This is a genomic window from Pseudarthrobacter sp. NPDC055928 (assembly GCF_042270935.1).
GTDB lineage: Bacteria > Actinomycetota > Actinomycetes > Actinomycetales > Micrococcaceae > Arthrobacter.
This window is the reverse complement of sequence record NZ_JBHJZH010000003.1, coordinates 55,598-111,397: the sequence shown is the minus strand read 5'-3', so window position 1 is coordinate 111,397 and position 55,800 is coordinate 55,598. Positions and strand designations below refer to the sequence as shown.

The following is a 55,800-nucleotide window of genomic DNA, read 5'->3' as shown; positions in this document are numbered from 1 at the left end:
GATGCCCAGCTACGCATGCAGGCAACGAGAGGGAATGAGCTTGCCTCGCTCCCGGAGCTCCGCATACCGTTGCTCGTCGTTTCGGGCACGGCCGACGCCATCTGCCCACCGCGCTTCCACCAGGACATTGCGGCGACGGTACCTGGGGCGCGCCTGGCCTCGGTCAACGCCGGCCATCTTTCACCCATGGAACGCCCGGGGGAAGTGGGCCAGCTCCTCAGGTCCTGGCTGAACGCCTAGCAACGCGTTGCGGCACGAAACCAAAGGAACCGGCCATCCCCTCCCTGCGCGAAGCATCGGATGAGGATGGCCGGTTCTGTTATGGGCCCGTTCAGGATCAGGGGAGGGGGCGCGGCTTCAGAAGCGCCGCAAACTGCGCCATGAGCGCCTGGGTAAGGTTGTACGCCACCATCTGGGCGCCATCGGCATAAGAAGCGGCAGCAGCCTCGGCATCGCCCACCAGGTCCAGCCTTAGCGATCCGGCCGAGGCCAGTGCCGCGTTGACGCGCGCCCGCGATTCCGGCACTGACAGGTCCCCGGGGCCGCTGGACGCTGCCAGGTCGGCGGCTCCGAGCAGCAGCCCGTCCAATCCATCAACAGCCACGATCTTGTCCACCGCCGTTACGGCGAGCGGGGACTCAATCATGCCGATCACCAGTGTTTCCTCGGCCAGACGCGCCTTATGGTCCGGGCCGCTGACGGCACCATAGGACCCTGCCCGCCCATAGGTCGCGAAGCCGCGCCGCCCGCGCGGGGGATAGTGGGCAGCGGCGACGACATTCCGAGCCTGCTCCGCACTGTCCAGGTGCGGCATAACCACCCCGGCAGCTCCACTGTCCAGTGCCCGCAGAATCAGGGCGTCCTCACCCTCCCCGACGCGCACCAGTACATCGGCGCCGTGCATGGCTGCGGCAGCAATGTGCTGGCGCAGGGCCCCCACATCTGCCGGCCCGTGCTCACAGTCGATCAGAATGAAGTCGAACCCCGCCACGGCGAGCATTTCCACGAGTTCCTCCGAGGGCATGCGGAGGAGGACCCCGCAGACGCGCTCACCCGCGAGGACGCGTGTGCGCAGGGCACGCCGTTCCGGCTTCATGCCACCATCCCTGCAGACAGGTCCACGTCGGCACCGCAGAGGCCGGGCATCCCGAGCATCGCGACCACCGCCGCGCCGACCTCTTCCTCAGTTACCATCCGGCCCAGGGCGGCGCGCGAGACAAAGACGTCCTGAGCCTGCTCATACGTCTTTCCGGTCCTTTCGGCCTCCAGGCGGAAATTGCGGTCCATCCTGGGACCGTCCACCGGCCCCGGCGAGAGGGTGTTGACGTTGACTCCCGCCGGTCCTACTTCGAAGGCCAGGGTTGAGCTGAGCCCGATCACAGCCATCTTTGAAGCACAGTAGGGTGTCCGGCGTATGAGGGGCCGCTTTCCTGATACCGAGGCGAGATTGATGATGTCTCCGCTGCCCCGGCTGACCATGGCAGGCAGGAAGGCCCGGCACATCAGGAAGGTACCTCGGACGTTGACGTTGAAGACCTCGTCCCATTCATCCGGCGAGATATCGGTCAGCGGTGCGACTGGTCCGGCGATTCCGGCGTTGTTGACGAGGATCGACACTTCGGTCCCGAACAGGCTCTTTTCAAGCTGCCCGACAGACTCGGGATCGGCCACATCCACGGTGCGCCAGGTTGCGCCATTCCCGAGCGCGGCCGCAACTTCCTGCAGTGGCTCTGGACGCCGGCCTGCGATCACAACCTCTGCGCCGGCGTCGTGAAGGGCCCGCGCAATGGCAGCGCCCAGCCCCGTACCGCCCCCGGTGACGAGCGCCGTGCGACCGGTTAGGGATGTCATAGGGTCGCTCCGGCGGAGGTGGTGCCCGCCAGGGCGCGGTCGATCCACTCGAACTGTTCGCCGCTGTGGCGCCAAGCCCGCACGTCGCCCGAACGGGCATGTCCCTCGAAAAGCTCAACGCGTGCTGCCCGGCCCAGGACCCGGCCCAGCTCGGCGGATGATTCGGCATTCTCAATGGTCTGGTAGGTCACGGTCTTGAGGTACTTCCCCACCCAGAGGCCGCCGGTGTACCTTGCCGCACCGAGAGTGGGGAGGACGTGGTTGGTGCCGATGACCTTGTCGCCGTAGGAGACGCACGTGTTCTCGCCGAGGAAGAGGGCCCCGTAGTTGTGCATCTTTGTCAGTGCAAGGGCGGGGTCAGCGGTGAAGATCTGGACGTGCTCGGCCGCGAACTGGTCCGCGACACTGTACGCCTCCTCAAGGTCGTCGACCACGATGACCTGGCCCCAGTTCCGCCATGCCGGTTCGGCGAAGTCCTTGGTGGGCATGTCCGGCAGGATGCGTTCAATGTGCTCAAGCGCCTCGCGGGCCACCTTTTCAGAGGTGGTCACGAGGATCGCGGGCGAGTCCGGTCCGTGCTCGGCCTGGGAGAGGAGGTCGACGGCGACAATGAACGGGTCAGCGTCGGCGTCCGCGACGATGAGGACCTCCGTGGGCCCGGCGAAGAGATCGATGCCGATCTCGCCGAAGAGCTGCCGCTTGGCCTCGGCGACGTAGGCGTTGCCGGGACCGGCAATCATGTCCACGCGGTTGATCGTGTCGGTGCCGAGCGCCATTGCTGCGACTGCCTGGACGCCGCCCAGCAGGTAGATCTCATCTGCCCCGGCCAGCTTCATGGCGGCGATCGTCGCGGCCGGAATCTCTCCCCGGATCGGCGGCGTGCAGGCCACGACCCGCGGGACTCCGGCCACTTTGGCGGTGATGATGGTCATGTGGGCCGAAGCTGTGAGGGGGTACTTGCCGCCCGGAATGTACGCACCGGCGGCTTGCACCGGGACATGCCGATGACCGAGGAAGACACCAGGGAGGGTTTCGATCTCGACGTCCTGCATCGAGTCCCGCTGCGCCTGGGCGAAGGTGCGGACCTGGTCCTGGACGAAAACGATGTCCTCGATGACCTGCTGGTCCAGTGTTCCCATGATCTCTTCGATCTGGTGGTCCGAGAGCCGGAATGAGTCCCGGGTCTGCTTGTCGAAGAGTTCGGCGTATTTGCGGACGGCAGCGTCGCCGTCGGACCGGATTTCCGCGATGATCTGGCCCACACGTTCTGCCACGTCTGCCTGGCTTGTGTCTGCGAAGGACTTGGACGGTGCTTGCTTCAGGTACTTGACCACAATTACTCCTCGTTGTTGCATACGTATGTCTATAATAGGAACGGGCCAACACCGAGGTCAATAGTCTGATTCGATAGAACCTTGCAGCGCCTGGAGCGCCGAAGACCGTAGGGAGAACTAGATGACTGTCACAAGCCGTGATGTCGCTCAGCTCGCAGGCGTTTCGCAGCCAACTGTGTCCCGGGCGTTGAGGGATGATCCCCGCGTCTCCGAGGCAACCAAGGAGCGGGTCCGCAGGGCCGCCGAACGCCTGGGCTACGTTCCCAGCGACGCCGGACGGGCCCTGTCCAGCGGGCGGACGCGGCGTGTCGGCCTCCTGCTCACGGACCTCGAAAACCAGTTCTATCCGCATATCATTGCGCCCGCGTTCCACCAGCTGGAGTCGCGCGGCTACCAGCTCATGCTGCATACCGAGGCGGCGGATAACGACGTCGTCGCGGAGCGGCTGATCTCCAACGGGCTCGATGGCGTGATCCTGGCGACCTCCACGATCGACTCCGTGGTGCCGCTCAGGCTACGGGACCGCGGGCTTCCGTTCGTCTACTTCAACCGGACATCCGCGGCCGTACGGGCCGATGCGGCCGTTGTGGATCCCGCGCAGGGCATGGGCGAGGCCGCCGAGGTCCTCTTCGAGCACGGCCACCGCCGGATTGCTGCAATCCTCGGTCCGGCCAACACAAGTACTGCCATCAACCGGGAGATTGCACTGCGCGAGGCGCTCGCCCAGCATGGCATTTCCATTCCCGCACCCTACGTTCATCGGGGTCCGTTCGACACGGCCACCGGCCAGGCCGGCACGGAGCGTTTCCTGAAGATGCCGGAGCCGCCCACCGCCATCGTCTGCGGCAACGATGTGGTGGCGTTCGGCGCCCTCAATGCCGCGCGAAGCGCGGGTGCAGAGGTTCCCACTGACGTGTCGATCATAGGGTTTGACGACCTGCCGTCCGCTTCCTGGCCCATTATCCGGCTGACCACCATTTCCTACGATCTCGATGCCATGGTTCGCCGGGCGGCGGACCTGCTCATCGAGCGGATCGAGAAGCCGGACCGGCCTGTTGAGGAGTCCGCCTTCCAGTCCCGGCTGGTCATGCGCGACACGCTGGCACGCATCCACTGACCCGTCGCTGATTGAAAAGTTCAGCCAAAAGGGGTTGCCAGCATGTTGTGCATACGCATACACTCGCTGTTGTCCCCACCTAACTTCCGTTCCTGAAAGCGAGTGAAAAGCGTGTCTCTCGACCCCGCTGCCTACAAGCCCTACAACGATCCTGACGACTTCATCCGCGAGGTCACCGACTACATCTGGGTTGAGCGCCAGATCGGCTTCATCCGCGACAACTACGAGCCCGACTCCATCGTCCACGGCTCCTACGGCACGTCCACTACGCGGCAGGAAGTCATCGAAGGATGCCTGATGCGGATCTCGCAGGCACCGGACCACATTGGCCAGGCGGGGGATGTCATCTGGGAGGCCCGCGGCAACGACGCCTTCCTCAGCTCGCACCTCGTTCTTTCCGGGGAGGCCGGCTTCAAGGTGGTAGGCCGAACAATCGCGAACTGCCTGTACCGCCGGGGCCGGATGGTCGAGGAGTGGGTGGTCCGTGACGAACTCGCCCATGCACTGTCCAAGGGCCTGGACCCCGATGAGGTTGCTCGGACCAAAGCCTTCCGTGGCTACACCGGATCGTTCACCGAATCCGCACCGGCAGACGTCATCGCCGTGGGTGATTCAGGTCCCAGGCCCGACGACTACCGTGACGAGGTCGAGAATGTCCTTGCCATGATCGGGCAAGTGTGGAACGACCGTGACCTCAAGAAAGTCGACGAATTCTTCGTTCGCGACCTGACTCTGCACACGGTCGGCAACGACCTCATCATCCGCCCCGAAGGCTATCGGCGTCAGCTGCTGCGGTTCCTTGATGCCTTCCCTGGCGGCCAGTTCGAAGTCCGTGACATCCAGACGCACAACGACCCGCGTTATGGCGGCCTTCGAGTTGCTGTGACGTGGAAGTTCACAGGCGACTACATCGGCCAGGCCCGTTACGGCGCAGTCACCGGCAAGCCGGTGGATGTCCTGGGCATCTCGCAGTTCCTCGTCCAGAACGGTCGGATCGTCAACGAGGTCAAGCTGTGGGATGACATCGCCATCCGGGCGCAGATCAACGCCACCCGCGGCGACGGCCCTGAGCCGGCCGCCAACATCTACTGACCCCGCTCGACATCCCCGAAGGAGGGATCATCATGACCAGCACCATCGATTCAGAGCAAAACATCGACAGCAGTGAGATCCAGCGGCGGACCATCCGCCGCACGGACTGGGTTCCATGCAACTCGGCATTTATTGACTGCCGCACTCCGGGCTCGGACAAGAAGGAGAACTACGCCTTCGTCGGCCCCGGCGTGTCCCAGAACCCCAACCAGTACGTCAACCTCACCGAACCGCATGGCTTCAACACCGGCGCCGCCGGCATGCCCAATGGCATCAGCAACAACCTGCACCTGCACTTCACCGCCGAAGTGTTCATCAACCTCGGAGGCGAGTTCCGGCTCCGCTGGGGCGCAGATGGCAAACAGGGGGAGTACATCGCCAAGGACGGCGACATCATCTCCGTTCCCACCTGGATTTTCCGCGGCTTCACCAATGAAGGGCCGGACGAAGGGATTCTTTACACGGTCCTTGGCAGGGACGACACCGGCGGAATCATCTGGGGCCCGTCCGTGCTCCGGGAAGCCGAGTCCTATGGGCTGTACCTCACTGCAGACAACCGCCTGATCGATACTGTGGCCGGCGACGAGCTCCCGGAAGGTGTGGCCCTGATCAAGCCTATGCAGCAGCATTTCATCGATGAGCTGACCACGTACACGCCGGAGCAGATGCGCTCCCGCGTGGTCCAGCCCGGCGACCGCATCTACAGCCAGCACGCGCTCCTATGCAACGCCCTGCCCGGCGGCCGCGCTGAACTAAGCCTGGTGATCGGCTACGGAATGTCCGAGGACAGGCGCCAGGTCCCGCCGATCCATGAGCCGCACAGCTTCAACCTTGCGTGGCTGCGGGCGGTGCCGGGCGAGGGCGTGCTTCGGCACCGCCATGACAGGCCGCAGGTAGTGCTCGTTAAGTCCGGTCGCTGGGCGCTGACGCTGAACGGGGATGCGAGCACGACGCTGGAACTGGGCCCATCCGATTCCTTCTCCGTTCCGGCCAACAGTTGGCGGGAGTTCCGTTGCCTGGAGGGCGGCGAAGCAGCAGCGACGCCGGGTACCGGTGAGCTCCTGGTGATCAACCCGGGCGACGACCGCGTGCGCCTTGAATGGGCACCAGAGGTGGCAGCCGCGGCCCACGACGCCGGTTGGGTCATCGACCCCAACGGCTACGTTGCCCCTACGGCCGTCATGGAAGGCGCAGCCGAGGACGACTGATGAGGGACGGGGCAGGAGGCCGCCGCAGAATGCGGCGGCCTCCCGCTTTTAACCGTTGCCCACTTCGGCCCTTACGCCAGATCAACGCGAGGAAAGCCATGCAACGTCCAGTCACTCTCCGCCGCGTAAACAGCCGGGAGGAGGCGTGCGCCGCTAGCCGCCGGGATCAGTCAATGGCACCGGTTCCGGCCGTTCGCACCGGCTGGCACTTTGACGACTGCCCAGGGCCGAAGATTCGAGCACGGATTCCATCACCTCCAGCACGTGGAAGGCCAGCTGCCCGCCCGCCCGCGGTTCGGAGCCGGAAGTGGTGACGGCGATGCCACAGCCGATCACGCGGCCCGCCAAGGGCGAAACCCTCGAGTCCAGCCATATGGAACTCGCCACCCGGCTTGTGGTCAGGGATTCAACGGCGCCTCCCGCCGGGTGAGTTTGGCATCTAGCCGTCTCTCGGCGGTGCCCCTCACTGGTCTCCTGCCATGTCCGTGCCGGGTGGTTGTCAGTACACTGGGACGCATGACCGAGCAGGAACCGGCCAGGCAACTGGCCGATCCGGACGCCATCGACACGTCATTGCGCACCCCGGCACAGCGGTCCCGCACGTTCGCAGGGATCCTGGTGAACACTGCCCTCGCCAACATCACCACCAGCTACCTGTGGTTCGCCCTGACTTTTTGGGTGTACCTGGAGACGCGCAACGTGATCGCCACTGGGGTCATCGGAGGCGCCTACATGCTGCTGATCGCTGTTTCCAGCATCAGCTTCGGCACGTTCGTGGACCGCTACCGCAAACTGGCCGTGATGCGCTTCGCCGCCGGCTACACCCTGGTGATGTTCGTGCTCTCCGGGGTGATGTTCCTGCTGACACCAGCCCGCTCGATGCTGGACCTGACGCAGCCGTGGTTCTGGATCTTCGCCGTGATCATCCTGACCGGTGCGGTGGTGGAAAACATGCGCAACATCGCCCTGTCCACCACGGTCACCATTCTCATCGAGCCGGATCGGCGGGCCAATGCCAACGGGCTGGTGGGCATGGTGCAGGGACTTATGCTCATTGTCACCTCCGTGCTCTCCGGGCTTTCGGTCGGGCTGCTGGGGATGGGCTGGACGGTCGTGGTGGCCCTCGTGCTCACGGCGCTGGCATTCGCGCACTTGCTCATGCTGCGCATGCCCGAGGAAGTGCGGCCGGCAGCCACGGATGCGCACGGCGGTTTTGACCTGCGCGGCTCCCTCGCCGCCGTATTGGCGGTCTCCGGTCTGTTCGCGCTGATCCTGTTCTCCACGTTCAACAACTTCATCGGCGGCGTCTACATGGCGTTGATGGATCCCTACGGCCTGGAGATGTTCTCCGTGGAGCTGTGGGGCACGTTCTTTGCTGTGGCCTCCACTGGGTTCCTCATCGGCGGAGCGCTGATCGGCAAGTTTGGACTCGGGGCCAACCCCTTGCGCACCATGCTCATCGCCGTGATCGTCATGGGTGTCCTCGGCGCCGTCTTCACGCTGCGGGAGTGGGCGTGGCTCTACATTGCGGGCATTTGGCTATACCTGGTCCTGATACCTTTCGTGGAGGCCGCGGAGCAGACCGTCATCCAGCAGGTGGTGCCTCTGCAGCGGCAAGGCCGGGTGTTCGGATTCGCCATGGCCTTTGAGTCCGCCGCGGCGCCAATCACCGCGTTCCTCATCGCCCCGATCGCCCAGGTCTGGATTATCCCGTACGCCCGGTCCGCTGAGGGCGCCGCCGAGTTGGCCCCGCTGCTGGGCGAGGGCACCTCCCGTGGCATCGCCCTAGTGTTCCTGGTAGCTGGGATCATCATGATCGCGGCCGCGCTGCTGGCCTTCCTGACCCCCGTTTACCGCCGGGTCTCGGCGTCCTATGTGCAGGCTGCTGCTGAGGAACCGGGGATAGCGGAGAGCAGGACGCCGGAAATCTGACGGAAACCTAACCGGCCTACGCTAATCAGGAAATCCGCCACGGAGGCGATGCGTCGGAGAAGCTGGCTTGCATGATCCTCCGGGTCTATAAACGTAGGACCGTGCCCGGCACCAGAAGGGAACCTGATGCATCTGATGCCCCGTGAGCAGGAAAAGCTCATGATCGTGGTGGCCGCCGATCTTGCCCGGCGGCGGCAGGCCCGAGGACTTAAGCTCAACTACCCCGAAGCCGTTGCCATCATCAGTTACGAACTCATCGAAGGCGCCCGTGATGGCCGCACCGTGGCGGACCTGATGAGCTACGGCACCACAATCATCACCCGGGAAGACGTGATGGAAGGCGTCCCGGAAATGATCCACGACGTCCAGATCGAAGCCACGTTCCCTGACGGCACCAAGCTCGTCACCGTCCACGATCCGATCCGATAAGGCAGGCGGCCATGATTCCAGGCGAATACATCCTTCGGTCCGAACCGGTAACGGTGAACGCCGGACGGGAGGCGATCGACGTCGTCGTCACCAACACCGGTGACCGGCCCGTGCAGGTGGGCTCGCACTTCCATTTTGCCGAAGCGAACGCTGCGCTCACCTTCGACAGGCAGGCTGCCTATGGGCGCAGGCTGGACATCCCCGCCGGGACGGCCGCACGCTTCGAACCGGGGGACAGCAGGACCGTGCGGTTGATTGAACTCGCAGGCAGCCGCCAGGTCTACGGCCTGAGCAACGCGGTCAACGGTCCGCTGGTAGCTCCGGAAGCAGGTTCCAAATGAGCTTCGACCTTCCCCGCCGGCAGTACGCGGACCTGTACGGCCCGACGACGGGCGACGCCATCCGGCTGGCGGACACCGAATTGTTCCTTGAAATCGAGAAGGACCTTACGGTCTACGGCGAGGAAGTGGTGTTCGGCGGCGGCAAAGTGATCCGCGACGGCATGGGCCAGAACGGCCAAGTGGTGCGGAGTGAAGACGTTCCGGACACTGTCATCACCAACGCCGTCATCCTCGACTACACGGGCATCTACAAGGCTGACGTTGCGCTTCGGGACGGCCATATCTTTAAGATCGGCAAGGCAGGCAACCCCCAGATCACCGACGGAGTGGACATCGTCATCGGCCCCAGCACCGAAATCATCGCCGGGGAACGAAAAATCCTCACCGCCGGCGGCATCGACACCCACATCCACTTCATCTCCCCGGACCAGGTCCCCACCGCCCTCACCAGCGGCGTTACCACCATGGTGGGTGGTGGCACTGGCCCGGCCGAAGGCACCAAAGCCACCACCGTCACCCCCGGCAAATGGCACATCCAGCGCATGCTGCAGGCGGCAGAGGGGCTGCCCGTCAACATCGGCTTGCTCGGAAAGGGCCATGCGTCCGCCGTCGAACCCCTCGCCGAGCAGATCCGCGCCGGTGCCATCGGGCTCAAGGTCCACGAAGACTGGGGCTCCACCACCTCCTCGATCGACAACTCGCTCAAGGTGGCCGACGAATACGACGTCCAGGTGGCCATCCACACCGACACGCTCAACGAGTGCGGCTTCGTGGAGGACACCATCCGCGCCATCGACGGCCGCGTCATCCACACCTTCCACACGGAAGGCGCCGGTGGCGGGCACGCGCCGGACATCATCCGGATCGCCGGGCTGCCCAACGTCCTGCCGGCGTCCACCAACCCGACGCTGCCGTACACACGGAACACCATCGAAGAGCACCTGGACATGCTCATGGTCTGCCACCACCTCAACCCGGACATCCCCGAGGACGTGGCCTTCGCCGATTCCCGCATCCGCGCCGAAACCATCGCTGCCGAGGACGTCCTGCAGGACCTGGGCATCTTCTCCATCACGTCTTCCGACTCCCAGGCCATGGGCCGCGTGGGGGAGGTAATTACCCGCACCTGGCAGGTGGCGGACAAGATGAAGAAGCAGCGCGGCGTTTTGAAGGATCCCGACGGCGGCACGCACGGCACTGCGGGCAGCGACAACTTCCGGCTCAAGCGCTACGTGGCGAAATACACCATCAATGCTGCCATCGCCCAAGGCATGGCCGAGTCCATCGGATCGGTGGAGGAGGGCAAGTTCGCGGACCTGGTGCTCTGGGACCCGGCCTTCTTCGGCGTCAAACCCGAACTCGTGCTCAAAGGCGGCCAGATCGCCTACGCGCTCATGGGCGACGCCAACGCCTCCATCCCCACTCCGCAGCCACGGACCATGCGCCCCATGTTCGCCGCGTTCGGCAAAGCGGTGCAGCAGTCCTCCATCACGTTCCTGTCGCAGGCAGCCATCGACGCCGGGGTACCCGAAGAACTGGGCCTGCAGAAAGTCATCCGGCCCGTCTCCGGCATCCGCTCCCTGACCAAGGCCGACCTCAAGTACAACGGCGCCACGCCCGACATCCAGGTGGACCCTGAGACTTACCAAGTGACCGTCGACGGCGAGGACGTCACCTGCGAGCCCTCCGACGTCCTGCCCATGGCCCAGCGCTACTTCCTTTTCTAACTTCCCCACCACCGGAGCCCTACGTGATCATCGAAAAAGTCCTCGGCAACCTCCACGAGCTGCCCACCGCGGACCTGGCCGCCTACATTGGGCTGCACCGCGAGAAAGTAGTGCTGCCCAGCGCCCAGCTGGTCAAGCGCATCCAGCGCGTTACTACCGACCACGGCAAGGAAATCGGCATCCGGCTGCCCTCCGGCTCCGGTGACCTTCGCGACGGCGACATCCTCCACGTTGCCGAAACGAACATGATCGTAGTGTCGGTGCTCCCCACCGACGTGCTCGTGGTGAGCCCGCGGACCATCCACGAAATGGGCGTCGTGGCACACTCCCTGGGCAACCGTCACCTCCAGGCCCAGTTCTTTGACTCGACCTCCGAGTACGGGGCCGACGTCATGGTTTGCGCCTACGACCACACCGTCGAGGACTACCTTCGCCACGTCGGCGTGCCCTTTACCCGCCAGGAGCGCGTCATGCCTGTGCCTTTTCGCCATGCTGAGCACTCGCACTAGCATCGCCGCAGACGCGGCAGGTTCGATCGCCTCGGGGGCTTCGACGGGAGATAGGGGCCGTGCCCGCTTCGCGGTGCCCACCACGCCGCGGCCCCTATCTCCCGTCTCCGCCGATCCGAAAGGTCACCTCTCGTCGAGGTGCTTGCCATGAGTTACCAGCTTGGGCTGCAGCAGCTTACTGACTCTGCCCTTCCTACTGGGGCCTTCGCACACTCTCTTGGGTTTGAGACTTACGTCGACGCTGGGGTCATTTTTGATGAGGGGTCTTTTGGCGTGTGGCTCCGTGCGTTTATCGGGCAGCAGTTGACGTACTCCGATGGCTTGGCCATCCGGTTCGTCTTCGAGGATGTTCCGCTTGAGGAGTTGGATGAGCTCTTGTCTGCTTCTTTACTGCCTCGGCAGGTTCGGGAGGCGAGCTTGAAGATGGGTGGGCGGTTGTTGGAGATCGGGGCTGAGGTGTTCCCGTCCCCTTCACTCGCGCTGTACCGGGACCTGGTGACCACTGGCCGGGCCGCCGGGCATCAGCCGCTGGCGTTCGCCGTCGTCGCACGCTCCCTGGGGGTGCCGCTCGGGGAGGCGCTCAGCGCTTACCTTTTCGCCGCCGTCACATCACTGACTCAAAACGCCGTCCGGGCCATCCCGCTGGGGCAGAACGCCGGCCAGCGGCTGCTGCGGACAGCGGCCAACGACGTCGCTGCCGCCGTCGAACGCGTCGCCCTCCTGACGCCGGACGACTTCGGGGCCCTCAGCCCCGGACTGGAAATTTCGCAGATGCGGCACGAGCGGCAACGCGCCCGAATGTTCATGAGCTAGCAGGAGGACACAATGACTGAACCCATCAAAATCGGCATCGGCGGCCCGGTGGGAGCCGGCAAAACCCAGCTCGTGGAGCGGCTCACCCGGCATATGAGCCGCGAAATTTCCATGGCCGCCATCACCAACGACATCTACACCATCGAGGATGCCAAAATCCTGGCGGCCAACGGCATCCTGCCCGAGGACCGGATCATCGGCGTCGAAACCGGCGGCTGCCCGCATACCGCCATCCGCGAAGACACCTCCATGAACACCGCCGCCATCGAGGAACTCAAAGCCCGCCACCCCGACCTGCAGGTCATCTTCGTCGAATCCGGCGGCGACAACCTCTCGGCCACCTTCAGCCCCGAACTGGTGGACTTCTCGATCTACATCATCGACGTGGCCCAAGGCGAAAAGATCCCCCGCAAAGCCGGCCAAGGCATGATCAAGTCCGATCTCTTCATCATCAACAAAACCGACCTCGCCCCCCACGTGGGAGCGGACCTCTCCGTCATGGAGAGGGACTCCAAGGAATTCCGCGGTAACAAGCCGTTCTGCTTCACCAACCTGAAAACCGACGAAGGGCTCGACGCCGTCATCGAATGGGTGCGGCGCGATGTCCTGATGCTCGACCTCGCAACATGAGCACGACGGCGGCAGCTCAGGTAGTCACCTCGCCGGCCGGGCTGGGTCCGGCGGCTTCGCCGGATTTGGGGCCGTGCCCGCTTCGCGGTGCCCACCACGCCGCGGCCCCCAAACCCGGCCTCGCCACCTCAGCGCTAAAGTCGCCGATGGGTGCGCTTGAACTGCAAGTCACCGTCCGGCAGGGGCGGTCGGTGGCCTCGCACCAGTTTCATCAAGGCGCCTTGAGAGTCTTGAGGCCGCATTACCTTGATGAGTCTGGGCAGGTTTGCTACGTCGTGGTGAATCCTGGCGGGGCTTATCTTGGGGCTGATTTGTTCCTCATCGACGTTGAAGTGGGGGATGGGGCTGATTTGTTGTTGACTACGCAGTCGGCGACGAAGATTTATCGGACTCCGGGGTCTTTTGCTGAGCAGCGGATGACCCTGCGGCTGGGGGAGGGGGCCCGGCTGGAGCTGATGCCTGACCAGCTGATCGCCTACCGGGAGGCCAGCTACCGGCAGAACACGCACATCACGGTGCGGCCGTCGTCGAGCCTGGTGATGGCTGAGGTGATCACGCCTGGCTGGTCGCCGGACGGGGCGTCCTTCCGCTACGAGGAGCTGCGGCTGCGTAATGAAATCCGCGTGGAAACCGGGGATCGCGGGCAGCTGCTGGCCCTCGACAACCTCCTGATCCGGCCACCCGCCGGTGACGTCACGGGGCTGGGCTTTATGGAGGGCTTCAGCCATCTCGGCTCGCTGGTGGTGGTGGACCCGCGTGTTGACCAGACGCTCGCCGATGAGCTCCACGCTGTCACCGCGGAGCACCAGGCGCACACCGGCATCTCCCTGACCCGCTCTTTGGCCGGGACCACCGGACTGGTGCTGCGCTCACTCTCGAACAGCACGGAGGAGCTCAACGGCCTGCTCGGCGCCTGCACGGCGCTGCTACGGCAACGCTGGTATGGGCAGGCGCCCCTGAACCTGAGGAAGTACTGATGACCGCCCTGACCCAGTTCGCCGTCATTTACCGCGAGCGCGACACCCTGCCGCTGCGGACCCGGCTGTTGTTCACCTTTGGTGCGGTGGCCGCCCTGCACATTGCCGCCGTCGTACTTCTGTTCAGCGGGACAGCGGGAGGGGGCCAGCCGCTTGCCCTGGGCCTGGTGCTGACCGCGTACCTGGCGGGCGTCAAGCACAGTTACGACTGGGACCACCTAGCTGCGATCGACAACTCCACCCGCAAGTTCGTGGCGCAGCGTCAGGACCCGGTCAGTGTGGGCTTCGCGTTCAGCCTGGGCCACAGCTCGGTGGTGATCCTGGCCGGCGTCCTGGTGGTGGCCGGCGCCACCATGGTGGGGCAGTTCATGGAGGAAGGTTCCGCCGGCAACCTGGTGCTGGGCCTGATCGGCAGCGGGGTGTCCGGCCTGTTCCTGCTCGCGATGGGGATCTTCAACGGCTCCGCATTCGTCCGGGCGGCCCGGGCCTACCGGGGCGCACGGGCCGGGGGCGGTATCGCCGTCGAGGACCTGGAAGCGAAGGGCCTGGTTGCGCGACTCCTGGCCAGGCCGCTGTCCCGCGTGCGCCGGCCGCGGAACATCTACGTGATCGGATTCCTGTTTGGGCTTGGCTTTGACACCGCCACCACCATCGGCCTGCTGGTGATGACGACGGCGGCCTCGCTGGCCGGCGTTTCTCCGCTCGCCCTGATCGCCCTGCCCGTCGCATTCACCGCCGCCATGACGCTCTGCGATTCGCTCAATGGCGTGGCGATGATGCGGATGTACCGCGCGGCCCTGGACGACCCGCAGCGGAAGCTCGGCTTCAATGCTGCGGTGACCGGCATCTCCGCGCTCTCTGCACTCTTTGTCGCAGTCATCACGCTGGGAGGCTTCGTCAACGCAGCGTTCGGGCTGGAAGATCCGCTGACCAGCTGGCTGGGCGCCATCGACCTCGGTGACGCCGGGCTCCTGCTGGTTGCCCTGCTCCTGGTGGTGTGGGGAGCGGCGTCCCTCCCTCGGCGGGGCAGCACTGCAGGGCGGACTGGGTAACGTAGGCGGCATGGATCTTGATGCCGGTCAGATGGACGAGTTACTGGGCGAACTGCGGCGCTCGCATCCCCGGCTTGCCATTGCCACCGTTCTCCGGGGGGAGACCACCACTACGGTCACCGGAGTCCAGCCTGAGGCGGACTTCGAAATTGGCTCCATTTCCAAGGCGATCACCGGGCTCCTGTACACGGATGCTTGTGGCCGCGGCGAAGTTCTGCCATCCAGTACATTGGCGGAGTTGCTGTCCCTGGGCGACTGCCCGGCCGGGCAACTCACCCTCGCATCCATCAGTACGCATTCATCAGGCTTGCCCCGGCTGCCCCGCTACGCCGATATGTGGAAGCGTTCGTACGCCCTCTCGCGGCACGGCCGTAACCCCTACGGCGAAGACTTGGCGGAGTTGCTGGCCCAGGCGCGCACGGTTCGGCTGAAATCGCTCCGCCCGCGGTACTCAAACCTCGGATTTGAACTGCTCGGCCACGCCGTGGCCGCCGGGGCAGGGCTGACCTTCAAGGAGTTGGTTGCCGAACGCCTGAGCACTCCGCTGGGACTCACTGCCACGTATGTGCCCGCGACGGAAAGCGAGCTGGGTCCCCAGGCCCTCACCGGTACCAACCGGAAGGGCCGCCGCCAGGATCCCTGGTTGGGCGAAGCGCTCGGCCCGGCCGGTGGCATCCGCTCCACCATCACGGACATGGCTGCCCTCGCGCGGGCCCTGCTGGATGGATCCGCACCTGGCCTCGCGGCCCTGGATCCTGTGGCCACCTTTGCAGGGCCGGCGGCACGCATTGGTGCTGCCTGGATGACACTGGAAGCCAAAGGCAGGACGGTGACGTGGCATAACGGGGGCACCGGCGGTTTCAGCTCCTGGATCGGCCTGGATCGCGAAGCCGGCTCCGCAGTTGTGCTGCTCTCGGCCACCACCGGCTCGCTGGACCGCCACGGCTTCAGAATCCTGGCGCAACTCACGCAGCCGTAAGAACTCAGGGGCTGTGTGGTGCCCGGCAGGTTCCTAGACTGGGGGCATGATCACAGTCAGCGGCACCGTGGAAACCCGAGGCACAGCCACCGCATCCCGGAAGGCCGGATCATGTCCAACCGCAATCCAGAGGTAGACACCTGGCTGGCGAACTATGCCAACCCCCAACGCGATCTGGTGGCCAGGGTCCGTGAGTTCATCATGGACCTGTCGCCTGAGCTGAGCGAAGCCGTGAAGTGGCAGGCGCCGACCTTTATGTACAAGGGCAACATTGCTTCGTTTTTCCCCAAGGCGAGGAAGAACGTCACGCTGATGTTCCACCAGGGCGCAACCATCAATGACCCGCTGGGGCTTCTGGAAGGTGAAGGGGAAACCTCCCGCGTGGCCCGCTTCCTTGATGCGGCCGACTTCGAAGCCAAGAAGCCGGCGCTGGAAGCTGTCATCGAGGGCTGGATCCGGGACCATTCCTAGGTCCCGGACGCGGCGCCTGCGGACCGCTGGTGAAAAGGCACAGCTGGTGAAAAGGCACTGACGATGACGGCGGCACGGGCATCCGCTTAGGCGGCTTGCCGGTTCTGGGCCTTCCGCGACCGTGGCTGGGCGCCGCGCTTTGCCGGCACGGCGCGGGGCCTGCGCCGGGGCTCCGCGGCGACGTGGCCGCCGTCGGGAACCCTGCTGTCAGCGTGCAGGCTTGAGCCGTGTTCGATGACGGCACCGGCTCCGATGCGCGAGTGGCTGCCGATGTGGACACGGTTGCCGATGACCGTTCCATGGCCCACATGCACGGCGTCCCCGATGACGGTACGTTCGCCCACCTGTGCCTGGCGGTCGATCCAGCTGCCGTGGCCCACCCGGGAGCCTGACCCGATCCGGGCTCCTGGCTCGACATAGGTCATGGACCCCAGGCGCGCACTTTCGGCGACGTACGCCCCTGGGCCAACAAAGCCCCCTCCGTTGGCGTGCCGCCGGTACCGGATGACCCTCCCGGCGTCGTCCTCAACTGATTCAATCTGCCTGCTCATGCCGTCCTTCTCCAAGGCTCGGGGACATTCTCCCGTGCATAGAGTTAACGGTGGGGAAACCCGGTGGATTCCCGCCGAAGTAGAACTCAAGCTGCCAGCGCTGGGTGGCCTGCGCCGTCCGGTTCGTGGGGGCCGACCCTGGCGGGTACACGCGCATGGCCCGCTTTCCGTCCACGAAGTCCGTGGACACCACGCCGCGGGCGAGCAGCGCGTCCAGGGGAAAGGCGAAATGCCCGAAACCGTCTTCGCTGCTGACACCGACCACAAACAGGTCAACTCCGTCGGAGGCGTCGAAAGGCCGGATGGGACCGCCGCCGTCGGGGGCCGTCCGCTGCCAGAGCGTGACAAACTGGCCTGCCTTCTTCGGGGTTGTCCTGGCAGCACGGAAGGCCGCCAGGAGTCCGTCGACGTGGAACGTGTGCGCCTCATAGTCGCGGCCTTCGATGTCAGCCTCTGGCTCCGAGACGGCAAATCCAAGGGTTCGATAGTGGGAAATGATGGCCAGCAGATGCGGAGACAGAGGCATCCCCGGAGCATACCTTTAGTGTGTCGATGCAGGTGAAAGGCTTGTGGGGTCTGGCAGGACCATGCCGTCAGCTATTCCGCACTACAGGCGCCGGGAGTAAGCTTCAATGACCGGAGGCGGTAGCCGGCCTGCAGCGTTGAGGCTGGCTTGGCTTGCATTGTGTTCAGGGGGGACATTGGTAGCCGCAAAGGTCTCAAACAACGAAGTTTTCACTGATGTTGCTCTGCACCTCCAGGACCTGGTTCTGGGAAATCCGTGCGTGGAGCAGGTGCTGGGGGACTTGGCCGCGTATGCGGCCGGCCGGCTCAGCATTCGGGGCGAGGAAGTATCCTGCGGGATTTGGCTGGTGCGGAGCAGGAAATCCAGCACTGCTGCCGGCAGCGATCCGCCCGCGCGCCACATGGTGCGGGCGGAGGGCAGCTGCGGGCAGGGTCCGGGAGTCTCGGCCAGCGACCACAAGGAAGCAGTACACGTTTCGGACCTGCGGCTGGAGGAGCGCTGGCCCCAGTACACCCGGGCGGTGGCAGGGCAGGGCATCCTGTCCGCCCTGTCCGTGCCCCTGACGCTGGAGAGTCCCAGCCGGGGTGTGCTGAATCTCTACAGCCGCCTGCCCAAGGCGTTCGACGGACCATGTATCGACAGGGCTGAAGCCTTCGCCGAACAGGCGTCGAAGGGCCTGAGGCTGGTGCTGAGGCTTGCGCGGCTGCAGGACACCCGTGACGAGCTGAAGGCCGCGATGGAGTCCAGGACGGTCATCGATCTTGCCACTGGAGCCATCATGGCCAAGCACAAATGCAGCCAACACGCAGCATTCAAGGTCCTCCTGCGAGCCTCGAACACCCGCAACATCAAGCTCCACGATGTGGCATCCCAGGTGGTAGCGACGCTCTCAGGAAACCCCGGAGCCGTCACCCATTTCAACGAATAGCTGCGTTCCCTGCACCAGCCCAACGGGTGCGCGGGACATCGGTGCCCGTCGGAGACGGTCCGGCGCAGTTGCCGCGATGCTGTTCCTGCCGGTTGCTGCGGTGATCTTCGTGAGCCGCCCGCCGGATCCCTTCACTGTGCTGCGTGCCGTCGCAGTGGTGCGGGATTGGGCTCATTGTCATAGCCAACGCCGGCGCGCTCCTGTTCCGCGGCGGCAGCTCATCCAGCCGCTTCGACTAGTTCCAGCCGGTGAAAACACAGAACCCTGAACAGATGGTCCGCGTCTACTGTTTCCCGTATTTCCGGTGGACCGCCTGCTTGCTCACGCCCAGGCACAGCGCGATTGCTTCCCAGGACAGTCCTGCCTGCCGAGCCTTGCGGACCAGGGATGCCTCGGTCCTTCCCACTTCCTTCTGCAGTTCGGCGACCGCGTACAGCGCTTCCGCAGGACCTTTTCCGTCCATTGACGCAACGAGTGTCTTCATTCGCTCCACCTCCATTCGTCAACTTTAGTTGACGAATGGAGGCACGTCAACATATGTTGACGTGCCGTTTGGGGCTTATCGGCTCTGGGCTACGAGATTCTCAGGGCCGCCCGGCACGGGCGCGGCCAGGTCGGACTCCGGAAGGTCCGCGGCCAGCTCGGCGGCTGTGGGCGGATTCGCGCCCGGTCGGCGCACAGTGATGGCTGCCGCCTTCGAGGCCGTCTGCCCGATGGCGGTCAGGACGTCCCGTCCCAGGCCCTCGGTCCGGCGGAAGAGGAGCCCGTAGATCAGCGCCGCCATGTATGAGTCACCGGCGCCGATGGTGTCAGCCACTTTGGACCGGATGGCGGGGATGAAAAGCTGGGTGGCAGGGGTCGCCAACAGGGACCCTTCCCCGCCGCGGGTCACCACCGCCAGCCCGGCACCCAACGTGAGGATCCGTCCGGCGGCGGCCTCGAGGCTGACTCCCGGGTAAAGCCAGGCGGCGTCCTCGTCGCTGAGCTTGACCACGTCTGTCAGGGGAACCAGGTCTTCGAAGATGTTCCGGGCTTCTGCCTGGCTGCCGAGCAGGGCGGGCCGGATGTTTGGATCGTAGGTGACCAGGCACTCACGGTGTGACTGTTCCAGGAGTGCCCGCACCGCCGACGCGCCCGGTGCCAGGAACGTGGCGATGGATCCGGTGTGGAGCACTTTGGGCAGGTGGGCGGGGGCAATGCGCGGCAGGTCCCAGCTGATGTCGAAGTCGTACTCGGCTGAGCCGTCCGCGGCAATGGTTGCCGTGGCGGACCCCGTGCGCGTGGCGTTGTATGAGCCCCGGAGGAGTTCGACGCCGGCGCGCTGCAGGTGCGCCGCGATCGCCTCGCCGCGGGCATCCTGGCCCAGTGACGTCAGCAAGGCCGTGGAAACTCCGAGGCGCCCCAGGCCATAGGCCACGTTCATCGGCGAGCCGCCCGGATGTTCGATGGGGCCAGTGGGGGAGGCGACTACGTCAACGAGTGCTTCGCCGATGACAATGACGTCAGGGGCCGCCGCGGGGGGAGTTGCTGACGTGGGGCTGGGGGAGGTGCTGTGCACGGGGAGCCTTTCATGGGGCCGTCCGCGGGCCTGGTGCAGGCCCGCGGACGGAGGTGGAGATCCATCGGGTTGGGGATGGGATGGGGTGATGAAGGGATTAGTGCTGGATCACGCGGTGGCCGCACCGGTCATGATGGCCACCGCATCGGTCATGGTGTGGGACTGCGGGGTGATGGTGGCTGCGCATTTGCCCAGCCGCTGGATGTGGATCCGGTCCGCCACGTCGAACACGTGCGGCATGTTGTGGCTGATCAGGATGACGGGCAGCCCCCGGTCCCGGAGGTCCCTGACCAGTTGCAGGACCTGGTTGGACTCCCGGACGCCGAGCGCCGCCGTCGGCTCGTCCAGCACAACCACCTTGGACCCGAACGCTGCGGCCCGTGCCACCGCCACGGCCTGGCGCTGGCCGCCGGAGAGGTTCTCCACGGGTACCGTGACGTCCTGCAGCGTGGAGATGCCCAGCCGGGTCAGCTCCTCCTTCGCCTTGCGGCGCATGCCCTTGGTGTCCAGGACGCGGAAGATGCTGCCGAGCGGACCAGCCACGCGTTCCTCCCGGCCCAGGAACAGGTTGGAGGCAACATCGAGCGCCGGTGAGACGGCGAGGTTCTGGTAGACGGTTTCGATCCCGTGGGCGCGGGCGTCCTGCGGGCGCTTAAAGTGGACCGGCTGGCCGGACACCATCAGCTCTCCCGAATCGGGAATCTCGGCCCCGGTGAGGCATTTGATCAGGGTGGACTTGCCGGCGCCGTTATCGCCGATGATCGCCAGGACCTCGCCCGGGTAGAGGTCCAGGCTGACGCCGTCGAGGCCTACCACCCGGCCGAAGGTCTTGACGAGGTTCCTGGCCTGCAGGATGGGCTGGCGGACCTCGGTGCCGGCGGATTCCAGCTGGGACGCGGTCATGACTTCACCTTTCGGATCCACTGGTCGATGGACACAGCGAGGATGATAAGAACGCCCACGGCGAGGGTCTGGTACAGCACGTCCAGGCCCGCAAGGGAGAGTCCGTTGCGGAAGACGCCGACGATCAGCGCGCCCAGGAGGGTTCCCCACACCGAACCGCGCCCGCCGAAGAGGCTGGTTCCACCGATCACGACGGCGGTGATGGAGTCGAGGTTCAGGTCGACGCCGGCGTTGGGGCTGGCTGCGTTGGTGCGGCCGATCTGGATCCAGGCGCCGATGGCCAGCACTGCCCCGGCGGCAAGGTAAACGCTCATGAGGACTTTGTTCACCGCGATGCCGGCCAGGCGGGCGGCTTCTTTGTCATCGCCGACGGCGTAGACGTGCCGGCCCCAGGCGGTTTTGCCCAGGATGAACGCGATGGCGATGTAGAGAAGCAACATCACGACGACGCCGGTGGAGATCCGCACAGGGCCCACCGGGAAGGTGCTTCCTGTCCAGGTCAGCAGGTCCGGCATTGCAGAGCCGCGAACTGTCGCTCCGTTGGAGTAGAGCAGCGTCAGCGCGATGAAGATGTTGAGCGTGCCCAGGGTGACGATGAACGGGGGGAGGCGGAACCTGGTGACCAGGAACCCGTTCAGGGCGCCGGCTGCGAGTCCGACGACCAGGCCTGTGAGCAGCGCAACGGGTGCCGGCAGTCCGTTGTTGACAGCGAGTTGGGCCACGACCATGGAAGAGAGGATCATGACGGCTCCGACGGACAGGTCGATGCCGGCAGTGAGGATGATGAGCGTCTGGGCGATGGCGAGGGTGCCAACGACGGAGACCTGCTGGGTAATCAGGGACAGGTTCTCAACCCGCAGGAACCTGTCATTGAGCAGTCCGAACACAACGACGGCGATGAGCAGGACGAGGGCGGGGCTGACGGCGGGGTAGCGGTGCAGGATATTGCGTATCCGGCTGAGCGGCGTCCTCCGATCGAGGAATTCTTCTGCCAGGTCCGTCTGCTTCCCTGCGGCGGGCGGACCGGCGGTCTGTTGCTGGGTCACGGTTTCTCCTGAGATCGTTCTGCCCTCTTACTTGCCCCAGCAGATGTGGCTGGCCTCGGTCGTGGTGATGCTCTTGACGCCGTCTGCGGGCTTGTCCGTAACCAGCTCAACGCCGGTGTTGAAGAAGTCCAGGCCCTCGGAGTTGGCAGGCTTCTTGCCGGTCTTGGCCAGTTCGACGATGGCTTTGACGCCCATTTCGGCCATCTTGACCGGGTACTGCTGTGCGGTGGCGCCGATGACGCCGGACTTCACGTTGTCCACCCCGGCGCAGCCGCCGTCTACGGAGACAATCAGGACGTCCTTCTCCTTGCCGGCTGACTTCAGGGCTTCATATGCGCCCGCTGCGGCAGGCTCATTGATGGTGTAGACAACGTTGATGTTGGGGTTCTTGGACAGGAGGGTCTCCATGCCGGTACGGCCGCCGTCTTCGGCACCTTGGGATGCCTGGCTGCCAACGATCTCGTATTCGCCGCCCTTGCCGCCGGTGTACTTGCCGGTCTTGGCCTCGTCACCGTTCTTCTTGGCGTCCGCGGTGTCGATGCCGAGTCCGGTCAGGAAGCCCTGGTCGCGGTTGTAGTCAACGGAAACTACCTTGTCGTCGAACAGGTCCAGGAGGGCGATGGTGGCTTTCTTGCCGGCAAGCTGGGTTGCGGTCCACTTGCCGATCAGCTCTCCGGCAGCAAAGTTATCGGTGGCAAAGGTGATGTCCGCGGCGTCGGCGGGGTCCGGCGGGGTATCCAGGGCGATGACAAAGAGTCCGGCGTCCTTGGCCTTCTTCAGGGCGTCCACCACGGACGGGCCGTTGGGGGTGATCAGGATTCCCTTGTCGCCTTTGGAGATAGCGTTTTCGATGGCCTGGATCTGGGTGTCTTCGTCGCCGTCGGCCTTGCCGGCGGCGAGCTTCAGGTCAACGCCGTCTGCCTCCGCTGCCTTCTTCGCGCCTTCCTGCATGGAAACGAAGAACGGGTTGGACGTGGTCTTGACGATCAGCGACACGCCCACCTTTTCGCTGGAGTCGGTGCCAGAGGTGGCTGGGGAATTTCCGCCGCAGGCGGTGAGGCTCAGGGTGCCGAGGGTCAGGACCGCTCCCGCGGCAACCAGGCGGCGGGCGATGGTGCGCGGTGTCTTGGAAGTCAACATTGAATCTCCTGGGTTCGTGGCACATCCCGTGCCTGACAACGATGTCAGGCATCATGTAATCAGCGTCACACGGTAGAGTCAAGGTAAATTCGATGATGAAGGACGAAATCATGACAACGATGTCGAATCGTTATTCGGCAGACCCAGCCAAGAACCGGCCAACGATGCGCCATGTGGCCGCGCTGGCCGGAGTGGGCATCAAGACCGTCTCGCGGGTGATGAACGATGAGCCGGGAGTCTCCGAGGCCACCCGGCAGCGGGTTCTGGGCGCTTCGCAGCAGCTGAACTACCAGTTGGACTTGGCGGCGGGCAGCCTGCGGCGCGCCGGACGCCAGACACTCTCCATGGGGCTGCTACTGCCCAGCGTGGCCAACCCGTTCAGCAGCGAGATCCACCGCGCCATGGAAGACACGCTGGCGGCTCGTGGCATCGCCGTGTTCGCGGCCAGCCTGGACGATGACCCTGAGCGGGAGAAGTCGCTAGTGGCGGCCTTCCTCGGCCGGCGCGTCGATGGCCTTGTACTGACCCCCATTGCCCGCAGCCAGGCCTATGCCATCCCGGAACACTCCAGGGACCTGCCCTTGGTCTTCATTGACCGCGAGCCCGTAGGCATAGAGGCCGACGCCGTGGTGACGGACAACGCCGTCGGCGCGGCGCGGGCGGCTGCGCACCTTATGGCCCACGGCCACACGAAGCTGGCATACCTGGGCGACCGTCCGGACATTCAGACCGCCCGGGAACGCCGGCGTGGCTTCATCGAGGAACTGGGCCGGGCGGGGCTGCCCACCGCCGCTATGCCAGTTCGGGAAGGACTCCACAACGAGGAAACAGCCAGGCAGGCGGCTTTGGAGATCCTCACCGCCGAGAACCCTCCCACGGCGATCTTCTCCAGCCAGAACCTCGTGACGTTCGGCGTCATGCGCGCACTGAAGGAACTTGGCGCCAGCCGCAGCGTGGCATTGGTGGGCTTTGACGACTTCGCCCTGGCGGACATGATGGAGCCAGGCATCACCGTCATTGCGCAGCACCCGGAGCGGATCGGCAAGCTCGCCGCCCAGCGGTTGCTGGCACGCATCGACGGCGACGAGCAGCCGCCCCAGACCTATGTTGTACCGTCCGAACTCATCCAGCGCGGCTCCGGCGAACTCCCGCCGCCCGCCGGCTGAACCGACCAGGCCCAATCATCAGCAGATCCAGAGAATCCAGAAATCCAGAGGGGACAACCATGACAAAGACGCTCTACGCCGAATTCACCGTCAAGCCCGGCAGCGAAGACCGGGTGGCGGAGATGATGCGCCAGTTGACTGCGGAAGTACGGCGGGAACCGGGGAACCAGCTGTTCCTGCCGTATACCCGGGAAACAAATCCGCGTGAGTACTTCGTGTTCGAGGTCTACGAGGACGACGCCGCCTTCCAGGAACACATCAGCGCAGATTACGGCGCCCGGTTCAATGGCGAGCTCGCGGACTTGATCGAAGAGGACGGCTCCGTACTGACTTGGCTCCAGCCGGTCCACTGACCACCCGCGCCACTTATTTCCCGCGCTATAGACGCCAAAACCCGGGCTTGTCCGCAACTCCGAACCGTTATGGCAAGGAACTGCGAACAAGCCCGGGACTGGAGAGCCGGGACGGCGCAGGCTACTGCTGGCGGTCCTTGACCGGCTTCGCCACAGTGCTGAACATCGACTGCGCCAGCGGTGTCACGGTGACCGATTTCAATTGCGCCGTGCCGCCGTCGGCAAAGAGCGCCACTTGGTTGGCGCCTGCCGCAGGGAACACCTGGTCCGTGATGGTCCGCTGCCCGCCCTGGGTGAAGACCTCCACCGAAGACCTGTCGAGGTACACCCGGAGGGTCACGGTGCCGTCAGCGTCCAGGGTTACGGGCGCAGAGTCCACCGACGTGAACAGTGGGTGGAAGCCGGTGTCTCCCGAATTCTGCCGGTCCACGTACACCTCGCCGGTGGTCCGGTCGTAGCCGATCACCGTGGCGGCGTTGCCGTTCCCCAGCACGGTGATTCCGGCACGGGACGCTGTGCCCGGTGCGAGGGTAACGTCGATCCTCTGGACCTGGCCCCAGGCGGCCGCGGGAAGCGTAGTGGTGCCAGGCGTGATGTCCCGGGCCCGCTTCTCGGCGTAGCTTGGCTTGGAGGCAAGGTCATCCACCTGCTTGACGGCCTTCTGGGTGAGGCGTGGCCCGTCCGCAGTCTGGGTCAGCGCCACTTCCCTGGGCAGTGACATGGCACTGCGCCATGGTGACGTAGGGATGGCCTGCGCGTAATCCCAGTTGTTCATCCAGCCCAGCATGATGCGCTTGTCCTGGGGCATGTTGGCGAAGGAAACCGACGCGTAGTAGTCCCGGCCGTAGTCCAGCCAGTCGTACGTCTGGATCCGAGGGGTGGCTGCCTGCTCCGACGCCACGAACTCATCTGCCAGGATGTGGCCCCAGCCAAACCGGTTGTTGTCCACCACCCTGATGCTGGCCTGCCGGCCCTTGAATTCGGCGACGTTCCACGAGGCCCAGTCCAGGACCTCGCTGTTTGCGCCTGTGGCTGTCCGGACCACCTGGCCGTCCACCACCAGGTTTACGGTGGTCTCGTCGGACCGCGGCACTGCGGCCTGGTCCGTGAGCATCACGTGGTCCAACGTCAGGTGGCCCCAGCCGCCCGTGGCCTGGTCCACGACCCGCAGCTGGGCCTCCTGTCCGGCGAACTCCGCAACATCCCAGCCCTTCCAGTTCAGGGCGCCGGAATCATCCCCGGCCAGGCTGCGCACCACGTTGCCGCCCACCAGCAGCTGGACCTCCAATTGCTGGCCGGAGCCTGCGGCCCGGTGCCCGCCGCCCACCAGCATGCTCATGAAGTTCCGGGAGAGCGTGAACGACGGCGACGTCATGGTTCCCTGCCTGTCGTCACCGGGTGCGCCGCCAGTCTCAAACGTGTTGATCCGCTTGGCGCCTATAAAGAAGTCGCCGCCGGAGGTAGCGGGTTGGAAAGTCGGTGCCAGGTCGCCCGTGCCGGACCACCCGGCGTCGGCCATTGATGTTCCGTCCGGAACCTCGAAGCCGTCGAACAGCAGGTCGCCGGCCGGCGGGGTGTTGTCCAGCTTGTCCGAGACGCGGGGGTGTTGGCCGCCGCCCACGAGGAAATTCAGGTAATCGCTGGCGACGGTGAACTGAGGCGATTCGGCGGTGCCGAGGGGCCAGTCGCCGTCGTTGAAGGAGTTGATCAGCCCCGCCCCGGCAAAGCCGCTTACCGTGTTTTGTCCCGGCAGCGAGCCGGCCGCGGGTGCATCTCCGAACGGGCCGTTCTTCCAGTTGCCGGGCTCATTGGCTACCGTCCAGCCATCGTAGGTGCCGTTGTTGAACCCTGCCAGCGGAGTCCCGGCGGGCAGCGTGTCGCTGCCCTTGGTGGTCTCGGAAGTGAAGGTGGTGCCGTCGAAATTACCCACAAAGTACTGCCCGGCCGATCCGCCAGCCACGCCTCCGGGATTGATGTTGACCACCATGACCCATTTGATGTTGGAGGGGTCGCCGTCCACGGCCAGGGGGAAGAGGTCCGGGCATTCCCAGAGCCCGCCCGTGGCGTTCGCAGGCCCGAACTCGCTCAGGAGTGTCCAGTCCTTGAGGTTGCCGGATTTGTACAGCAGGACCTTGTGCTCCATGGCTTCGACGGCGGCCATTACCCAGTAGCCGCCGCCATCTGGCGTGCTGTACCAAAAGACCTTGGGATCGCGGAAGTTTGCCGAGTTGCGGTTCAGCACCGGGTTGGCGTCGTACTTGGTCCACGTCTGCCCGTCGTCAACGCTGTAGGCCAGCGACTGCGCCTGCAGGCCTGCATGGGGCGAGCCCGGCTTGTAGGCGCTGGTATAGACGGCCACCAGCGGCGGGTTCTCCGCGGTTCCGAACCCCGAGGTGTTGTCCTTATCCACCACGACGCTCCCGGAGAAGATGTCCTGCTGGTCATCGGTGGCGATGGCCAGCGGCTGTTCCTTCCAGTGCGTCAGGTCGGTGGAGGTGGCATGCCCCCAGGACATGTTGCCCCACGTATTTCCCGACGGGTTGTGCTGGTAGTACAGGTGGTAGACGCCCTTGTGGAAGACCATTCCGTTGGGATCGTTCATCCAGTTCTGTTGCGGTGTGTAGTGGTAAGCGGGCCTGTGCTGCTCGCCGCCGAGGGGCGTTTCTGAGCCCCAGGCCGGAACCGATCCGGCGAGTGCTGCGGCGAGGCTGAGGCCTGCCAGGGTAAGTGTCGAACAGGTACGGACCGTCCGGGATTTATTGATCTGCATGGATAGGGGCTGCCCTTCATCGCGCGTGCCTAGTTAATAGACAACGTTGTCAGTGTCAGGAACGGTAGGGGATGTCCACCAGACAAGTCAACGGTTCGAAGCGGCGTTGGAGCACTCGGCGGCAGCCCCTGCAATAATCGGAACCAACAGTTTTGCGCGGGGGCTGTTCGGCTCCCGTGTGGCAGGAATCAATGTAAGTTCGGGCCCATTACACCAGGCGAGGCGGACATCCATGAAGGCTCCAGACCAGCAGTACGCGCAATTCTCCGGAACGCCGGGTCCCCCCGGCGGCGGTGAGGCGGCTGGTCCCGGGCCGGTGGATCAGCACCTCTTGCAGCGGCTCGCGGACGCACACGGCGTAGGGACGTCGTTCCACGGCTGGGACGGACTGCCGCACAGCGTCGCGCCCGAGACCCTGATCAAGGTCCTGGCGGCGCTGGGGGTGCCGGCGCATTCAGACGAACTGATTGAGGCAGCACTGGCGGAGGCGGAATTGGCGCCATGGCGCCGGATGCTGCCGCCCGCCGTCGTGGTTCAACAGGGTGAAGCCGCGCAGGTTGCCGTCCACGTCCGGGACGGAGCCACTGCCCGCCTGCATGTGGAGTTGGAGACTGGAACGGGCGAGCCAGTGGACGCCGTCCAACAGGACATCTGGGTGCCTCCGCGGGAGGTGGACGGTGTGCCCACGGGGCGCGCAACGTTCGCAGTGCCGGAAGGGCTGCCGCTGGGCTGGCACACGCTGCATGCAGAGTCCGACGGCGTTACGGCCCAGGGTGCGCTGGTGGTGGTTCCGGCGCGGCTCACCACAGCCGAGCCCTTGCTTGAGCGGCGTGGCTGGGGCCTGGCGACTCAGCTGTATTCAGTGCGCTCCAAACGATCTTGGGGGATCGGCGACTTCGCGGATTTGGCCGATCTGGCCACGCTCAGCGGTGCTCGCGGAGCGGACTATGTGCTGGTCAATCCGTTGCATGCCGCAGAGCCGGTCCCGCCGGTCCAACCTTCGCCGTACTCTCCGTCCACGCGCCGGTTCTTCAATCCGCTCTACATCCGGGTGGAGGATATCCCCGAGCTTGCCTACCTGAAACCGCGAAAGCGCGCCACGGTGGACCGGCTTCAGGAGCAGGTCCACGGCTTGAACAGGGACGCTGAGCGGCTTGATCGAAACGCCGTGTACGCTGCCAAACTCCAGGCCCTGGAGCTGCTTTACCATGCCCGGCGCGCACCAGCGCGGCAGGCGGCGTTCGAGGAATTCTGCCGGATCTCCGGCCAGGGCCTGGACGACTTCGCGCTCTGGTCCGCCATCCGGGAGGACCTGGCGCCGGACGACCCCCTCTGGACCGACCCGGACTGCGCGCTGGGATCCCCGGAAGCCGAGGCACTGAGGGAAAAGCTGGCCGACCGGATCGGCTTCCATCGCTGGCTGCAATGGATCTGCGATGAACAGCTGGAGAACGCGCAACAGGCGGCACGCCGGGCCGGGATGCGGCTGGGCGTGGTCCACGACCTCGCCGTCGGCGTCGACCTGAGCAGCGCAGACGCCTGGACGCTGCGCGGTGTCCTGGCGCCCGGGATCAGCGTGGGTGCGCCGCCGGACATGTACAACCAGCTGGGGCAGGACTGGAACCAGCCGCCGTGGCATCCCGGACGGCTGGCGGAGGCCGGCTACGCACCCTTCCGGGACATGCTTACTACGGTGCTTCGGCACGCGGGCGGCATCCGTGTGGACCACGTGCTGGGCCTTTTCCGGCTGTGGTGGGTCCCGGCCGGCAACTCGCCGCGTGACGGCGCCTACGTCACGTACGACCACAACGCACTGATCGGCATCCTCGCCCTGGAAGCCCAGCGCGCCGGGGCCGTGGTGATCGGCGAGGACCTCGGGACGTTTGAGCCGTGGGTGCGTGACTACCTTGCCGCCCGCGGCATCCTTGGCACGTCCATCCTGTGGTTTGAGAACGACGGCGACTCCCCCCTGCCGCCGGAAAGGTACCGCACGCAGGCCCTCGCCAGCGTCAACACCCACGACCTGCCGCCCACTGCCGGCTATCTGGCTGGCCACCATGTGGCGCTGCGGAGCAGGCTGGGCCTGCTCGAACGCTCCGAGGCTGAGGAACTGGCCGACCACACGGCCACGCTGGAAAAGATGATGGGCCTGCTGCGTGAACGCGGACTGCTGCCGGAAGGTACTGAAAGGGCAGGGGGCGGCGCCGGCGAAGCGGGCAGCGGAGTGGGCGGCCACGGCTCCGAGGAGCGCACCATCGAGGCGCTGCACCGCCTGCTGGCCCAGTCGCCGTCGGTCCTGCTCGGCGTTGCCCTCGTGGACGCAGTAGGGGAGCGGCGCGTGCAGAACCAGCCCGGTACCACTGAAGCCCTGTACCCGAACTGGCAGGTCCCGCTGGGCGGTCCGGACGGAAAACCGGTGTTCATCGACGACCTTCCCGCCAACCCGCGGTTCAACGCCTTGCTGGCTGCTGTCTCGGAGGCCCTCTCATGACTGGTGGACCAGTCCTTGTAGTGGGTGGTACCGGCATGCTGGGGAGCCAGGTTGTCTCGGAGCTGCTCAAACGCGGCAAGCCGGTGCGGGCGCTGGTGCGTCCCGGATCGGACGCCTCCCGGCTCGAAGCCGCCGGAGTGGAGATCGCCCGGGGCGACATGCTGGACGCGTGGTCGTTGCTGCGGGCGATGGAGGGCGCCCACGCTGTGATCACCTCGGCCGCGGGCTACACCCGGCACCGCAAGGGCGACACCCCCAAAACCGACACCGTTGGCAACACCAACCTGGTGGAGGCCGCCAGCCGCACGGGCGTCCGGCGCTTCGTGCTCACCAGCATCCTCACTTGCGACCAGACCCCGCAGGTTCCACACTTCTGGCACAAGAAGCTGACGGAAGACCGGCTGGAGGCACTGGGTGTGCCGTTTGTGGCGCTCCGGCCCGGCGCGTTCCTGGACCAGGTCACGCGGTTCGGCGGCGACCCCTTCAGCAAGGGCCGGCTGAGGTGGATGGGGTCTCCCCAGGTCCCGCTGACCTTTGTGCTCACGTCCGATCTCGCCGGCTATCTTGCGGAGGCGGTCGACCTTCCGGACCTGGACGGCCGGCGTATCGACATCGGCTGGGACAGGCCGGTGGGGATGCAGGACGTTGCCGACATCGCCGGGCGGCTCACCGGCAAAGCCCTCACGGTCCGCTCCGTCCCCGCGGGGGTAGTCCGGGCGGCGGGGACCCTGCTGGGGCCGGTCAGCCCCATGGTCAAGGACCTGTCGGCCATGATCTCGTGGTTCCAGACCGGCCGTTACGTCGCGGACACCACCCTTCAGCGGCAGTTCTTCGGCGAGCCGCCCACTGCCGAACTCGCCATCCGGCGGTTTGTCACGGGCCTGGGGCAAAAAGTACGCCCCTAGGCCCGTGACAAAGCCAGACCCGTGACCCGCCTAGCTCGCGGCGAGCAGGTGGGTGAAGTGGTCGTACCGGAAGGTGACCGGGCCGCCGTCGTGCGTGTAGGAGATATTGCCGCCGTTGGGCACCCCGCCGGCCCCGTAATTCACGCCCCAGTCACGGTCCAGCGCCGCCTTGAACTCATATGTACCGGCCGGCAGGGCCGGCACGGACAGCTTCCACACCAGCGTTGCCGGGTCCAGCGTCAACTGGGCCTGGTCGCAGGCAGGATCCCAGTCGGCGGCGCACCCGAGTTCGGTGTCCAGGCTGCCCGCGATGGCCACCGCGCCCGGCTGTTGTGAGGCGTAGACGGCGGTGAGGATGTGGGTGCTGTTGTCGTAGCGGAACGTTACCGGCCCACCGGGGTGGTCCAGCACAATGTTGGCTCCGTTGAGGACGCCGCCAGCGCCGTAGTTCACGTCCCAGTTACCATTGAGCGCGGCCTTGTACTCGTACTTGCCAGCTGGCAGGTCAACCGTCAGCCGCCAGATTTTGTCCGCCGGGTCCAAGGTCATCATGGCCTGCGGGCAGGCAGGATCCCACTCGCCGCAGCCCATCTGCAGGTTCAGGTTCCCGGCAACAGTCACCGAGTCAGGCTGCGGGGCCTCACCCACCACCACGGAACGCGGTTCGCTGACCACACTGAAACCAGGCCCGGTCATGCTGGCGCGGTACTGCACCTGGGTGCCGTCTTCCAGCTTCGAAACATCGTCCGTCACTGAATAGACAGGTGATGAGTCGTCTGAGCCCACAGCTGTCCAGTCGCCGCCGGACACGCTGCGCTCGAAGGACACCACATGGCTGGCTTTTTCCGGATCGGCTGTGGCGCTGAGTTCCACGGAACCCTCCACGCTGCTGCCTTCAACGGGCTTCTGCATAGCCAGGATCGGAGCAGGAACCGCGGCCGTGCGGGACTGGCTGGTGGCCGAGTGGCCGCCGTTGTCCAGCACGGTGGCACGGTACTCAAGCGGGGTCCCGGCATCCAGGGCAGCTACGTCATGGAACACCTGGTAGGGAGCCGTGTCATCCGTGCCGATCGGGGCCCAGTCGCCGCCCGCCGTTTTCGCCTCGAAGGTGACCTCATAGAACGAAGTACCGCCGACGTCGGCCGTTACCTTGATCCGGCCGTTGTCAGCGGGTGCCGCGGCAGGTTCCTGGAGTTCGACGGCGGGGGCTGCCTTGGAGTGCGGAAGGCGGCCCGAGGACTGGTAGACCACGGCGGAGAGTGGCGGGACAGTGACCGTCAGCTTCCCGTCCGCGGAGGTTTTCACCTCGGCGGTGCCGTCACCGTAGATCTTCGTGTAGTTGCGCTTGCCGATGTAGGTGGGGACGTCCGCCGTCTGCGGCTGCTCGCTGTTGTTCAGGGCCACCACGTATTCGCGCTGGTCTTCCGCATCCGTCCGGGAGAAGGCGTAGATTCCGGGCCCGTCCGAGGCCAACCGGTGCTGGTGGGCGCCGTCGCGCAGGGCCGGGTGTTCCTTGGTCAGGGCCGCGAGCTGGCCGATCTTGGAATAGAGCGGGTGGCCGGTGTTGAAGTTGTCGGTCGCATGGGTGGCGTTGGTGCCCAACAGGTCATCGTCGAGGTACTCCGGAACCTGGCTGGCAAAGAGCGTCTGCCGGGCGTCCTGGTCCCCGCCCGGGCCGGTGAAGCCCTGCTCGTCGCCGTAGTAGATGACCGGGTTGCCGCGGGAGAAGTACATCAGCTCGTGGGCCAGTTGGTCGCGGGCTACCTGCTCCGTGTCGGTTGCTCCGGGGTTGTCCGCGGCGATGAAGCTGCCAATGCGGCCCATGTCGTGGTTGCCCAGGAAGGTGGGCAGTTGGTAGACGTTGGAATCGGCGTCCGTGTACCAGTCATCGCCTGCGAAGAAGGTCTCCAGGGCGCGCGTGTCCTGGCTCTTGGACGCGAAGTTCCTGGCGGCGTCCTGGAAGGGGAAGTCCAGCACGGCCTGCATCTCGTTGCGGGTGGTGAACTGGGAGGTAAAGCTCTTGGTGGTGTCAAAGACTTCGCCGAACATAAAGAACTCGTCCTTGCCCTGTGCCTTGGCGTAGTTGAGGACTTCCGGGCCGAATTCCTGCCAGAATTCGTTGTTGACGTGCTTCATGGTGTCGATCCGGAAGCCGTCCACCCCGAAGTCGCCGATCCAGGTCTTGTAGATATCTTCCATGCCGTCCACCACAGCCGGATGCTCGGTGAAGAGGTCGTCCAGGCCGAAGAAGTCGCCGTAGTAGGAGTCTTCGCCCACGAAGGTGGTGTCTCCGCGGTTGTGGTACAGCGTGGGATCGTTCAGCCAGTTTGGGACTTTCAGGTTTTCTTCCGCGGGGTCCAGCACGGGAACATAGGGAAACGACGTGCCTGCACTGAGTTCCGGGAAGTCGTCCGAGCCCGCGAAGTCGCGGTCGTCGAATTCCGTGCCCGCCGCCGTCTTGTACGGTTCAGTGTCTTTGGAGACGTAGGGGCGCCGGGCGCCGTCCTCGTAGCCGATGACATCCGCCGTGTGGTTGGTGATGATGTCGAAGTACACTTTCATGCCCCGGGAGTGCGCCTCGTCGATCAGCGCCTGCAGTTCTTCATTGGTGCCCAGGTGGGGATCGATCTGGGTGAAGTCGGTGACCCAGTAGCCGTGGTAGCCGGCCGATTTGTCCTCGGGCTGGACTGCTTTGTTCTTGAAGCTGGGGGTCAGCCAGATGGAAGTGGTGCCCAGGCCTTGGATGTAGTCGATCTTGTCCAGCAGGCCGGCCAGGTCCCCGCCGTTGTAGAAGCCCTTCTTGGTGGGGTCGAAACCGGACACCATGGGGTCGGTGCCCAGGCCGCCGTCGTCATTGGCCGTATCCCCGTTACTGAAACGGTCGGCCATCACGAAGTAGAAGTTTTCGTCCGTCACCGGCGCGCGTAGTGAGTGACGGGCCGACGACGACTCCGGATTTTTGGGACCGGGCGCGGCGTTGGCAGGGAGCACCGCACTTGCGACGGCGACGGCCGCGGCCAGAAGGCCGGCTGCAGCACGGAAAGGTGTGGTGCGCGGGAGCGTTTTGCCGTGGGGAGTACTGCGGGTTCGGCTGGCTGGTTTGAGGCGTGGGGTGGAGCCTCTGGGGGTGCGGGAATTCACGTCAGGAGACCTTCCTGGTAGCGGCGTTGCTGTGCAGGGCCCTGCTCGCGCGGGGCGCAATAACAGGGTGGTGGTCCGACAGCCAGGAGTCGGGCTGTGAACCAAGTCACAACTGTAAGCGCTTGCACTGAATAAATCCAGTGTTTAGCGAATGCCCTTTTGGTCTAGTTTGAAGGCACCAACGCGGTGGGCGACGGGGTCTGCAGGTTGTGGATCAGGGGACCGGGAAGCCCTGTGGCAGGGTCCAGGGCGAACGTGGCGATGTTGTCTGACCGCTCGTGGGCCACATGCAGCCAGCGTCCCCGGACCAGGTGGTGCCGCGGCCAGTTTCCGCCGCTGGCCACGTCCTTGACCGGCGACAGATCGGTGCCGTCCGACCCGACCCGCAGGACGCCGATCACGTTGGAGCCGCGCACGCCCACATAAGCGTGATTTCCGTCCTGGTCGAGGCAGATTTCTGCCGCAGAGTCCTCCGCCCTGCTTCCGCCGGCGGTTGCCGGACCGCGGTTGATCAGCTCAAACGTCCCGGCGTCTGCCTTGACCACAAAGACTTCGATGGAGTACTCAGACACCACAAAGACGCTTCCACTGCGGTGCTGCACCAAGTGGCGGGGGCCGCTGCCGAAGGGGAGGGCCACCTCGTGGTCCGCGATCAGCCCGGCGCCGGGCTCGTACCGCCAGATGCGCAGGCTGTCATGTCCCAGGTCCGTGGTCATGACGCGTCCATCGGCCAAGATCAGGCTGGCATGGGCGCGGCTCTGACGGGGTTGCCCCGGCGTGAGGCTGCCATGGGGATCGACCGAAGGCGCGGCCGGAAACCGCCCGGTCATCCCGCCGTCGTGATCCAGTTCGTAGAGCAGCACCTGGCCGTCGCCCCAGCATGCGGCGATGAGGAAGCGGCCCAGTGGGTCCACTGCGACGTGGCACGTGGATTCCCCGGCAGGCTGCGGATCACCGAAGGGTTCCAGGCCGAACTCTCCGCTACGGCGGAAGGCCTGCACCATCCGGCGCTGCTCGGCAACGGCGTAGACCACCGGCAACGTGGGGTGCACGGCAATGAACGACGGCGAATCGGCCTTGACCGCCGTCCCCTTCCATTCGAGCGTCCCGTCCGGGTGGGCAGCGAGGGCGCCGATGCCCTCTGCCCGGCCGCCGCCGTCGGCGGTGTAGGTGCCGGTCCAGATCAGGGTCTGCTGCTTCGAGGAAGTCATGGGTTCCATCCTGCCAAGATTTTGGCTCGTGCAGCGGGATTGGGACGTCGGTTAGCATGGAATTTCCAGTCCAGGCAGAAGGAGGTGAGTCCGATTCCCGCTTCATCAGTTTCGGGTACTCCCTCACCCTGCCGTCCGGACCGCCAGGTTTAGATGACGCGCGGAGTGCCCATCGGCTCACCGAAAGGCGTTCCCATGCCAGCTCCTGAACTACATTCTGACCTTCTGACCTTCGCCACTATTGTGCCCCGGCTGCGCGCCGCCGGCTGTGTTTTCGCTGAAGATGAGGCGCTTCTGCTCCTGTCCGAAGCGTCCGGGCCCGCTGAACTATCCGAGTGGGTGGATCGGCGCGTTACCGGATCGCCGTTGGAATACATCCTGGGCTGGGCCGAGTTTTGCGGACTTCGGATAGCCGTTGAGCCGGGCGTTTTTGTGCCACGCCGGCGCACTGGGCTGCTTGTTTCGGAGGCGGTGGCCATCCTGCGGGAAAGCCCCACGCCACCGGCAGCCTCTTGGCCCGGAGTTGTGGTCGATCTGTGCTGCGGGTCCGGGGCTGTCGGCGTCGCGATTGCCTCCCAGGTCCCCGGTGTGGAACTGCACGCCGCGGACATTGATGCGGTCGCCGTGCGGTGCGGCCGCCGGAACGTCGCGAGGGTAGGCGGGCTGATCCACCAGGGCGACCTGTACGCAGCGCTCCCTTCCACGCTCCACGGACGCGTGCAGCTCTTGGCCGTAAACGCTCCATATGTTCCCACGGGCGCGCTCCGGACTATGCCACCCGAAGCCCGGGAGTACGAGCCGCGCGTCTCACTCGACGGCGGCGCCGACGGATTGGACCTCCACCGACGGGTGATATTGGAGGCTGCGCAGTGGCTGGCGCCGGAGGGCCGCCTCCTGATTGAAACGAGCGAGCCCCAGGCGGCGGGGACTGCCGGGATCATGGCTGCTGCGGGGTTTGCAGCGCGGACTGTCCATGCGGAGGAACTCGACGGCACGGTAGTCATCGGCACCGCCCTGGCCGCTTGTGCCAGGCAGCCGCTCTAGGTATTGGGCGTGCTGAGCCGTTCCGTCCTCACGGATAAGGCGGGATGGCTCACAATTTTGTGGCGGCCCCACTCATATCTGGCAAACGGGCCACCTAATGGTCCTATTCGCTCTTAGCGTCGTTGTGGGGAGTGCAGCCCCGGATGGCACGCCCGCAATATCAGCCCCCCTGAGGTGCCGGGTGTGTGACTGCGTCGGGACCGGCCCGGCAAAGTCGGTGGCCGGCCAGGCCCCTTGGCCGGCCGCCGTATCCGTGAGTCGCTAGCTAATTTTCACTGCCGGGCCTGGCTCGGGTACAACCGTCCCGACGGACAAGGATGCCAGAAGGATCCCAACGTTCATCACCAGTGCGGCCAGGCTGACAAGGATGGCTATTTGGTAGCCGCGCTGACCGGTGCCGCGCAGACCAGCCAAGGCCCACACCAGCACGTCGCGGAAGCCGTCTGTGGCATAGATTTTCACAGCACTCATTCAGCCCTTTGGCGAGTCTTCACTAAATGTTCCCCGGCGGTCGCGCGGCCACTCCGTTGCACGGGGCTGCGGATGCGCGGACGATGAATGCATGAGCGGAAAAATCGAGCCTGGTAAGCACGGGACCCGGGAGCCAATGAGCGGTACCGGGAGCCCATCCCGACGCCGCACGTGGACCATCGCAGCGGTCGTTGCCGCAGTAGGACTGGTGATTGGGCTTGTGGTGTTCAAGCCGTGGCTGCTCTTTGTGGATGTGAGGGTGGACGAACAGCTCCCCATCGTGGCCAGCGCTCCGGCCCAAGCTGAACCAACCCCGCCTACGCCGCTAACATCCACGCCAGGCACCGCTTCAACAGCCACCCCGACGCCGACACCCACTTCGGCAGGCCCCGTGCAGCTTGCCATAGGTACTCTGATCAGCCATGAGCACACGACCACGGGAACTGTCCGGATCATCCAGCAGGCGGATGGTGCACGGGTGCTGACGCTGGAAAACCTGGATACGTCCAACGGTCCGGATGTGCACGTCTGGCTTAGCGCAGCGCACGTGGTGGAGGGGACCGCAGGGTGGTTTACTGCCGGCTCGGCCGACTATTACGACCTCGGCCTTATTAAAGGAAACCAAGGCAATCAGGTGTACCAGATTCCCGCTGAAGTGGACCTGTCGAAGTACCCGGCAGTTGACCTGTGGTGTGTCCAGTTCAGCGTCTCATTCGGGGCTGCGGAGCTGGTCACCTGAACCCGATGGCGCCAGGCCGCTAAACGCCGCCGGCCGCCGCGTCCCCCAAGGATCGCGACGGCCAGCAAGGTCAATCAGTTTTAGCACAGGTCCTGCCTGCGCATGCTGCCAGGAGCAGGCGCGGGCGTAACCTTTCGTTCGGAAGCCCGGGATCAGTCCCGCTTGGGATCCACGTTGGTGGCCGCACCCGCGGGGGTTGCGCCGCCTTCGTCAGACCAGTCCTGGCCCGTCGAGTCGTTCAGGGCAGGGTCCGAATCAACATCGGACGTGCCCAGGTTCACGGTTTCCGGGTGCGTGCTGTGAGCCGGGACGTGGTCGGCGGCGCCTGAGGCAGCTGGGGAGGTGCCGGCGTCGGACGCCTTTTCCTTGCCGTTACCGGACGCTGTGTCGTGATGCATGGCTGACCCGATGACCGTGCCCGCGCGGCGGGCGGCTTCACCCAGCTGGTCTGCCACTTCCGGAGCCTTTTCCTTGATGGCTTCCGTGGCAGCCGCGACCTTGTCCTGGACGGGCTTGCTGTCCCAAAGTGCCGCAGCGCGGGCCTTCAGCTTGTCATAGGCCGCCCGGCCGGACCGCGATCCCAGGACGTAGCCTGCGGCGATTCCAACACCCAAAAGAAGTTTGTTTTTCATGATGAACTCCTGCTCCGTGAGAAGGTTTTCAATCCGGTCCAGTGGCCGGGGGAAAGAAAACCGGCCCGGGGAGGTTCTCCCCAGGCCGGTTTCCTGGCTGGTGCCCGCAGCTAGCTACGGACGCTGCGCTTGGTGATCATGCCGTAGACGAGCAGCACGATGACCGCTCCGCCGATGGCCAGCAGCCAGGTCTGCAGCGAGAAGAACTCCTGCAGGCCGGTGCCGAAAATCATGCCGCCCAGCCAGCCGCCGAGGAATGCTCCTACGACGCCCAGGAGCAAGGTGATGAAAATGCCGCCACCCTGCTTGCCCGGGAGGATCGCCTTAGCGATCGCACCAGCAATAAGGCCGAGAATCAGAAATGCCAAAAAACCCATTTTGTCGTTCCTCTTCCTTCATAAAGGAGGTACCCGGATCCCGGGGACGCTTAACCCTTCTGCCCCAATAGTAATCATGCTTACTATCGATTTGCCAACCCCGCTGCTCGGGAAAGGGCTGTTCAGGTGGCCTTTAGTGCCCCGATACGTCCGAATCATTTCCCGCGCCAGGACCCTCGTCCAAGATGCTCATTTCCGCTAGATCCTGCGGATCCAAGGCGAAATCAAACACGTCCAGGTTCTCCCTCATCCGCCCCGGATCGCCCGATTTTGGAATGACCACAAGTCCGTTCTGAATGTGCCATCGCAACACCAGCTGCCCGGGTGTTTTGTCGTACTTTTCGCCCAGTTGGGAGAGTAACGGGGCGTCCAGGAGGCTAGCCCCGGAACCGCCCAGCGGGCTGTAGGATTCCGTGACAATCCCGTGCCTGGCGTGGAATTCCCGCTCGGCCACGCGGGTGATTGCCGGGCTGAGCTGGATCTGGTTCACCGCAGGTACAACGTCCGTCTCGGCGAACAGCCGTTCCAAGTGGGCGGGCTTGAAGTTCGAGACCCCGATGGACCGGGCTTTTCCCTCAGCCTGCAGCCGTTCGAACGTCTTCCAGGTGGAAATGTACTCATCACGTGCAGGAAGTGGCCAGTGGATCAGCAGCAGATCCACGTAGTCCAGCTTCATCCGCCGCAGGGAGCCCTCCAGTCCTTCAACGGCCCTGTCCTGCCCTTGGAACTGGCCGTCCAGCTTGGTGGTGACGAAGATTTCGCTTCGATCCACCCCGCTGGCCCGGATACCGTTGCCCACGCCTTCCTCGTTGCCGTATTTCACGGCGGTGTCGATGTGCCGGTACCCGGCTTCCACGGCGCTGACGACGGCGGCAGCCACCTGGTCGTCGTCCAGGGGCCAGGTGCTGAGCCCCAGCTGCGGGATGCTGTAACCGTCATTGAGCTTGATGAGCGGTGAAAGTGTCATTTCAACAGTCTCTCTTGCTTTGGCCTTCCTAGCCCTTGAATGCCCGGAGAATATTTCCGGCGCCAGGACGTGCCCCGTGACTTCTCCCCGCCCCGCGGTCTAATCCCCCACGCGATTCGAGGGGAAATGACCGTACCGCGGGGAGAAGTTGCGTGCGACGCACCGACTCACGCTCACCCCGAGGCGCGGGCCCAGCCGGTTAGCCGGTCACTCAGGTCCATGAACTGCTGGTCAACGGCCTGCAGCTCAGGGTGCGCGTCATACCAGGCCACAATCTCCCGAGCTCCATCCGCGAACGGAATCGTGGCGGCGTAGTCCGGGACCAAGGACTTGATCTTCGTGTTGTCGAAAACCACGGAATGGGACCGGTCGCCCAGCAGGTTCGCCCCCAGCTCGGCGCTGTGGGCGGCGATGGTTTCCGAGGCCACGTGGACCAGCTCAGGCTCGGCCACACCGGCCGCCCGGGCGAACAGTCCGTAGATCTGGTTCCACGGCAGGTATTCGTCAGAAGTGATGGTGTAGCTCTCGCCCACGGCCTGGGGCCGGCCCAGCAGCCCCACGAAGGCCTTGGCGAAGTCGCGGCTGTGGGTGAGGGTCCACAGTGACGTACCGTCTCCGTGCACCATCACCGGCAGCCCGGCGCGCATCCGGTGCACGTCCGTCCAGCCGCCTACCATGGCGATCTTGGTGCGGTCGTACGTGTGGGATGGCCGCACCACCGTCAGCGGGAAGTCCTCTGAGCGGTAAGCCTCGTACAAGAGGTCCTCGCACGCGATCTTGTCGCGCGAATACTGCCAGAACGGGTTTTTCAGCGGAGTGGACTCCAGGATAGGCAGCCGGGTGGGCGGCTTCTGGTACGCCGACGCCGAGCTGATAAACACATACTGTCCGGTCCGGCCGCGAAACAGTTCCATGCTGGCCCGCGCCTGGTCCGGGGTGAAGGCAATAAAGTCCGCGACGGCGTCGAACTCCCGTCCGCCCAGCACGTCCCGAACGGCTGACGCGTCACGCACGTCCGCGTGCAGGACCTCGGCGCCGTTCGGCACCGGCCGGCCCGTCTGGCGGCCGCGGTTGAGGATGGTCAGCCGGTGCCCCAGCGCGACGGCGCGTTCTGCCGCCGCCGCGCTGATGACTCCTGTACCGCCAATGAAGAGGATGCTCCTCGGCGCCACAGTGTCGGCTTCCTGTACGAGTGGGGTCACCACGCGTAGTCTTCCGGGGCGGTGCGGTGCCCCGGGAAGATGCCATCGAGCCGTTTGAGGGCGTCGGAGTCGAGCGTGACCTCCAAAGCCCGGATGGCGGCGTCGAGCTGTTCCTGCGTGCGCGGCCCAACGATCGGGGCGGTGACGGCAGGCTGGTGCAGCAGCCAGGCAAGGGCAATGTCGCCGGGGGCGTGGCCCAGGTCATCGGCAAAGTCCTCGTACTGCTGGATCTGGTCCTGGTGTTTCTTCAGGGTTTCCAGTGCCCGGCCCTCGGCGCGGCGGACCCCCTGTTCCTGCTTCTTCAGGACACCGCCCAGGAGGCCACCCTGCAACGGTGACCATGGGATAAGGCCCAGTCCGTACTGCTGCGCGGCCGGAATGACCTCGAGCTCCACCTCGCGGCGGAAGAGGTTGTAGATGGACTGCTCGCTTACCAGGCCTGTGTAGTTTCGGCGGCGGGCAGCTTCCTGTGCCTGGGCGATGTGCCAGCCGGCGAAGTTGCTGCTGCCGGAGTACAGGATCTTGCCTTGCTGGACGGCAACCTCAATAGCCTGCCAGATCTCGTCCCACGGCGTGTCCCGGTCGATGTGGTGGAACTGGTAAACGTCGATGTAGTCCGTCTGCAGGCGCTTCAGGCTCGCATCCAGCGCCCGCCGGATGTTCAGCGCCGAGAGCTTGGACTCGTTGGGGCGGTCCGTCATGGTGCCGTAGAGCTTGGTGGCCAGGACGGTCCGTTCACGGCGCTCGCCGCCCTGCGCGAACCAACGGCCGATGATCTCTTCGGTCCAGCCGCGGTGCCCTGTGCCGCCGTAGACATTGGCGGTGTCGAAGAAGTTGATGCCGGAGTCCAGCGCCGAGTCCATGATGGAGTGCGCGTCGGCTTCCTCGGTCTGGGGTCCGAAGTTCATGGTGCCCAGGCAGAGGCGGGAAACCTTCAGGCCGGAGCGGCCAAGGTGGGTGTACTGCATTGTGGGGTCCTTTGGCGTGTGGGGGATTAGAGTTGGGTGAAGGCGGCGACGGCGGGATCGGAACCGATGCGCGCACCGGACTCCAGTGCCGTGATGGAGGCGAGTTCGTCGTCGCTGAGTTTGAGGGACGTGGCCGCGAAGTTTTCGCGGAGCCGCGTCGGATCAGCGGACTTGGGGATGACGATGGTGCCGGCGGCGAGGTGCCAGGCCAGGATCACTTGCGCGGGACTGGCGTTGTGGGCCTGCGCGACGGCGGTGACGGCGTTCCCGTTCAGGTCACCGCCTTGCCCCAGCGGGCTGTAGGCCTCCACGGCGATTCCCAGCGAGCGGCATTTGGCGGCCAGTTCGGCCTGCTGGTAGCTGGGGTGCACCTCGATCTGGTTGACGGCAGGAACGGTTTCCGCGGCTTCCAGCAGGGTGTCCAGATGCTCGGAGAGGAAGTTGGAAACCCCGATGGCGCGGATCTGCTTGTTCTCGTACAGCCGCTCCATCTCCTTCCACGCCTGGACGTAAAGCCCCTGCGACGGGACCGGCCAGTGGATGAGGTACAGGTCAACATAGTCCAGCCCCAGTGCCTTGCGGCTGAGCTGGAAGGCTTCCTGGGCGCGGCCCTGTTCGCCGTTGCGCAGCTTGGTGGTGATGAACAGTTCCTCGCGGGGGATGCCGGAGGCCGCGATGGCCGCGCCGACTCCAGCCTCGTTCCGGTAGGCCGCTGCTGTGTCGATGTGCCGGTAGCCTGCCGCCAGCGCGTCCTCGACGATCCGCTGGGTGTCTTCCGGGGGAACCTGGAAGACACCGAAGCCCAGCTGGGGGATGGTGACGCCGTTGTTAAGTTTCAGCTCTGACATGGTGGTTCCTTTGCTGATGAACACGAACTGGAAATGAGAAAACGCTTTCGGAAAGGCTCTCCCCTGAGCCTATGCACTTTTCCCCTGATAGTCAGCCCTTGACCCTGTCCCTGTTTTTCCTAGGACTGGCAGTCCTACCTTCGTTGTAGAAAGTGCCTGCCGGGGCCGTGCAGAATAGGGTGCATGGGTCAGAGCGCCGAGTTCGGAAAATTCCTGAAAGCCATGCGGTCCCGGCTGAGCCCGGAAGATGCAGGGGCAGAAGGTTCCACCGGCGCGCGCCGCGTTCCTGGCCTCCGCCGCGAGGAGGTGGCGAGGCTTGCCGGCGTCAGTACGGACTACTACATCCGCCTGGAGCAGGGGAGGAACATCCACCCGTCACGGACCGTACTTGATTCCGTGGCCCGCGCCCTCCGGCTGGACGCTGGCGAACACGCGCACATGATGGACCTCCTGGAAAACTGCGCCGCCAGCACGCGTTCCCCAGGACCGGCACAGGCAGTACGTCCGGCACTCCGCCAGCTCCTCGAGGCGGTGGGCGACGTCCCGGCGATGGTGCTGGGCCGCCGGACCGACGTCCTTGCCGGTAACCGGATGGCCTTCCTGCTCTTCACGGATTTCCCGGCCCTTCCGGCGCACGAGCGAAACCTCACGCGCTGGCTGATCCTCGATCCCGGTGCCCGGGAGCTCTTTCGTGACTGGAAATCGGTGGCGGCTGAAGCAGCCGGTGCGCTGCGCGTGGACGTGGGGCGGCACCCCAACGATGCCCAGGCCAACCAGCTGGTGGGCGAGCTTGCCGTCCACAGCGAGCATTTCCGCCAATGGTGGGCAGGGCACCGTGTCGCCACACGGTCCGCGGGCATCGTCCGGCTCCATCATCCCGGCGTCGGAGACCTGGAACTGAATTTTGAAAACCTGACCCTCCCGGACGATCCCGACCAGATGCTGCGGGTCTATTCCGCCAAGCCCGGGACGCCGTCGTCGGACGCCCTGGCGCTGCTGAGCCTGAGCGCGGATGCCGGTGCGGATTCACCCGCGGGCGCCGCCGCAGCGCCAGCGCCTCAGCGGACGGTTGCTGCCGAAGAGCCGCCCGCGGTCCACGACAGCCGGGAGTAACGGGCACTGCGCTTCCGCTGGCGGCTGTACTTTTGGCCAGCCCCGGCACTGGATTCTGGCCAGGAGCCCATTGGGAACAGATTGCCGCGTTCCTAGGCTGGAGTAGCAAGCTTTTTCTCCACCAAGGATGGTCTCAACGATGAAACGCATCGCACTGCTCAAGGAACGCCAGGCCACTGCCGCCAGCAACGGCCGGGCAGCCAGCACAGGCTCACACTGCCCGGCTTCCGGACTCTGGAGCCCCGAAGCTGACCCGCACACGGTCCTTTCCTTCTTTGAAGGCCATGTATTCCCCGCGTTCGACGGCGTGCCCACCGTATGGCGGCGGCGCACCATGGGCGTGGTCTCGTCGAATTAGCTCCCGTTAAAGCCCAACTGACTCGCAGTTAACGTCTTCAAAGTGCATTCCAGCGACGTTAACTGCGAGCCAGTGTGGATCGAACTTAGTGTTCTTCCAGCCGGAAACCGAGCTTGATGGTGACCTGCCAGTCAGCGATCTTGCCCTCTTCGAGGTGACCGCGGATTTCCTTCACCTCGAACCAGTCGAGGTTGCGGAGGGTCTGGGACGCCTTGGCGATACCGTTCCGGACGGCGTCGTCCACGCCTTGGGTTGACGTGCCGACAATTTCAGAAATGCTGTACGTGTGGTTGGACAACTTCGCTCCTCGTGATCGCCTTCGACTCCCGGTTGCGGGCCGTTCTCGAAGCCTAGTAGGACTTCAAGAACGTTGACCAGACCCTAGCCGGATGTTCCGTTGAGAACAGTCACGTTGGCGAGGGTGACATTCCTTCCGGTCGCGTGGAGGACGTTGCCGTCCTGCGGGGTGTCGGAGGTGACGGTCAGGTCCCGCACCGTCGAACCATCCGCTGCCACCACCAGGGTGACGCCTTCGCTGTGGGTCAGGACCACATCCGCGGCATTTCCCGTGGCCCCGGCCAGCGTGACGTTGCGCCGGTCACCCCAGATCACCGCGGGCTCATGGTACGTGCCGGGCTGGAGCAGCACCGTGACGGGACCCGGGTTGTTGGGTGGGATCGCCCCCACGGCACCCCGGATGCTGGCAAAGTCTCCAGTGCCGTCGAGGGCCACCGTGATGACCTTCGTTGCTGCGGGTTCCGTCCCGCCCAAGGGTCCGCCAAAGGCGCGCACCAACGCGGGAACCGCCGTCGTGGGCGTGAGCTCGTAGGCGTATGCTGCAGCCGGATCGAACGCAACGCCGCGCTGGCTGCCAGTGTTACCGGTGCACCCATCAAAGATATTGTCCCGGGCCACCAGCTCACCGCCCGGGCCCTGGTGGTGAAGCGGATTCCGGACATCCCGGAAGTAGTTGCCCTCCACCACCAGCAGGGCGGCGTTCCGTCCCAGCATTCCGTAGCTGGAGATGTCTTCCAGGTAGTTGTTGTAAACGTGGGACGCCGCGGTGTTGTCCAGGCTGGCGTTGCGTTGGTGGGTATTTCGGATCCAGTTGTGGTGCAGCGTCAGCCGGGTGACCACGTTCTGCGTCCAGCCTTCCCCCAAGGCCTTGTTGTGGTCCGCGAAGACGTTCCAGGACAGCGTGATGTTGTCGCAGTCCTTGCGGATATCCACCAGGCCGTCGCCCAGGCGGGTGAAAAACATGTGGTCAACCCAGACGTGGCTACAGGTGTCCATCTGGATCCCGTCCCTGTCGTTGTCCGGGCGTTTCCCTACGAAATCGCCAGGAATATAGGAGTCCCGGACAGTGAAGTTCCGGAACACCACATTGGAGACGCTGATGAGCTTGAAACCGGCGTTCACCACGGCCGCTCCTTCACCGGCTCCGAGGAAGGACTTGTTGGCCGTGACCGTCAGCTTCTCGTATTGCGGGAACGCCAGCTCGCCGTGCAGGATCACCACCAGCGGCTCAGCGCTCTTGGCGAAGGCCCGGAGCTGGTCCGGGGTGTTGGCGCGGACCAGCCTGCCACCCGCCCCGCCGGTGGTGCCGGCGCGGCCGTGCGCTGCGATTCCGGCGAAGCCCTGCGGTGCATCGGACCAGGCCCCGCCGCCGAGCGCGTGGTTGACCGGCAGGCCGGCTTCGGCGAAACCGTCAGGGCCGACGGCGGGACCCACCCCGCCGGTGTCCGCCGCCGTCGCTGACGGGCTGAGCAGTCCGGACGCCATCAGGGTGCCTGCCGTCAGTCCCGCCGCGAGGAGGGTACGTCGTCGGATATTCAGCTCTTGTGCTTCAGCCATCTCAGCCACGTCCAGCCGGGGTCCAGTCAGCAAGGAAGGCTTCCTTGGTGAACTTGAGGGCATCCTCCGGCGTGAGCTGGGGATGGAACTCGTTGACGTAGGCGCCTGGTCCGCTGTTGTTGAATTCGGCGAACCGTCCCTCTGTCCAGGAATGGCCGCTCATGTCGGACCAGCCCTGGACGGCGATGTGGCTGCCGAGGACCGAATCGCGGATCACGGCCATCGGGTGGGCGTTCGGATCGCTGCTGGCAAACCAGGGACGGCCCAGGCTGACGGTTCCGGGAGCAGCGTCGGAGGTGAGGGTGCTGTCTACGATCAGGATGCCGTAGGGGTTGGAGTCCTTGGTGCTGGGGGCAACGATGTAGCCGTTGTTGGTGGCGCTGCCGCGGTCAAGGGAGTGGATGGTGCAGCCGTCCAGGACGGCAGTGCCCCGTCCATAGATGAAGTCGACGTCGCCTTCGATGTAGCAGTTCTTCAGGTACGTACGGGCGGTGGCGTCGCGGCCGGTGGTGTCGGCGAGGTAGGTGTCCTGGTTACCCAGGAAGCGGGTGCCGTCAAAGGTGACGCGGTCCGCCACGCTGCGGACGGCAAGCGCCTGGCTTCCTCCGTTGGTGGCCTCGTCGTAGGCGTTCTCAACGGTGAGGTTCCGGACCGTTGTGCCCTCGGCGAGGACGTTGAGCGTGGCGCTGCCGCCGGCGCCCCACGTGCCACCGAAGAACTTCACGCCGTTGGCCGGGAGATCGTAGGTGACGACGACGTCGGCCGGGTTGGCGGTGGCGCCCTGGATGGTGAGGTTCGGACGGTCTGCCCAGACATTCACCGATTCCCGGTAAGTGCCGGGTTTCACTGTGATGGTGCGGGGCAGGGTGCTGCCGCTGGGGACGGACCCGATCGCCGCCTGCAGGCTGCCGAAGTCACCGGTTCCGTCCAGCGCAACCGTGATCTCCGTAGTGCTGTTCGGGGCGCTTTCCTCCAGCGGCCCTGCCCCGGCCGCAACGATCTTCGGGACGCGCGCGGCGTCGTCCTTCTGGTAGGCGTAGAACTGGGTGGGATCAAAGGCTGCACCCACGTTGTCCTTGCGGCCGCGCGTGCCGTTGAAGACGTTGTCCCGGTTCACCACTTCGGTGGCGGGATCCTTGGCGACTACCGGATCCTGCACGGCCGTGAAGCTGTTGCCTTCGAGGACCACCTTGGCTGCGTTGCGGCCCATCATGCCGTACTGGCCGATGTCCTGGAGGAAGTTGTTGTAGACGTGAGCTGCCGCGGTGTTGTCCAGGCTGAAGTTGCGTTGGGTGGTGTTGCGGATCCAGTTGTGGTGGATGGTCATCCGGGTCACGGCGTTGGCGGTCCAGCCCACGCCCAGGGCCTTGTTGTTGTCCGCGAAGACATTCCAGGAGTACGTGATGAGGTCGGAGTCCTTGCGCGTGTCGATCAGGCCGTCGCCCATGCGCTCGAACTTCATGTGGTCAACCCAGACGTGGTGCGTGGTGTCCAATTGGATTCCGTCGCGGTCGTTCTCCGGGCTCTTGCCGTCCCAGTCGCCCGGAATGTAGGCGTCCCGGACCGTGAAGTTCCGGAAGATCACGTTGGAGACGTTGATGAGCTTGAAGCCGGCGTTCACCACTTCGGCTCCGGCGCCCACCCCAATGAAGCTTTTGTTGGCGGCGACGGGAATCTTGAGGTAGTCCGTGGCCCTGAGGGTGCCGCGGATGAAGATCACCAGCGGTTCGCTGGCGGCCGCGTAGTCCTTGAGTTCCTGGACGGTGGAGGCGGTGACGATACGGCCGGACTGGCCACCGGTGGTTCCCGCCAGCCCATAGCCCGGGAGCGAAGCAAAGCCGTCAGGGGTCTGCTTCCACATCGCTTCCGGGGTTCCTTCGGCCGGAGAAATCGGGCTGGCCGTGGTTCCGGCCTGGGGTCCCGGCCGCGCCTCGGCCGGTCCGGCGTGGGCGGCCGGAAGTGCCGTGAGGCTCCCCAGCATAACGACGGCGGTGGCCGCGCCTAAGAGACGTCGCAAACTCATGCAAAACTCCTTTGTTTTGTTTCCGGGCAGCCTCCAGCCCGGACTTCGGTAAGGGTTGTTCAGTCAGTGATGCGCGCGGAGAAGCGTTGTGGGCCTTACTTCAGCCCGGTGGTGGCGATGCCGTTGATGAGGTACTTCTGGCCGGCGATGAAGAAGCCGATGATGGGGGCGATGGACACCACGGACATGGCGAACATGGGGCCCCACATGCTCTGGCCTTCCGAGTCCATGAAGGCCCTCAGCGCCAGCGGCACCGTGTAGAGGTCCTGGTTCTGGATGTAGAGCAGCGGCCCGAAGAACTCGTTCCAGGTGGATATGAAGGTGAAGATCGCGGTGGTGGCCATGGCCGGCACGCACAGCGGCATGATGACCCGCAGGAAAGTGCGGAAGGGGCCGCAGCCGTCGATCTGGGCGGCGTCGTCGAGCTCTTTGGGCAGTGCCTTCATGAACTGGACCATCAGGAAGATGAAGAACGCGTTAGTGGCCATGAAGTTCGGCACGATCAGCGGCAAGTACGTATCCAGCCAGCCGAGCTGGGAGAAGATGATGTACTGCGGCACCAGGAGGACGTGGCCGGGCAGCATCAGGGTTCCCAGCATCAGGGCAAAGAAGAGCTTGCGTCCGGTGAACTCCATCCGTGCGAAGGCGTAGGCAGCCAGGGCGCAGGAGAAGATATTTCCAATGATGGAGAACACCACCACGATCAGGGAGTTGACCAGGTAGACGTGGAAGGGCTGGTTCAATGCCGTCCAGCCCTGTTCATAGTTGCTGAAGTCCCAGTTTTCGGGCCACAGTCCGAGCTGGCGGAAGATGTCGTTGCTGGGCTTGAACGAACTGGAGATCAGCCACAGCAGCGGGTACAGCATCACCAGGCCTACCAGGCACAGGATCAGGTGGCGGGAGAAGCGGGTGCCGGGGGTGCCGGTCAGGGCGTCTTCCGGGGCCGCGTCCTTCTTTTGCTTGTTTTTGGTGGGTAATTCGAGGAGAGCCATTGCGGTTGCCTTAATTGTCGTAGAAGACCCAGAACTTGGACGCGATGAAGTTGATGGCGGTGAAAATCGCAATGATCATCAACAGCAGCCACGCCATGGCGGAGGCATACCCCATCTCGAATTCGGTGAAGCCCTTTTGGTACAGGTACAGGTTGTAGAACAGCGTTGAATCCGCCGGACCTCCCGTCCCGCCACTCATCACGTAGCCCTGGGTGAAGGTCTGGAAGGACCCGATGAGCTGCATGATGAGGTTGAAGAAGATGATGGGGCTGATCAGCGGCAGGGTAATGCTGCGGAATTGCTTCCATCGGGAGGCTCCGTCGATGGAAGCCGCCTCGTAGTACATGGACGGGACCTGCCGCAGGCCGGCCAGGAAGATCACCATCGGTGAACCGAACGTCCACACGTTCAGCACGATCAGGGTGCTCAGGGCGAACTCAGGGTCGGTGACCCAGGCCGGCCCCTGGATCCCGAACAGTCCCAGGAAGCTGTTGACGATGCCGTCGTTGCCGAAGATGTAGCGCCACAGCATCACGATGGCCACGCTGCCGCCCAGCAGGGACGGCAGGTAATACACGGAACGGTAGATCGGCAGGGCGCTGAGTCCGCGGTTCAGCACCAGGGCGATCAGCAGGGCAACGGCAAGTGAGATCGGCACGGAAACGAAGGTGTAGATGAACGTCACCTTCAGCGATTGAAGGAGCCGCGGATCCTCGAACATGGCCTGGAAATTGGCCAACCCCACGAAGTTTGGCTCCGTGAACAGGTTGTAGTCCGTAAAAGCCAGATACAGCGAGGCGAAGAACGGGATGATCGTGAACAGCATGCCGATGAACCACGGCAGCAGGAAGAGGTAGCCCGAGCGCTGGTTGGTGCGCCGGGAGGGGCCGCGCTTTGTCTTGCCGCGCCCCGGTGCGGCGAGTGAAGCGGCCGCACCGGGGGCTTGTTTTGTCAGCACTGACATGGCGTCAGGTTCCTATCTGCTTAGCTGGGTATCTGAGCGTTAAACGGCTACTTGTTGATGGCGGCATTGCTCTTCTCAAGGAACGTCTTGGCTGCATCCGCCGGGGTGACGCGGCCGAACTCAACTTCGGTGGCGAGTTGCTTGAGGGTGTCGGCCACTACGCTCGCGCCCTTGGGGTAGACGTAGGCCGGTGCCAGTTCATCCTTCTGGATGTCGGCCACCATCTGCACGAACTTCGTGTCATCCGCACCGAGCTTGGGCATGATGGCTTCTGTTACCTCGGGGTTAATGGGCACCCCGCGCTGGGTCAGCGTCTCGGCGGCGCCGTCCACGTCATTGATCAGGAAGTTCAGCAGTTTGGCAGCTTCCTTCGGGTGCTTTGACTTTGCGGCCACAGACCAGAGCATGCTGGGATCGGCGGAGTAGCCACGGCGCTTCTCAGTGGTTTCGCCGGGCATCCGCAGCAGGACAAGGTTCCCGCCCGAGGCTTCGTTGTATCCACGGAAGTTGTTGATGGGGATGATCTGCGAAGCCACCGTTCCCTTGGCCAGGTAGGACTGCGCCGGGGACCCGCCGATTTGTTCGAAGAATCCGGCAGGCGGGTAGCCGCCGGCCTTGCGCAGGTCCACGCTGTACTGGAACCACTCGCGGATGGTGTCTTCGCTGACGCCGAGCTTGTTGTCCTTGGTGTAGAAGTCCTCGCCGCGCTGACGGGCGAAGAGGATGGGGCCGGTCTCGGTGGCCACATCGTAGCCGGCTCCGTAAATCTTCCCGCCGGTCTTCTGGGTCACCTCGGTAGCGAACTCGGCATAGTCCTCCCAGCTCCAGGTTTTGTCATCAGGGATGGTCACGCCTGCCTGATCGGTGATGGTCTTGTTGACCACCATGCCGATGAGGTTGACGCCGGTTGCCAACCCGTACAGTTTGCCGTCCACCTCACCCCGGCTTTGGATGGTCTGGGGAATCTTCTCGAGGTTGATCTCGGGCAGCGACTTCAGGTCTGCCAGGGTGCCGCGTTGCGCGTATTCGAGCAGGGTCCGGTTCGCCATGTTCAGAACGTCAGGCGGATTGCCGCCGGCGAAGCGGGTGGCCAGCTTGTCCGCGTAGGGGCCGCTGTCCTGGTATTCGCTCTTGACCGTGATGCCGGGGTTCTTCTCTTCGAAGATCTTGATTGCCGCGTCTGTCATCTTGGCCCGGTTGGAATCACCCCAGTACACGAAATTCAGCTCGACGTTGCCGCCGCCGGCGGACGGGGAGGTTGCCCCTCCGCAGCCGCTGAGGGCCAGGCCGGCAGCGGTCAGTGCTGCACCCAGGATGATCCTGCGCGGGATAGGGGTGCTCGTGGTCTTCTTCATCGAATGACGCCTCTCTAGCGGGGTATGTCGGGCTTGTTCCGGCCACTGGCCAATATGCAGGTAGCAGGGAAACTTTCTGGGGCAGATTTGCGCTCAAAGGCATCCATCTGCCGATGAATATCGGTGGAAACTCCCAAAAAAACTTTCGAGTAAACGATTTCTAGCAAGAAAACGCTGTGACTGTCAACACAATTTCGAAAGTCATTGGTTTCGTTTGTACAGAAACTTTCTGTGCCACTTGCCGAATATTTTCGCCATAGCTATGCTGATCCACACATCCCGGACACGCCACCCAACCAGGAGGTCTGCTTGGCTATCCACAGCACGCCGTCAGCTGCGGCCCCCGGTTTTTCGGACCAAGTCCCGCCGCTCGTCACCCACTGCACCGGACTGCAGCTGCCCGCCGGCAGTGCGCCCAGGCCCTACCTCCACCCGGTGCTGTCCCTTGGCGGCGCCACCGTCACGGAAGCCGGACCGGCCGATCACCCACACCACCTGGGCCTGTCCGTCGCCTTCTCCGACGTCAACAGAACCAATTTCTGGGGCGGCTCCACCTTCACGGCCGCCAGCGGGCCGGTGCTCCTGTCGAACCACGGAACGCAGTTCCCGCACGACTGGCGCTCATCCACAGGAACGGACGAGGCAGGGGAGTCCGGCGCCGTGTTGTGGAAGTCCGCGTCAGGCGACGAGCTCGCCGCCGAGGAGCGGCACATCCAGCAGTTTGCCCATCCGGAGCCCGGGAGCTGGAGCTTGTCACTGTCCTCGGTGATCCGTCCGGCGGCGCGCGTCGAGCGGCTGGCGGTGTCGTCGTCGGCCGTCAAGGGCAGGGCAGGCGCCGGATATGGCGGCATCTTCTGGCGGTTTCCCCGCGGCAGCGATGACCCGGTTGTGCTTTCCGACGCCGGCACCGGCGCCGACGCCGCGCACGGCTCACGCTCACCCTGGCTGTCGGTCACCATGCGGCTCGAGGGCGGACCCGTCAGCGTTGTGCTCGGGCAAGACCCCGGTCACCAGCTTCCGTGGTTCATTCGGGCGGAGGGCTACTTGGGGGCGGGACCAGCCGCAGCTTGGTCTGAACCCGCACACGTGGACGCGGAAACTCCCCTCAGGCTTGGCCTGCACGCCGTCATCCACGACGGAGCGGTGACAACTCCCGCCCGCGCCCTGGAACTCCTCCACCAGCACCCCCGACTCAGCCGCCCCGGCGCAACCGACAGGACATCATGACTACCCCGCGTCCCACCCCGCTCTACAGCAACCCCGTCCTCAACGGCGACTGGCCTGACCCCGACGCCATTCAGGTGGATGGCGTCTACTACCTGATTGCGTCGAGCTTCAACAGGGTGCCGGGGCTCCCCGTGCTGAAGTCCCGGAACCTTGTGGACTGGGAGCATGCCGGCCATGCCCTCCCCGAACTGCCCCAGGGGAGCCACTACTCCCTGGTGCGCCACGGCAGCGGCGTATGGGCCCCGGCCCTCCGGTACCACGATGGGCGCTTCTGGATCTTCTATCCGGACCCGGACCACGGCATTTTTGTCCTCAGCGCGGAAAAGGCAGAAGGGCCGTGGAGTGCCCCGCACCTGCTCTACGCTGGCCGCGGCATCATTGATCCCTGCCCGCTGTGGGACGAGGACGGTGAGGCCTACCTGGTCCACGGTTGGGCGCACAGCCGCGTCGGGGTGAAGAACCGGCTCACCGTCCACCGGATGGCCGCGGATGCGAGCCGCCTCCTGGACCATGGAACCCACGTGATCAACGGCGCCGACCTCCCGGGTTACACCACCCTGGAAGGACCCAAGTTCTACAAGCGCGGCGACTGGTACTGGATCTTCGCGCCGGCCGGCGGCGTAGCCACGGGCTGGCAATCGGTCTTCCGCTCACGGTCCCCGTTCGGCCCGTACGAGGAGCGCAAGGTGCTCGAGCAGGGCGAGACGAACGTCAACGGTCCCCACCAGGGCGCCTGGGTCACCACCCCCGAGGGTCAGGACTGGTTCCTGCACTTCCAAGACCGTGGCCCCTACGGCCGGGTGGTCCACCTCCAGCCCATGGGGTGGGGCGCGGACGGCTGGCCCTGGATGGGAACTCCCGGGGACGACGGCGGACCGGGAACCCCGGTGGCCAGCCACCCCTATCCAGCGGGAACCTCGCAGGAAGACGTGGCACCTCCGGCCAGCGACGGCTTCGACTCGCCGTGGCTCGGGCCGCAGTGGCACTGGCAAGCGAACCCGCGCGAGTCGTGGTCGTTCCAAGGCGGGGGAGGACAGTTGGTCCTCCGTCCGCAGGCCAACGACCCCGTGAACCTGCGCGAACTGCCCAACGTACTCGGCCAAATCCTGCCGGGCACCCCGTCCACCTTCACCACCACGCTGGAACTGGACGGCGTCCCGGCCGGCACCCGGGCCGGCGTCGTGGTCCTGGGCCAGAAGTATGCCTGGCTGGGAATCATACGGACCGGGGACGGTTACGTGCTGGGTAGCGGCACCGGCGGGGAGGGGCCGCGTGAGGAGCGGCCAAGCCGGCAGATACCGCTGGACGGCCCGCGGATCGAGCTCCAGATCCGCACTGATGCCACCCCTCGCTCCACTTTTGCCTGGCGGACCGGGCCGGGAAAGCCGTGGGAAGTCCAAGGCTGGAACTTCGACGTGGTGGAGGGCAAGTGGATCGGCGCCGAACTGGGCATTTTCGCCGCGTCACCGCTGGGCTCGCAGGAAAGGGGCAGTGTTATCGTTGGACCCGTGCGGGTGGAGGCTGCGCCGGCACGCCGGAGAGTCGCCCCGCATTATGCCGCCGCCGCTTCCAGATGATCGCAAGGACCGCACCGTTGACAGCCACTCCGCGCCCCAAGATCGCAGATGTGGCCGCAGCAGCAGGCGTTTCGGTGCCCACCGTGTCGAAAGTACTCAACGGCCGGTCGCACGTTTCCGAGGCAACGCGGGCAAAGGTGCGCCAAGCCCTGGAGGACCTCGACTACACCAAACGCAACGTCCCGGCGGACCAGCCGGGGCTGCTGCAGTTGGTGGTTAACAACTTCGACTCGCCCTGGGTACTGGAAATCATGGAGGGCGCCGAGGCCGCTGCCTCGCGGCTCGGCTACTCCATTGTCTATACGCGGGCAGAGCACGCCACGGCCGAGAACTGGCGGAAGCTCCGGGAATCTTCGGCCAACCGGCTCGCCGGCGTGGTGCTGCTCGCTCCACGGCGCGGCTCGCGGCTGGTGACCACACTGCGGAGCCTGAACATTCCCGCGGTGGCGGTGGATCCCGAAGGCGCCGAGGGCCTCACCATACCCAGCGTCAGCCCGGCGTCGTTCTCCGGAGCGCTCGCCGCGGTGGGACACCTGCTGGAGCTGGGCCACCGCCGCATCGGGATCATCACCGGACGCGGGCACGGATCCGGCCACAGCCGCGCACGGTATGCGGCGTACGCTGCCGCACTCCACGAGGCGGGGCTGCCCGTCCTGCCCGAGCTGGTGCGCGATGGCGACTTCAGTATTGAGTCCGGCGTCCGCCACGGCGGGGACCTCCTGGACCTGCCGGAGCCTCCCACGGCGATCTTCGCCGCAAACGACCTCCAGGCGCTCGGGGTCATGAACGCCGCAGCCGGCCGCTCCCTGAAGATTCCAGGGGATATCAGCATTGTGGGCTTCGATGACATCGCTCAGGCCGCACTGATGTCGCCGCCGCTGACCACCGTCCGCCAGCCGCTCTCCCAGCTGGCGTCCATGGCCGTGGGCATCGTTGCCGAACAGCTCGAGCAGCAGGGGCCGGCGGCTCCGGTTGCGCTGGAAGTTGCTACAGAACTGGTGGTTCGTGGCACCACTGCCGCGCCACGGGCGAAATAGCCAAGCGTCGAAACGCCCTAATCTCTAAGCCCTGGGCGCGCCCAGCACGAGGTTCTTGAGGTCATCGAGGGTCTGCTGCATGTGGTCGTCCATGGCTTGGCGGGCACGGGAGGCGTCCCGGGACTCCAATGCTTCTGCAATGTTCTGGTGGTGGGCTATCGCGTGGACCTGGATCTCCGGCACTGCAGACGTTTCGGCCCGACGCTTCGCCAGGACCCGGTGCAACGGTTCGAAGAGCACTGCCACGAAAACGTTCTCGGACGCGTGCAGGATCAGGTCATGGAACGCCAGGTCCGCCTCGACAAACGCGGGGAGGTCGTTGGCCTGGTTGGCTGCCCGCATGGCGGCCACGCATCCGTAAAGCGCCTGGATATCGGCATCGCCGATCCTGCCTGCAGCGAGCTCGCAGGCCCCCGTCTCCAGCATCCTGCGGAGCTCGATGAGCTGGACCGACGCGTCGGCCTCGTTCTTGCCCTCCGACGCCGCCCGTAACACTGCCTCCAGGGAAGCCCATCGGTTCAGCGGGTTCACAAACGTCCCACGGCCCCGCTCAACGCTAAGGATCCGCTGGGCCTCGAGGGTCTTCATGGCCTCGCGGACGGTCATCCGGCTGACTTCGTGTTTGGCGCTAAGTTCAAGCTCCCCGGGCACGCTGGATCCAGGTGGGAACTCGCCTGCAATGATGCGGTCCAGAAGCTCGTCGGCTACGACGTCCACCAGTGATTTCCGTGCCATGTTTTCCCCTGCTCGGCCGTGGCAAATATGTCTGACAAGTCTACTTGCGCGTCCCCAATGTGCTGTGTCACACTATTCCTAAATGTTAGATGTCAGACATCTTACAAATATCTATCTCACCACCGATTTCACCACAATGGAGTGCAGCATGACGCTTGAAGCAGAA

56 protein-coding genes (2 of these 56 only partly in view) are annotated in these 55,800 nt (G+C 65.0%); 28 read left to right on the top strand and 28 right to left on the bottom strand.

Annotated elements, in window-relative coordinates:
• Positions 1–240: the 3' portion of an alpha/beta fold hydrolase gene (locus tag ACFC25_RS05745; protein WP_376044432.1), read on the top strand. The gene continues 483 nt to the left of window position 1, outside the view; the window shows 240 of its 723 coding nt (coding positions 484–723); its start codon lies beyond the left edge, outside the window; its stop codon occupies positions 238–240.
• 97 nt (positions 241–337) lie between these two features.
• On the opposite strand, the gene ACFC25_RS05740 is transcribed toward ACFC25_RS05745, so the two are convergent.
• From ACFC25_RS05740 to hisD, 3 genes are read right to left on the bottom strand one after another with little or no spacing between them, the layout of a single operon-like run.
• Entirely contained in the window at positions 338–1,096 is a 759-nt protein-coding gene (locus ACFC25_RS05740; protein ID WP_376044431.1) for an HpcH/HpaI aldolase/citrate lyase family protein, read from the bottom strand.
• Positions 1,093–1,851: an SDR family NAD(P)-dependent oxidoreductase gene (locus ACFC25_RS05735; protein WP_376044430.1), complete on the bottom strand. Its 759-nt coding sequence runs from the start codon at positions 1,849–1,851 to the stop codon at positions 1,093–1,095. Before ACFC25_RS05735 ends, ACFC25_RS05740 begins: the two co-directional genes overlap by 4 nt.
• Complete coding sequence (hisD, locus tag ACFC25_RS05730) at positions 1,848–3,185, bottom strand: histidinol dehydrogenase (protein WP_376044429.1); 1,338 nt, start codon at positions 3,183–3,185, stop codon at positions 1,848–1,850. The genes ACFC25_RS05735 and hisD overlap by 4 nt, the downstream gene beginning before the upstream one ends.
• A gap of 121 nt (positions 3,186–3,306) precedes the next feature.
• On the opposite strand from hisD, the gene ACFC25_RS05725 reads away from it, so the two are divergent.
• From ACFC25_RS05725 to ACFC25_RS05715, 3 genes are all read left to right on the top strand, one after another.
• The gene (locus ACFC25_RS05725; RefSeq protein WP_376044428.1) at positions 3,307–4,302 is read left to right on the top strand and encodes a LacI family DNA-binding transcriptional regulator; all 996 of its coding nucleotides are present in this window, start codon (positions 3,307–3,309) and stop codon (positions 4,300–4,302) included.
• A 111-nt stretch (positions 4,303–4,413) separates the two neighbouring features.
• The gene (locus tag ACFC25_RS05720) at positions 4,414–5,394 is read left to right on the top strand and encodes an ester cyclase (RefSeq protein ID WP_376044427.1); all 981 of its coding nucleotides are present in this window, start codon (positions 4,414–4,416) and stop codon (positions 5,392–5,394) included.
• Between the two features lie 32 nt (positions 5,395–5,426).
• The gene (locus ACFC25_RS05715) at positions 5,427–6,602 is read left to right on the top strand and encodes a cupin domain-containing protein (RefSeq protein ID WP_376044426.1); all 1,176 of its coding nucleotides are present in this window, start codon (positions 5,427–5,429) and stop codon (positions 6,600–6,602) included.
• Positions 6,603–6,755: 153 nt separating this feature from the next.
• On the opposite strand, the gene ACFC25_RS05710 is transcribed toward ACFC25_RS05715, so the two are convergent.
• Complete coding sequence (locus tag ACFC25_RS05710) at positions 6,756–6,989, bottom strand: hypothetical protein (protein ID WP_376044425.1); 234 nt, start codon at positions 6,987–6,989, stop codon at positions 6,756–6,758.
• A 129-nt stretch (positions 6,990–7,118) separates the two neighbouring features.
• Between ACFC25_RS05710 and ACFC25_RS05705 the strand changes: the two genes are divergently transcribed.
• From ACFC25_RS05705 to ACFC25_RS05655, 11 genes are all read left to right on the top strand, one after another.
• Positions 7,119–8,534, top strand: coding sequence for an MFS transporter (locus ACFC25_RS05705; protein WP_376044424.1), 1,416 nt, complete (start codon positions 7,119–7,121; stop codon positions 8,532–8,534).
• A 126-nt stretch (positions 8,535–8,660) separates the two neighbouring features.
• Positions 8,661–8,963, top strand: coding sequence for an urease subunit gamma (locus ACFC25_RS05700; protein ID WP_337345513.1), 303 nt, complete (start codon positions 8,661–8,663; stop codon positions 8,961–8,963).
• A gap of 11 nt (positions 8,964–8,974) precedes the next feature.
• Complete coding sequence (locus ACFC25_RS05695) at positions 8,975–9,304, top strand: urease subunit beta (protein WP_337345514.1); 330 nt, start codon at positions 8,975–8,977, stop codon at positions 9,302–9,304.
• Positions 9,301–11,031, top strand: coding sequence for an urease subunit alpha (gene ureC / locus ACFC25_RS05690; protein WP_376044423.1), 1,731 nt, complete (start codon positions 9,301–9,303; stop codon positions 11,029–11,031). Before ACFC25_RS05695 ends, ureC begins: the two co-directional genes overlap by 4 nt.
• Before the next feature lie 23 nt (positions 11,032–11,054).
• Positions 11,055–11,540 carry an urease accessory protein UreE gene (gene ureE, locus ACFC25_RS05685; RefSeq protein ID WP_337345516.1) on the top strand — a complete coding sequence of 162 codons (486 nt, stop codon included), beginning with the start codon at positions 11,055–11,057 and terminating at the stop codon, positions 11,538–11,540.
• A 147-nt stretch (positions 11,541–11,687) separates the two neighbouring features.
• Positions 11,688–12,353 (top strand): urease accessory protein UreF, encoded by a 666-nt coding sequence (locus ACFC25_RS05680; RefSeq protein ID WP_376044422.1) that lies wholly within the window; start codon positions 11,688–11,690, stop codon positions 12,351–12,353.
• Positions 12,354–12,365: 12 nt separating this feature from the next.
• The gene (gene ureG / locus ACFC25_RS05675; protein WP_131134828.1) at positions 12,366–12,983 is read left to right on the top strand and encodes an urease accessory protein UreG; all 618 of its coding nucleotides are present in this window, start codon (positions 12,366–12,368) and stop codon (positions 12,981–12,983) included.
• A complete protein-coding gene (locus ACFC25_RS05670; protein WP_376044421.1) occupies positions 12,980–13,960 on the top strand; it encodes an urease accessory protein UreD in 981 nt (326 codons plus the stop codon). The genes ureG and ACFC25_RS05670 overlap by 4 nt, the downstream gene beginning before the upstream one ends.
• Entirely contained in the window at positions 13,960–15,012 is a 1,053-nt protein-coding gene (locus ACFC25_RS05665; RefSeq protein ID WP_376044420.1) for a HoxN/HupN/NixA family nickel/cobalt transporter, read from the top strand. Before ACFC25_RS05670 ends, ACFC25_RS05665 begins: the two co-directional genes overlap by 1 nt.
• A 10-nt stretch (positions 15,013–15,022) precedes the next feature.
• Positions 15,023–15,991: a serine hydrolase domain-containing protein gene (locus ACFC25_RS05660; protein WP_376044419.1), complete on the top strand. Its 969-nt coding sequence runs from the start codon at positions 15,023–15,025 to the stop codon at positions 15,989–15,991.
• A 111-nt stretch (positions 15,992–16,102) separates the two neighbouring features.
• Entirely contained in the window at positions 16,103–16,462 is a 360-nt protein-coding gene (locus ACFC25_RS05655) for a DUF1801 domain-containing protein (protein WP_337350709.1), read from the top strand.
• A gap of 86 nt (positions 16,463–16,548) precedes the next feature.
• Here ACFC25_RS05655 and ACFC25_RS05650 read toward each other — a convergent pair whose 3' ends face one another.
• A complete protein-coding gene (locus tag ACFC25_RS05650) occupies positions 16,549–17,013 on the bottom strand; it encodes a transferase (RefSeq protein WP_337345522.1) in 465 nt (154 codons plus the stop codon).
• Complete coding sequence (locus tag ACFC25_RS05645; protein WP_376044418.1) at positions 16,997–17,539, bottom strand: MepB family protein; 543 nt, start codon at positions 17,537–17,539, stop codon at positions 16,997–16,999. The genes ACFC25_RS05650 and ACFC25_RS05645 overlap by 17 nt, the downstream gene beginning before the upstream one ends.
• A gap of 175 nt (positions 17,540–17,714) precedes the next feature.
• Here ACFC25_RS05645 and ACFC25_RS05640 point away from each other — a divergent pair, with 175 nt between their 5' ends.
• Positions 17,715–18,467, top strand: a complete 753-nt coding sequence (locus tag ACFC25_RS05640; RefSeq protein WP_376044417.1) for a GAF and ANTAR domain-containing protein — start codon at positions 17,715–17,717, stop codon at positions 18,465–18,467.
• Positions 18,468–18,750: 283 nt separating this feature from the next.
• Here ACFC25_RS05640 and ACFC25_RS05635 read toward each other — a convergent pair whose 3' ends face one another.
• The 5 genes from ACFC25_RS05635 to ACFC25_RS05615 all read right to left on the bottom strand — a co-directional run bounded on the left by ACFC25_RS05635 (position 18,751) and on the right by ACFC25_RS05615 (position 23,114).
• Positions 18,751–18,966: a transcriptional regulator gene (locus ACFC25_RS05635; RefSeq protein WP_104174334.1), complete on the bottom strand. Its 216-nt coding sequence runs from the start codon at positions 18,964–18,966 to the stop codon at positions 18,751–18,753.
• Positions 18,967–19,026: 60 nt separating this feature from the next.
• Entirely contained in the window at positions 19,027–20,025 is a 999-nt protein-coding gene (locus ACFC25_RS05630) for a carbohydrate kinase (RefSeq protein ID WP_376044416.1), read from the bottom strand.
• 108 nt (positions 20,026–20,133) lie between these two features.
• A complete protein-coding gene (locus ACFC25_RS05625; RefSeq protein WP_337345527.1) occupies positions 20,134–20,928 on the bottom strand; it encodes an ATP-binding cassette domain-containing protein in 795 nt (264 codons plus the stop codon).
• Positions 20,925–21,974, bottom strand: coding sequence for an ABC transporter permease (locus ACFC25_RS05620; protein WP_337345528.1), 1,050 nt, complete (start codon positions 21,972–21,974; stop codon positions 20,925–20,927). Before ACFC25_RS05620 ends, ACFC25_RS05625 begins: the two co-directional genes overlap by 4 nt.
• Positions 21,975–22,001: 27 nt before the next feature.
• Entirely contained in the window at positions 22,002–23,114 is a 1,113-nt protein-coding gene (locus tag ACFC25_RS05615) for a substrate-binding domain-containing protein (protein WP_376044415.1), read from the bottom strand.
• A gap of 164 nt (positions 23,115–23,278) precedes the next feature.
• Here ACFC25_RS05615 and ACFC25_RS05610 point away from each other — a divergent pair, with 164 nt between their 5' ends.
• The gene (locus ACFC25_RS05610; protein WP_337350776.1) at positions 23,279–24,280 is read left to right on the top strand and encodes a LacI family DNA-binding transcriptional regulator; all 1,002 of its coding nucleotides are present in this window, start codon (positions 23,279–23,281) and stop codon (positions 24,278–24,280) included.
• A gap of 59 nt (positions 24,281–24,339) precedes the next feature.
• Positions 24,340–24,633, top strand: coding sequence for a putative quinol monooxygenase (locus tag ACFC25_RS05605; protein ID WP_337345530.1), 294 nt, complete (start codon positions 24,340–24,342; stop codon positions 24,631–24,633).
• A gap of 121 nt (positions 24,634–24,754) precedes the next feature.
• Here the strand turns inward: ACFC25_RS05605 and ACFC25_RS05600 are convergent, their stop codons facing one another.
• The gene (locus tag ACFC25_RS05600; RefSeq protein WP_376044414.1) at positions 24,755–27,403 is read right to left on the bottom strand and encodes a GH32 C-terminal domain-containing protein; all 2,649 of its coding nucleotides are present in this window, start codon (positions 27,401–27,403) and stop codon (positions 24,755–24,757) included.
• A 232-nt stretch (positions 27,404–27,635) separates the two neighbouring features.
• Between ACFC25_RS05600 and malQ the strand changes: the two genes are divergently transcribed.
• Positions 27,636–29,894 carry a 4-alpha-glucanotransferase gene (gene malQ, locus ACFC25_RS05595; protein ID WP_376044413.1) on the top strand — a complete coding sequence of 753 codons (2,259 nt, stop codon included), beginning with the start codon at positions 27,636–27,638 and terminating at the stop codon, positions 29,892–29,894.
• Entirely contained in the window at positions 29,891–30,799 is a 909-nt protein-coding gene (locus ACFC25_RS05590; protein WP_376044412.1) for an SDR family oxidoreductase, read from the top strand. Before malQ ends, ACFC25_RS05590 begins: the two co-directional genes overlap by 4 nt.
• Positions 30,800–30,829: 30 nt before the next feature.
• Here the strand turns inward: ACFC25_RS05590 and ACFC25_RS05585 are convergent, their stop codons facing one another.
• Entirely contained in the window at positions 30,830–33,820 is a 2,991-nt protein-coding gene (locus ACFC25_RS05585) for an alpha-amylase family glycosyl hydrolase (RefSeq protein WP_376044546.1), read from the bottom strand.
• Between the two features lie 284 nt (positions 33,821–34,104).
• Positions 34,105–35,151, bottom strand: coding sequence for a lactonase family protein (locus ACFC25_RS05580; RefSeq protein ID WP_376044411.1), 1,047 nt, complete (start codon positions 35,149–35,151; stop codon positions 34,105–34,107).
• A 195-nt stretch (positions 35,152–35,346) separates the two neighbouring features.
• Between ACFC25_RS05580 and ACFC25_RS05575 the strand changes: the two genes are divergently transcribed.
• Positions 35,347–36,195 carry a putative protein N(5)-glutamine methyltransferase gene (locus tag ACFC25_RS05575; RefSeq protein WP_376044410.1) on the top strand — a complete coding sequence of 283 codons (849 nt, stop codon included), beginning with the start codon at positions 35,347–35,349 and terminating at the stop codon, positions 36,193–36,195.
• 261 nt (positions 36,196–36,456) lie between these two features.
• Here the strand turns inward: ACFC25_RS05575 and ACFC25_RS05570 are convergent, their stop codons facing one another.
• Positions 36,457–36,666 carry a hypothetical protein gene (locus tag ACFC25_RS05570; RefSeq protein WP_376044409.1) on the bottom strand — a complete coding sequence of 70 codons (210 nt, stop codon included), beginning with the start codon at positions 36,664–36,666 and terminating at the stop codon, positions 36,457–36,459.
• 91 nt (positions 36,667–36,757) lie between these two features.
• Here ACFC25_RS05570 and ACFC25_RS05565 point away from each other — a divergent pair, with 91 nt between their 5' ends.
• Positions 36,758–37,405, top strand: coding sequence for a DM13 domain-containing protein (locus ACFC25_RS05565; protein WP_376044408.1), 648 nt, complete (start codon positions 36,758–36,760; stop codon positions 37,403–37,405).
• A gap of 152 nt (positions 37,406–37,557) precedes the next feature.
• Here the strand turns inward: ACFC25_RS05565 and ACFC25_RS05560 are convergent, their stop codons facing one another.
• From ACFC25_RS05560 to ACFC25_RS05535, 6 genes are all read right to left on the bottom strand, one after another.
• Positions 37,558–38,037 carry a hypothetical protein gene (locus tag ACFC25_RS05560; RefSeq protein ID WP_337345537.1) on the bottom strand — a complete coding sequence of 160 codons (480 nt, stop codon included), beginning with the start codon at positions 38,035–38,037 and terminating at the stop codon, positions 37,558–37,560.
• 110 nt (positions 38,038–38,147) lie between these two features.
• Complete coding sequence (locus ACFC25_RS05555) at positions 38,148–38,414, bottom strand: GlsB/YeaQ/YmgE family stress response membrane protein (RefSeq protein ID WP_337345538.1); 267 nt, start codon at positions 38,412–38,414, stop codon at positions 38,148–38,150.
• A gap of 133 nt (positions 38,415–38,547) precedes the next feature.
• Positions 38,548–39,381, bottom strand: a complete 834-nt coding sequence (locus ACFC25_RS05550; RefSeq protein ID WP_376044407.1) for an aldo/keto reductase — start codon at positions 39,379–39,381, stop codon at positions 38,548–38,550.
• 173 nt (positions 39,382–39,554) lie between these two features.
• Entirely contained in the window at positions 39,555–40,586 is a 1,032-nt protein-coding gene (locus ACFC25_RS05545) for an NAD-dependent epimerase/dehydratase family protein (RefSeq protein ID WP_376044406.1), read from the bottom strand.
• A complete protein-coding gene (locus ACFC25_RS05540) occupies positions 40,580–41,551 on the bottom strand; it encodes an aldo/keto reductase (protein ID WP_376044405.1) in 972 nt (323 codons plus the stop codon). The genes ACFC25_RS05545 and ACFC25_RS05540 overlap by 7 nt, the downstream gene beginning before the upstream one ends.
• A gap of 26 nt (positions 41,552–41,577) precedes the next feature.
• Entirely contained in the window at positions 41,578–42,399 is an 822-nt protein-coding gene (locus ACFC25_RS05535) for an aldo/keto reductase (protein WP_376044404.1), read from the bottom strand.
• Between the two features lie 183 nt (positions 42,400–42,582).
• On the opposite strand from ACFC25_RS05535, the gene ACFC25_RS05530 reads away from it, so the two are divergent.
• A complete protein-coding gene (locus tag ACFC25_RS05530; protein ID WP_376044403.1) occupies positions 42,583–43,512 on the top strand; it encodes a helix-turn-helix domain-containing protein in 930 nt (309 codons plus the stop codon).
• 139 nt (positions 43,513–43,651) lie between these two features.
• Positions 43,652–43,870: a hypothetical protein gene (locus ACFC25_RS05525; RefSeq protein ID WP_376044402.1), complete on the top strand. Its 219-nt coding sequence runs from the start codon at positions 43,652–43,654 to the stop codon at positions 43,868–43,870.
• An 85-nt stretch (positions 43,871–43,955) separates the two neighbouring features.
• Here ACFC25_RS05525 and ACFC25_RS05520 read toward each other — a convergent pair whose 3' ends face one another.
• From ACFC25_RS05520 to ACFC25_RS05495, 6 genes are all read right to left on the bottom strand, one after another.
• Positions 43,956–44,168, bottom strand: a complete 213-nt coding sequence (locus ACFC25_RS05520) for a dodecin (protein WP_066287620.1) — start codon at positions 44,166–44,168, stop codon at positions 43,956–43,958.
• Positions 44,169–44,251: 83 nt separating this feature from the next.
• Positions 44,252–45,757 (bottom strand): pectate lyase, encoded by a 1,506-nt coding sequence (locus tag ACFC25_RS05515; protein ID WP_376044401.1) that lies wholly within the window; start codon positions 45,755–45,757, stop codon positions 44,252–44,254.
• Positions 45,726–47,747: a pectinesterase family protein gene (locus ACFC25_RS05510; protein WP_376044400.1), complete on the bottom strand. Its 2,022-nt coding sequence runs from the start codon at positions 47,745–47,747 to the stop codon at positions 45,726–45,728. Before ACFC25_RS05510 ends, ACFC25_RS05515 begins: the two co-directional genes overlap by 32 nt.
• Positions 47,748–47,842: 95 nt before the next feature.
• The gene (locus ACFC25_RS05505; protein ID WP_337345547.1) at positions 47,843–48,739 is read right to left on the bottom strand and encodes a carbohydrate ABC transporter permease; all 897 of its coding nucleotides are present in this window, start codon (positions 48,737–48,739) and stop codon (positions 47,843–47,845) included.
• 10 nt (positions 48,740–48,749) lie between these two features.
• Entirely contained in the window at positions 48,750–49,703 is a 954-nt protein-coding gene (locus tag ACFC25_RS05500) for a sugar ABC transporter permease (protein ID WP_337345548.1), read from the bottom strand.
• A gap of 47 nt (positions 49,704–49,750) precedes the next feature.
• Complete coding sequence (locus ACFC25_RS05495) at positions 49,751–51,058, bottom strand: extracellular solute-binding protein (RefSeq protein WP_337345549.1); 1,308 nt, start codon at positions 51,056–51,058, stop codon at positions 49,751–49,753.
• A 309-nt stretch (positions 51,059–51,367) separates the two neighbouring features.
• On the opposite strand from ACFC25_RS05495, the gene ACFC25_RS05490 reads away from it, so the two are divergent.
• Genes ACFC25_RS05490 through ACFC25_RS05480 form a run of 3 tightly spaced genes read left to right on the top strand, consistent with a single transcriptional unit; the run spans position 51,368 to position 54,899 of the window.
• Complete coding sequence (locus ACFC25_RS05490) at positions 51,368–52,285, top strand: PmoA family protein (RefSeq protein ID WP_376044399.1); 918 nt, start codon at positions 51,368–51,370, stop codon at positions 52,283–52,285.
• Positions 52,282–53,862 carry a family 43 glycosylhydrolase gene (locus ACFC25_RS05485; RefSeq protein WP_376044398.1) on the top strand — a complete coding sequence of 527 codons (1,581 nt, stop codon included), beginning with the start codon at positions 52,282–52,284 and terminating at the stop codon, positions 53,860–53,862. The genes ACFC25_RS05490 and ACFC25_RS05485 overlap by 4 nt, the downstream gene beginning before the upstream one ends.
• Before the next feature lie 17 nt (positions 53,863–53,879).
• Positions 53,880–54,899 (top strand): LacI family DNA-binding transcriptional regulator, encoded by a 1,020-nt coding sequence (locus ACFC25_RS05480; RefSeq protein ID WP_337350730.1) that lies wholly within the window; start codon positions 53,880–53,882, stop codon positions 54,897–54,899.
• Positions 54,900–54,923: 24 nt separating this feature from the next.
• Here ACFC25_RS05480 and ACFC25_RS05475 read toward each other — a convergent pair whose 3' ends face one another.
• On the bottom strand, positions 54,924–55,634 hold the full coding sequence (locus tag ACFC25_RS05475) for a FadR/GntR family transcriptional regulator (protein WP_337350731.1): 711 nt from the start codon (positions 55,632–55,634) through the stop codon (positions 54,924–54,926).
• A 148-nt stretch (positions 55,635–55,782) separates the two neighbouring features.
• Here ACFC25_RS05475 and ACFC25_RS05470 point away from each other — a divergent pair, with 148 nt between their 5' ends.
• Positions 55,783–55,800, top strand: the 5' portion of a protein-coding gene (locus ACFC25_RS05470) for a four-carbon acid sugar kinase family protein (RefSeq protein WP_376044397.1). Its footprint extends 1,467 nt past the window's final position; 18 of the gene's 1,485 nt are visible here — the first part of the coding sequence; its start codon is at positions 55,783–55,785; its stop codon lies beyond the right edge, outside the window.

Bases quoted from the DNA above. Each gene is read 5' to 3' on its own strand.
- ACFC25_RS05500 (WP_337345548.1), bottom strand. From the start codon at position 49,703: ATGTCAGTGCTGACAAAACAAGCCCCCGGTGCGGCCGCTTCACTCGCC.
- ACFC25_RS05525 (WP_376044402.1), top strand. From the start codon at position 43,652: ATGAAACGCATCGCACTGCTCAAGGAACGCCAGGCCACTGCCGCCAGC.
- ACFC25_RS05735 (WP_376044430.1), bottom strand. From the start codon at position 1,851: ATGACATCCCTAACCGGTCGCACGGCGCTCGTCACCGGGGGCGGTACG.
- ACFC25_RS05485 (WP_376044398.1), top strand. From the start codon at position 52,282: ATGACTACCCCGCGTCCCACCCCGCTCTACAGCAACCCCGTCCTCAAC.
- ACFC25_RS05655 (WP_337350709.1), top strand. From the start codon at position 16,103: ATGTCCAACCGCAATCCAGAGGTAGACACCTGGCTGGCGAACTATGCC.
- ACFC25_RS05680 (WP_376044422.1), top strand. From the start codon at position 11,688: ATGAGTTACCAGCTTGGGCTGCAGCAGCTTACTGACTCTGCCCTTCCT.
- ACFC25_RS05555 (WP_337345538.1), bottom strand. From the start codon at position 38,414: ATGGGTTTTTTGGCATTTCTGATTCTCGGCCTTATTGCTGGTGCGATC.
- ACFC25_RS05635 (WP_104174334.1), bottom strand. From the start codon at position 18,966: ATGGAGGTGGAGCGAATGAAGACACTCGTTGCGTCAATGGACGGAAAA.
- ACFC25_RS05665 (WP_376044420.1), top strand. From the start codon at position 13,960: ATGACCGCCCTGACCCAGTTCGCCGTCATTTACCGCGAGCGCGACACC.
- ACFC25_RS05560 (WP_337345537.1), bottom strand. From the start codon at position 38,037: ATGAAAAACAAACTTCTTTTGGGTGTTGGAATCGCCGCAGGCTACGTC.
- ACFC25_RS05605 (WP_337345530.1), top strand. From the start codon at position 24,340: ATGACAAAGACGCTCTACGCCGAATTCACCGTCAAGCCCGGCAGCGAA.
- ACFC25_RS05505 (WP_337345547.1), bottom strand. From the start codon at position 48,739: ATGGCTCTCCTCGAATTACCCACCAAAAACAAGCAAAAGAAGGACGCG.
- ACFC25_RS05540 (WP_376044405.1), bottom strand. From the start codon at position 41,551: ATGCAGTACACCCACCTTGGCCGCTCCGGCCTGAAGGTTTCCCGCCTC.
- ACFC25_RS05510 (WP_376044400.1), bottom strand. From the start codon at position 47,747: ATGAGTTTGCGACGTCTCTTAGGCGCGGCCACCGCCGTCGTTATGCTG.
- ACFC25_RS05590 (WP_376044412.1), top strand. From the start codon at position 29,891: ATGACTGGTGGACCAGTCCTTGTAGTGGGTGGTACCGGCATGCTGGGG.
- ACFC25_RS05575 (WP_376044410.1), top strand. From the start codon at position 35,347: ATGCCAGCTCCTGAACTACATTCTGACCTTCTGACCTTCGCCACTATT.
- ACFC25_RS05625 (WP_337345527.1), bottom strand. From the start codon at position 20,928: ATGACCGCGTCCCAGCTGGAATCCGCCGGCACCGAGGTCCGCCAGCCC.
- ACFC25_RS05550 (WP_376044407.1), bottom strand. From the start codon at position 39,381: ATGACACTTTCACCGCTCATCAAGCTCAATGACGGTTACAGCATCCCG.
- ACFC25_RS05475 (WP_337350731.1), bottom strand. From the start codon at position 55,634: ATGGCACGGAAATCACTGGTGGACGTCGTAGCCGACGAGCTTCTGGAC.
- ACFC25_RS05705 (WP_376044424.1), top strand. From the start codon at position 7,119: ATGACCGAGCAGGAACCGGCCAGGCAACTGGCCGATCCGGACGCCATC.
- ACFC25_RS05700 (WP_337345513.1), top strand. From the start codon at position 8,661: ATGCATCTGATGCCCCGTGAGCAGGAAAAGCTCATGATCGTGGTGGCC.
- ACFC25_RS05715 (WP_376044426.1), top strand. From the start codon at position 5,427: ATGACCAGCACCATCGATTCAGAGCAAAACATCGACAGCAGTGAGATC.
- malQ (WP_376044413.1), top strand. From the start codon at position 27,636: ATGAAGGCTCCAGACCAGCAGTACGCGCAATTCTCCGGAACGCCGGGT.
- ACFC25_RS05725 (WP_376044428.1), top strand. From the start codon at position 3,307: ATGACTGTCACAAGCCGTGATGTCGCTCAGCTCGCAGGCGTTTCGCAG.
- ACFC25_RS05565 (WP_376044408.1), top strand. From the start codon at position 36,758: ATGAGCGGAAAAATCGAGCCTGGTAAGCACGGGACCCGGGAGCCAATG.
- ACFC25_RS05650 (WP_337345522.1), bottom strand. From the start codon at position 17,013: ATGAGCAGGCAGATTGAATCAGTTGAGGACGACGCCGGGAGGGTCATC.
- ACFC25_RS05615 (WP_376044415.1), bottom strand. From the start codon at position 23,114: ATGTTGACTTCCAAGACACCGCGCACCATCGCCCGCCGCCTGGTTGCC.
- ureG (WP_131134828.1), top strand. From the start codon at position 12,366: ATGACTGAACCCATCAAAATCGGCATCGGCGGCCCGGTGGGAGCCGGC.
- ureC (WP_376044423.1), top strand. From the start codon at position 9,301: ATGAGCTTCGACCTTCCCCGCCGGCAGTACGCGGACCTGTACGGCCCG.
- ACFC25_RS05600 (WP_376044414.1), bottom strand. From the start codon at position 27,403: ATGCAGATCAATAAATCCCGGACGGTCCGTACCTGTTCGACACTTACC.
- ACFC25_RS05660 (WP_376044419.1), top strand. From the start codon at position 15,023: ATGGATCTTGATGCCGGTCAGATGGACGAGTTACTGGGCGAACTGCGG.
- ACFC25_RS05740 (WP_376044431.1), bottom strand. From the start codon at position 1,096: ATGAAGCCGGAACGGCGTGCCCTGCGCACACGCGTCCTCGCGGGTGAG.
- ACFC25_RS05670 (WP_376044421.1), top strand. From the start codon at position 12,980: ATGAGCACGACGGCGGCAGCTCAGGTAGTCACCTCGCCGGCCGGGCTG.
- ACFC25_RS05570 (WP_376044409.1), bottom strand. From the start codon at position 36,666: ATGAGTGCTGTGAAAATCTATGCCACAGACGGCTTCCGCGACGTGCTG.
- ACFC25_RS05580 (WP_376044411.1), bottom strand. From the start codon at position 35,151: ATGACTTCCTCGAAGCAGCAGACCCTGATCTGGACCGGCACCTACACC.
- ACFC25_RS05535 (WP_376044404.1), bottom strand. From the start codon at position 42,399: ATGTCAGAGCTGAAACTTAACAACGGCGTCACCATCCCCCAGCTGGGC.
- ACFC25_RS05695 (WP_337345514.1), top strand. From the start codon at position 8,975: ATGATTCCAGGCGAATACATCCTTCGGTCCGAACCGGTAACGGTGAAC.
- ACFC25_RS05495 (WP_337345549.1), bottom strand. From the start codon at position 51,058: ATGAAGAAGACCACGAGCACCCCTATCCCGCGCAGGATCATCCTGGGT.
- ACFC25_RS05610 (WP_337350776.1), top strand. From the start codon at position 23,279: ATGCGCCATGTGGCCGCGCTGGCCGGAGTGGGCATCAAGACCGTCTCG.
- ACFC25_RS05530 (WP_376044403.1), top strand. From the start codon at position 42,583: ATGGGTCAGAGCGCCGAGTTCGGAAAATTCCTGAAAGCCATGCGGTCC.
- ACFC25_RS05645 (WP_376044418.1), bottom strand. From the start codon at position 17,539: ATGCCTCTGTCTCCGCATCTGCTGGCCATCATTTCCCACTATCGAACC.